General features: G+C 42.9%; 43 protein-coding genes, 16 tRNA genes, 3 rRNA genes and 2 pseudogenes (1 of these 64 running past the window's edge). All 64 read right to left on the bottom strand.

What is annotated here, in order from left to right; translation table 11 throughout:
* Positions 1 to 1,834: the 5' portion of a DNA mismatch repair endonuclease MutL gene (gene mutL / locus PW252_RS00320; RefSeq protein WP_248051111.1), read on the bottom strand. It extends 104 nt beyond the left edge of the window; 1,834 of the gene's 1,938 nt are visible here — the first part of the coding sequence; it begins with the start codon at positions 1,832 to 1,834; its stop codon lies beyond the left edge, outside the window.
* Positions 1,835 to 1,941: 107 nt separating this feature from the next.
* The gene (locus PW252_RS00315; RefSeq protein ID WP_248051112.1) at positions 1,942 to 3,456 is read right to left on the bottom strand and encodes a quinol oxidase; all 1,515 of its coding nucleotides are present in this window, start codon (positions 3,454 to 3,456) and stop codon (positions 1,942 to 1,944) included.
* Positions 3,457 to 3,645: 189 nt separating this feature from the next.
* On the bottom strand, positions 3,646 to 4,866 hold the full coding sequence (locus tag PW252_RS00310; protein ID WP_248051113.1) for a bifunctional folylpolyglutamate synthase/dihydrofolate synthase: 1,221 nt from the start codon (positions 4,864 to 4,866) through the stop codon (positions 3,646 to 3,648).
* Between the two features lie 234 nt (positions 4,867 to 5,100).
* Positions 5,101 to 6,009 carry a helix-turn-helix domain-containing protein gene (locus tag PW252_RS00305; RefSeq protein WP_125183993.1) on the bottom strand — a complete coding sequence of 303 codons (909 nt, stop codon included), beginning with the start codon at positions 6,007 to 6,009 and terminating at the stop codon, positions 5,101 to 5,103.
* A gap of 82 nt (positions 6,010 to 6,091) precedes the next feature.
* Complete coding sequence (locus PW252_RS00300) at positions 6,092 to 7,015, bottom strand: helix-turn-helix domain-containing protein (protein ID WP_248051115.1); 924 nt, start codon at positions 7,013 to 7,015, stop codon at positions 6,092 to 6,094.
* 101 nt (positions 7,016 to 7,116) lie between these two features.
* Positions 7,117 to 7,731 carry an HAD-IA family hydrolase gene (locus PW252_RS00295; protein ID WP_248051117.1) on the bottom strand — a complete coding sequence of 205 codons (615 nt, stop codon included), beginning with the start codon at positions 7,729 to 7,731 and terminating at the stop codon, positions 7,117 to 7,119.
* Between the two features lie 66 nt (positions 7,732 to 7,797).
* Complete coding sequence (gene ruvB, locus PW252_RS00290; RefSeq protein WP_105152787.1) at positions 7,798 to 8,796, bottom strand: Holliday junction branch migration DNA helicase RuvB; 999 nt, start codon at positions 8,794 to 8,796, stop codon at positions 7,798 to 7,800.
* A 193-nt stretch (positions 8,797 to 8,989) separates the two neighbouring features.
* Entirely contained in the window at positions 8,990 to 10,258 is a 1,269-nt protein-coding gene (locus tag PW252_RS00285; protein WP_248051119.1) for a MerR family transcriptional regulator, read from the bottom strand.
* Between the two features lie 198 nt (positions 10,259 to 10,456).
* Positions 10,457 to 12,070 (bottom strand): annotated as a pseudogene (locus tag PW252_RS00280) (IS1182 family transposase); the annotation flags it as partial.
* A gap of 250 nt (positions 12,071 to 12,320) precedes the next feature.
* The gene (locus PW252_RS00275; protein ID WP_248051122.1) at positions 12,321 to 13,574 is read right to left on the bottom strand and encodes an MFS transporter; all 1,254 of its coding nucleotides are present in this window, start codon (positions 13,572 to 13,574) and stop codon (positions 12,321 to 12,323) included.
* Entirely contained in the window at positions 13,543 to 14,151 is a 609-nt protein-coding gene (locus PW252_RS00270; RefSeq protein ID WP_248051125.1) for a hypothetical protein, read from the bottom strand. The genes PW252_RS00275 and PW252_RS00270 overlap by 32 nt, the downstream gene beginning before the upstream one ends.
* A 222-nt stretch (positions 14,152 to 14,373) precedes the next feature.
* Positions 14,374 to 15,666, bottom strand: coding sequence for an adenylosuccinate lyase (gene purB / locus PW252_RS00265; RefSeq protein WP_248051128.1), 1,293 nt, complete (start codon positions 15,664 to 15,666; stop codon positions 14,374 to 14,376).
* Between the two features lie 159 nt (positions 15,667 to 15,825).
* A complete protein-coding gene (purK, locus tag PW252_RS00260) occupies positions 15,826 to 16,893 on the bottom strand; it encodes a 5-(carboxyamino)imidazole ribonucleotide synthase (RefSeq protein WP_248051130.1) in 1,068 nt (355 codons plus the stop codon).
* Positions 16,880 to 17,368, bottom strand: coding sequence for a 5-(carboxyamino)imidazole ribonucleotide mutase (gene purE / locus PW252_RS00255; RefSeq protein WP_172017017.1), 489 nt, complete (start codon positions 17,366 to 17,368; stop codon positions 16,880 to 16,882). Before purE ends, purK begins: the two co-directional genes overlap by 14 nt.
* Before the next feature lie 25 nt (positions 17,369 to 17,393).
* Positions 17,394 to 18,656 (bottom strand): phosphoribosylamine--glycine ligase, encoded by a 1,263-nt coding sequence (gene purD / locus PW252_RS00250; protein ID WP_248051132.1) that lies wholly within the window; start codon positions 18,654 to 18,656, stop codon positions 17,394 to 17,396.
* 215 nt (positions 18,657 to 18,871) lie between these two features.
* Complete coding sequence (locus PW252_RS00245) at positions 18,872 to 19,039, bottom strand: DpnD/PcfM family protein (protein WP_105144876.1); 168 nt, start codon at positions 19,037 to 19,039, stop codon at positions 18,872 to 18,874.
* 79 nt (positions 19,040 to 19,118) lie between these two features.
* Complete coding sequence (locus tag PW252_RS00240) at positions 19,119 to 19,883, bottom strand: DpnI domain-containing protein (RefSeq protein ID WP_105144875.1); 765 nt, start codon at positions 19,881 to 19,883, stop codon at positions 19,119 to 19,121.
* A gap of 98 nt (positions 19,884 to 19,981) precedes the next feature.
* The gene (gene purH / locus PW252_RS00235; RefSeq protein WP_248051135.1) at positions 19,982 to 21,529 is read right to left on the bottom strand and encodes a bifunctional phosphoribosylaminoimidazolecarboxamide formyltransferase/IMP cyclohydrolase; all 1,548 of its coding nucleotides are present in this window, start codon (positions 21,527 to 21,529) and stop codon (positions 19,982 to 19,984) included.
* A gap of 9 nt (positions 21,530 to 21,538) precedes the next feature.
* Positions 21,539 to 22,090: a phosphoribosylglycinamide formyltransferase gene (gene purN, locus PW252_RS00230; protein ID WP_248051136.1), complete on the bottom strand. Its 552-nt coding sequence runs from the start codon at positions 22,088 to 22,090 to the stop codon at positions 21,539 to 21,541.
* Positions 22,087 to 23,109, bottom strand: a complete 1,023-nt coding sequence (purM, locus tag PW252_RS00225) for a phosphoribosylformylglycinamidine cyclo-ligase (protein WP_248051137.1) — start codon at positions 23,107 to 23,109, stop codon at positions 22,087 to 22,089. Before purM ends, purN begins: the two co-directional genes overlap by 4 nt.
* A 55-nt stretch (positions 23,110 to 23,164) precedes the next feature.
* Complete coding sequence (purF, locus tag PW252_RS00220) at positions 23,165 to 24,619, bottom strand: amidophosphoribosyltransferase (RefSeq protein ID WP_248051138.1); 1,455 nt, start codon at positions 24,617 to 24,619, stop codon at positions 23,165 to 23,167.
* 2 nt (positions 24,620 to 24,621) lie between these two features.
* Positions 24,622 to 28,341, bottom strand: a complete 3,720-nt coding sequence (locus PW252_RS00215) for a phosphoribosylformylglycinamidine synthase (protein WP_248051139.1) — start codon at positions 28,339 to 28,341, stop codon at positions 24,622 to 24,624.
* A gap of 12 nt (positions 28,342 to 28,353) precedes the next feature.
* The gene (gene purC / locus PW252_RS00210; protein ID WP_248051140.1) at positions 28,354 to 29,061 is read right to left on the bottom strand and encodes a phosphoribosylaminoimidazolesuccinocarboxamide synthase; all 708 of its coding nucleotides are present in this window, start codon (positions 29,059 to 29,061) and stop codon (positions 28,354 to 28,356) included.
* A gap of 117 nt (positions 29,062 to 29,178) precedes the next feature.
* Positions 29,179 to 29,427: a phosphopantetheine-binding protein gene (locus tag PW252_RS00205; protein ID WP_248051142.1), complete on the bottom strand. Its 249-nt coding sequence runs from the start codon at positions 29,425 to 29,427 to the stop codon at positions 29,179 to 29,181.
* Entirely contained in the window at positions 29,420 to 30,427 is a 1,008-nt protein-coding gene (gene plsX / locus PW252_RS00200; RefSeq protein ID WP_248051144.1) for a phosphate acyltransferase PlsX, read from the bottom strand. The genes PW252_RS00205 and plsX overlap by 8 nt, the downstream gene beginning before the upstream one ends.
* Positions 30,424 to 31,206, bottom strand: coding sequence for a DNA repair protein RecO (gene recO / locus PW252_RS00195; protein ID WP_248051146.1), 783 nt, complete (start codon positions 31,204 to 31,206; stop codon positions 30,424 to 30,426). Before recO ends, plsX begins: the two co-directional genes overlap by 4 nt.
* Positions 31,193 to 32,371: a pyridoxal phosphate-dependent aminotransferase gene (locus PW252_RS00190; protein WP_248051147.1), complete on the bottom strand. Its 1,179-nt coding sequence runs from the start codon at positions 32,369 to 32,371 to the stop codon at positions 31,193 to 31,195. The genes recO and PW252_RS00190 overlap by 14 nt, the downstream gene beginning before the upstream one ends.
* Before the next feature lie 69 nt (positions 32,372 to 32,440).
* A complete protein-coding gene (locus PW252_RS00185) occupies positions 32,441 to 33,409 on the bottom strand; it encodes a ribose-phosphate diphosphokinase (RefSeq protein WP_105125541.1) in 969 nt (322 codons plus the stop codon).
* A gap of 100 nt (positions 33,410 to 33,509) precedes the next feature.
* Entirely contained in the window at positions 33,510 to 34,811 is a 1,302-nt protein-coding gene (pcsB, locus tag PW252_RS00180) for a peptidoglycan hydrolase PcsB (protein ID WP_248051149.1), read from the bottom strand.
* Between the two features lie 85 nt (positions 34,812 to 34,896).
* Positions 34,897 to 35,412: a rod shape-determining protein MreD gene (gene mreD / locus PW252_RS00175; protein WP_105125543.1), complete on the bottom strand. Its 516-nt coding sequence runs from the start codon at positions 35,410 to 35,412 to the stop codon at positions 34,897 to 34,899.
* On the bottom strand, positions 35,402 to 36,238 hold the full coding sequence (gene mreC / locus PW252_RS00170) for a rod shape-determining protein MreC (RefSeq protein ID WP_248051152.1): 837 nt from the start codon (positions 36,236 to 36,238) through the stop codon (positions 35,402 to 35,404). Before mreC ends, mreD begins: the two co-directional genes overlap by 11 nt.
* Before the next feature lie 57 nt (positions 36,239 to 36,295).
* Positions 36,296 to 36,383 (bottom strand) — tRNA-Ser (locus PW252_RS00165).
* 15 nt (positions 36,384 to 36,398) lie between these two features.
* Positions 36,399 to 36,472 (bottom strand) — tRNA-Ile (locus PW252_RS00160).
* A 28-nt stretch (positions 36,473 to 36,500) separates the two neighbouring features.
* Positions 36,501 to 36,573: transfer RNA gene (locus tag PW252_RS00155), tRNA-Phe, on the bottom strand.
* Between the two features lie 71 nt (positions 36,574 to 36,644).
* Positions 36,645 to 36,734: transfer RNA gene (locus PW252_RS00150), tRNA-Ser, on the bottom strand.
* A 5-nt stretch (positions 36,735 to 36,739) separates the two neighbouring features.
* A tRNA-Ile gene (locus PW252_RS00145) sits at positions 36,740 to 36,813 on the bottom strand.
* A gap of 16 nt (positions 36,814 to 36,829) precedes the next feature.
* Positions 36,830 to 36,903 (bottom strand) — tRNA-Met (locus PW252_RS00140).
* A gap of 9 nt (positions 36,904 to 36,912) precedes the next feature.
* Positions 36,913 to 36,986: transfer RNA gene (locus tag PW252_RS00135), tRNA-Pro, on the bottom strand.
* A gap of 47 nt (positions 36,987 to 37,033) precedes the next feature.
* Positions 37,034 to 37,107 (bottom strand) — tRNA-Arg (locus PW252_RS00130).
* Between the two features lie 14 nt (positions 37,108 to 37,121).
* Positions 37,122 to 37,205, bottom strand: a tRNA-Leu gene (locus PW252_RS00125).
* Positions 37,206 to 37,212: 7 nt separating this feature from the next.
* A tRNA-Gly gene (locus PW252_RS00120) sits at positions 37,213 to 37,284 on the bottom strand.
* 12 nt (positions 37,285 to 37,296) lie between these two features.
* A tRNA-Thr gene (locus tag PW252_RS00115) sits at positions 37,297 to 37,369 on the bottom strand.
* A gap of 17 nt (positions 37,370 to 37,386) precedes the next feature.
* Positions 37,387 to 37,468: transfer RNA gene (locus tag PW252_RS00110), tRNA-Leu, on the bottom strand.
* A 3-nt stretch (positions 37,469 to 37,471) separates the two neighbouring features.
* A tRNA-Lys gene (locus PW252_RS00105) sits at positions 37,472 to 37,544 on the bottom strand.
* Between the two features lie 65 nt (positions 37,545 to 37,609).
* Positions 37,610 to 37,682: transfer RNA gene (locus PW252_RS00100), tRNA-Asp, on the bottom strand.
* A 2-nt stretch (positions 37,683 to 37,684) separates the two neighbouring features.
* Positions 37,685 to 37,757, bottom strand: a tRNA-Val gene (locus tag PW252_RS00095).
* Between the two features lie 5 nt (positions 37,758 to 37,762).
* Positions 37,763 to 37,878 (bottom strand): 5S ribosomal RNA (gene rrf / locus PW252_RS00090).
* Between the two features lie 92 nt (positions 37,879 to 37,970).
* Positions 37,971 to 40,873 (bottom strand): 23S ribosomal RNA (locus PW252_RS00085).
* A gap of 166 nt (positions 40,874 to 41,039) precedes the next feature.
* A tRNA-Ala gene (locus tag PW252_RS00080) sits at positions 41,040 to 41,112 on the bottom strand.
* Positions 41,113 to 41,164: 52 nt separating this feature from the next.
* A 16S ribosomal RNA gene (locus PW252_RS00075) occupies positions 41,165 to 42,721 on the bottom strand.
* Together the 16S, 23S and 5S rRNA genes with 16 tRNA genes alongside form the textbook arrangement of a ribosomal RNA operon.
* Before the next feature lie 346 nt (positions 42,722 to 43,067).
* The gene (ftsH, locus tag PW252_RS00070) at positions 43,068 to 45,038 is read right to left on the bottom strand and encodes an ATP-dependent zinc metalloprotease FtsH (protein ID WP_248049093.1); all 1,971 of its coding nucleotides are present in this window, start codon (positions 45,036 to 45,038) and stop codon (positions 43,068 to 43,070) included.
* A gap of 21 nt (positions 45,039 to 45,059) precedes the next feature.
* Positions 45,060 to 45,602, bottom strand: a complete 543-nt coding sequence (hpt, locus tag PW252_RS00065; RefSeq protein WP_248049095.1) for a hypoxanthine phosphoribosyltransferase — start codon at positions 45,600 to 45,602, stop codon at positions 45,060 to 45,062.
* A 7-nt stretch (positions 45,603 to 45,609) separates the two neighbouring features.
* Positions 45,610 to 46,878 carry a tRNA lysidine(34) synthetase TilS gene (gene tilS, locus PW252_RS00060; RefSeq protein ID WP_248049097.1) on the bottom strand — a complete coding sequence of 423 codons (1,269 nt, stop codon included), beginning with the start codon at positions 46,876 to 46,878 and terminating at the stop codon, positions 45,610 to 45,612.
* On the bottom strand, positions 46,879 to 48,159 hold the full coding sequence (locus tag PW252_RS00055) for a serine hydrolase (RefSeq protein ID WP_248049099.1): 1,281 nt from the start codon (positions 48,157 to 48,159) through the stop codon (positions 46,879 to 46,881).
* Between the two features lie 12 nt (positions 48,160 to 48,171).
* Positions 48,172 to 48,285: an SP_0009 family protein gene (locus tag PW252_RS00050; protein ID WP_105118506.1), complete on the bottom strand. Its 114-nt coding sequence runs from the start codon at positions 48,283 to 48,285 to the stop codon at positions 48,172 to 48,174.
* On the bottom strand, positions 48,282 to 48,650 hold the full coding sequence (locus PW252_RS00045) for an FtsB family cell division protein (protein ID WP_105118505.1): 369 nt from the start codon (positions 48,648 to 48,650) through the stop codon (positions 48,282 to 48,284). Before PW252_RS00045 ends, PW252_RS00050 begins: the two co-directional genes overlap by 4 nt.
* Positions 48,637 to 48,909 (bottom strand): RNA-binding S4 domain-containing protein, encoded by a 273-nt coding sequence (locus tag PW252_RS00040; protein ID WP_105125501.1) that lies wholly within the window; start codon positions 48,907 to 48,909, stop codon positions 48,637 to 48,639. The genes PW252_RS00045 and PW252_RS00040 overlap by 14 nt, the downstream gene beginning before the upstream one ends.
* A gap of 50 nt (positions 48,910 to 48,959) precedes the next feature.
* Positions 48,960 to 52,454 (bottom strand): transcription-repair coupling factor, encoded by a 3,495-nt coding sequence (gene mfd / locus PW252_RS00035; RefSeq protein WP_248049101.1) that lies wholly within the window; start codon positions 52,452 to 52,454, stop codon positions 48,960 to 48,962.
* A complete protein-coding gene (gene pth, locus PW252_RS00030) occupies positions 52,454 to 53,023 on the bottom strand; it encodes an aminoacyl-tRNA hydrolase (RefSeq protein WP_029944234.1) in 570 nt (189 codons plus the stop codon). The genes mfd and pth overlap by 1 nt, the downstream gene beginning before the upstream one ends.
* 54 nt (positions 53,024 to 53,077) lie before the next feature.
* Complete coding sequence (gene ychF, locus PW252_RS00025) at positions 53,078 to 54,193, bottom strand: redox-regulated ATPase YchF (RefSeq protein WP_024389193.1); 1,116 nt, start codon at positions 54,191 to 54,193, stop codon at positions 53,078 to 53,080.
* Positions 54,194 to 54,277: 84 nt separating this feature from the next.
* Positions 54,278 to 54,637 (bottom strand): annotated as a pseudogene (locus PW252_RS00020) (helix-turn-helix domain-containing protein).
* A gap of 103 nt (positions 54,638 to 54,740) precedes the next feature.
* On the bottom strand, positions 54,741 to 54,944 hold the full coding sequence (locus PW252_RS00015; protein ID WP_024387288.1) for a DUF951 domain-containing protein: 204 nt from the start codon (positions 54,942 to 54,944) through the stop codon (positions 54,741 to 54,743).
* 69 nt (positions 54,945 to 55,013) lie between these two features.
* A complete protein-coding gene (gene dnaN, locus PW252_RS00010; RefSeq protein WP_172090574.1) occupies positions 55,014 to 56,150 on the bottom strand; it encodes a DNA polymerase III subunit beta in 1,137 nt (378 codons plus the stop codon).
* Positions 56,151 to 56,303: 153 nt separating this feature from the next.
* A complete protein-coding gene (gene dnaA / locus PW252_RS00005; protein WP_248049103.1) occupies positions 56,304 to 57,671 on the bottom strand; it encodes a chromosomal replication initiator protein DnaA in 1,368 nt (455 codons plus the stop codon).

Raw genomic sequence — 57,671 nt, 5'->3', positions numbered from 1 at the left:
GTGGGCAGTTGTAGGGATTTTGACAATGGGATAATTGCCGCAATAAATCACGCGCCGAATAATCATCCAAGGCATGATTGGCCTTAATCGAACGCTTGCAGGACATCATAATAGCCAACTCTGCCCGATACTGCTTGATGGACACCTGGTCTGTTAGAAGTAGCATATCGCACATCTCGTAAATACCAGCCTCAATCTCCTCTTCCTTCATCCAGATAGGGTGCTCACGTAAGATGAATTGGTTGACACCGTACTCTTCCAAGTTGACACCAACTTGACGGAGGGCATCCATTTTATGCGCAAGATTGAGGGCATCATTTTGAGGGAATTCAAAGATATAAGGCACCAAGAGCTGCTGGGCAGAGTTATCTACCTGACCAATCTTCTCACGGTAGTATTCGTATTTGACCCGCTCCTGTGCAGCATGTTGGTCGATGATATACAGTCCTGTTTTTCCTTGTGCAAAGAGATAGGTGCCGTGCATTTGACCAAAATATTCCAATTCTGGGAAGGTCGAGGTTTCTTCTTGGTCTAGTTTGTCTGCTAATTTGGCCAACTCTTTAGCACTCAAGTTAGGGTGTTCTGGGTCTGCACTTTCAGCTGTCTGGCGTTCTGCAAATTGGACAGACTTGACCGCATTTTCCTCGGGTGCTTCTTGAGGAGCCTGTTTGTCTTCCTCCAAGGGTTTGATCTCCTCGGCGACCACTTCTGGTTTGAGGAAAAAATCCTGCTTAACAGTGTCATAGTAGAGCTTGCTTTCCTTGAGTGGCAAGGTGACCTGCTCTGCTTTGACCTTGGTACGCGTACTAGACTGGGCCAGATTTTCCAGGGCATCAGGAATTAGATCCTGTTCCTTGAGAGCCTTAATAATAGCTTCACGGATCAGGCTCATCAGTTCCTTTTCCTTGGAAATGCGGACTTCTTGCTTGGTCGGGTGGACATTGACATCGGCTAGATAAGGGTCGATCTCAATAGAAATCACCGCCAGTGGAAAACGACCCACCATGAGCTTGCTGCCGTAACCTTCCAAAATAGCACGATTGAGCAAGAAATTCTTGATGTAGCGACCATTGATGAAAATAGAGATGTAATTGCGGTTGGCACGGGTCAATTCTGGCAGGGAAACATAGCCTGAAATGTGAAAATCTAAGTCCTCAGCCTCAATTTCCACCATTTTTTTAGCAGAAGCGATGCCGTAAATACCCGAAATAGCTTGACGGAGCTTGCCTGTGCCTGCTGTCCGCATCAATTCCCGTCCTTCATTGACCAGGGTAAAGGCGATTTCAGGATGGGCCAGGCTCAGCCTGTTGATAATATCAGCGATATGCGATAACTCGGCCTGCTGACTACGGACATACTTAAGACGGGCAGGAGTGTTGTAGAACAAATCTGAAATAGTCATCTGGGTACCAACTGGTCGACTAATCGGCTCCTCTGACTCAATGACACCACCCTTTGCCTCCAGACGCAAGCCGTGGGCATGGTCGGCTGTAGCTGTTTCAATAACCATTTGACTGACAGAGGCAATGGAGGGCAGGGCTTCACCACGAAAACCCAAGGTCCGAATGCGGAACAGGTCTGCCTGATTTTTTATCTTACTTGTCGCATGACGACGCAAAGCCAAAGCTACTTGGTCAGGGGCAATACCTTCGCCGTTGTCCGTAATTTGAATAGTTTTTAGCCCAGCTTCTTCGATACGAATTTCTATCTGGCTGGCGCCTGCATCAATCGAGTTCTCCACCAACTCCTTAACCACACTGGCCGGTCGCTCAATCACCTCACCTGCTGCAATTTGGTTGGCTAAAATTTCTGGCAATTCGATAATTTGTGACATATCTTTTCCTACATTCCTTTAGACATTCTTTTCCCGTTTACTTATTCCTCCATTATACCACACATCCCTTTGTTTCTAAGTCCATGAAAAAATGACTGCCCAGGCAATCATTCATTCTTTTGATAGACAATAAAGTAATCGGTCGTTTTGACAGGTTTATACTGCAGCTCTAAATTTGCTTTTACATCATCTAAGAGTGGGATGTTCTTATTAACAATCACCAGACTTGCCTCATTTTTATTGAGGTCATATAGCAAGCTATTTTGATTACCAGTCGTAGTCAGATAAGGCTCCGCTGAGATAATGGTGGCGGATGACAGACGCTGGCTATCCAGATAGATACTAGCGCTATTATCCCAAACGTAAATCTTATCCGTCTTAGTCGTTTCTTGCCCAACATAACTAGCAATGCTTGCACGATCCGTGACCAAATCCCCCTCTACAAAATAAGTATAGGCTGGTTGTGCCACCATTCCAAAAGCCATGACAAGAGGCAGGAAAAAGTGACGACTGAGATAGCCTCGTTCCTCAGCTTCTGAATCAGCACCCAAATGAAGAACAGTCATCACAAAACCATAAGGCAATAGACTAAGCAGTTGGCTATAATGACCATTTGGGGTTCCAATGATAAACACCAGCTGAGCTACAAAAACGAGCAGGATTAGAACCTTGATATGAGTATACCGGCCTTGACCGAAGGAAGATACCGTCTGGATAAATCCCTTGAAAAAACCAGATAGCAACAAAAAACTAGCTACAACTCCCAGTGCCATATACAGGTCTGCATACTGGAAGTCCAAGTTTAAATTGTAAAGAAAGGTTTGCTGAATAGCTGTACCAAGTATCTGGGCTTCAAATGCATAGTAGCCAACTAGATACAAGACCAATAGAAGACCAAATATGCTTGCCAATAATTGATAGAACCCTCGAGCCATTTGCCGTTGTTGCGTGTTAAAAACAAACAATATGAAACCAGCTAGCAACCATAATAAGAGGCTCTCTGGATAAATCAGAAAGGCCAAGGCTGCCTCAATTCCATACAGGATAAAGGCCTCATCACCCACAGCATTTGCAAAATAGCGGACTAGGAACCAAAGGCTTGCCAAAACAAAGGGAAGCGCAAAGATTTCTGCGTATAAGCCGCCAAATCCTAAAGAAGCAATAAAAATATAAAACCAATGACTTGAACTGGTCGCCAACCGTTCCGACTGACTAAAATAGACCATGATTTTATAGAAATAAACTCCTGCGATAAACAGCGCAATCATTTGGAGAAAACCAAATACAATAAATCCTCCATCAATATGACCTAACCAGGCTAGTAAGTAATATAAAACGCCGTTTGTTGCGAAGAAATCTCCGTAGGGATTCTGACCAGCCATCATAGCCATTCCGGCATACAAATGCTGTGTCTGCTCATTCGTCGCTAAAAAGGTTAGAAAAGGATTGGCTACGCTCACTAGGCTCAGTACTAAACTCCAAACGAGAGCCGGCCAAATCTTTGTTTTGGGCATCCTGGCCTTAAAATCTTCACTCAGCTGATAACCTTGCGAACGCCTTGCTCTTCGACGGCGCCGAGGTTGATAAGATACTTCGTGAGCAACTGCATCTAATTCTGTCATATTCTCCTCCTTGAGTATGCTTTTTTTATTATATCAAAAAGCACTCCCAATGTCATTTCCTATCGGGAGTTCTGGAAATTTTCGCAAATTGCTCCAATTGTCGAAAGGTATGGCGTTTGGTCTCTTGGAATTCTTTTAAAAAGGCTACTTTCTCCGCATGTGTCATACCTATTTATTCGAAAAAGCTACTCATTTTTTAAAAATCTGACGTACTTCTGAGATAAAGTAAAGGGAACCAGTAATAATCAGTATACCTTGTCCATCAGACTGCCAGTCTTCTATAAACTGCTGATAGTTCTCAACATAATCTCGTCCTTGTCGGTTTTCCTCAGACAAGGCACCATCATAGGCAAAGCTGGTTAATACAAGGGGAGTATGCGGTAACTTTTCTTCCAATAATTCAAGCATTTCTTGAAAATCCTTGCGTCGAAGAGCTGAAAAGAGAATGGTGACAGGTTCGTCTTGTTCTTGAATAAAGTCAATCAAGCGTTCGGTGGCAGGAACATTGTGGGCACCGTCCAAATAGATTTTTGGCTCTTGAACGACCAATTCCAAACGACCGGCCCAGCTGGTTTGGGCAAGGGCATTTTTAATGAACTGAGGAGAAACAGTTTTTTGAATTCTTGCCATATAAAGCAAAAAAGTTTGTAGGGCTACGGCCGCATTTTCTTCTTGGTGCTGACCAGCCAAGCCTAGAACCAATTCTGACAGTTCCAAGTCCGCATTGCTGAACTGTCCTGCTTTATAGGTGAATTCCTGACCAAATTGGTAGACAGGTGCTTGTTTATCAAGGGCAATTTGGCGACAGAAGGCTGTGGTTTCTGGACAAAGTGGTCCAAGGACGACAGGCACGTTTTGCTTGATAATCCCTGCTTTCTGCTCTGCTATTTCCCTTAAAGTCGATCCTAGTAAATCCTGATGGTCCATGCCGATGGAGGTAATAAGGCTTAGGGCTGGTGCCACAACGTTGGTCGTATCCAAAAGTCCGCCGATCCCCACCTCTACTAACGCCAAATCAGGCTGTTGGTCCTTGAAATAGAGGAACATAATGAGTACCATGACCTCAAAATAGCGGAAGGGCTCATAGCGTGCGGCAACTTCCTGCTCCAAGTCGTAGACTTTCTGTAAATAGTGCTGAAAATCGTGGTCGGAGATGGGCAGGCTGTTAATACAAATCCTGTCGTGCACACTCACCATGTGGGGAGATACAAAACTACCTACACGCAAGCCGTGAGTCTGAAAGAGCTGGCGCAGAAAAGCAATGGTCGACCCCTTGCCGTTGGTCCCAGCCACATGAATGACCGGCACTGTAAATTGAGGATTTCCCAACAGTTCCAGGGCATACTCAATCTTTTCCATCTTGTAATGAAATACCTGACCTTGTTTAGCATTTAACCAATTTTCTAACATAGCCACCTCCTATATATTGTCTAGTATAACAAAAAAGCCTAACGGATGTTGGCTTTTTACTATATTGTTTGAAAGAACATAGACGTTGTTACTTCACCCACCAATTATCTTCACCAAATTGACCAAAACCACTGAAAAATTTTAAAAAATTAAACATAACATAATCTCCTTTTGTTTTATGAACCTAGTATAAAATAAACTCTAGATTCTCAACAGGACAAAAATGTCATCTTTTTAGCTCTGGGTATCTTGTTCCCATTCCATTTGGAGTTTTTCTTTCAAATGAATTTGATTCAATAGACTAGCAAGTGTTACAGCCTCATTAAAATATCTCTCGGCTCCTTCGCGATTATGTTTCTCCTTTAATTCATATTTCCATTTCACCAGATTTAAAATTGGCTTTTTCTGAAAATCTTGCGATAATTCCATAATATTTTCAATTTTTTCTATATAGACTGGAACATACCCATACAGCTCCTTCGAAAATAAAATACGAACAATAGCTAGCAATAAATCTCTGACAATAAATAAGGATTCCGAATGCACATCGTAGGTTATTTGAGGTAATTTCTCTACCAAATCTATAAATAGTGTATAATTTGCGGTTCCAGAAGCTAAGGTTTCTAACTCACAGTGTTCGACAAATAACCGCAAAATCATTAAATCATTTATAGACAATTTGGCACGATGGTAACTTTGATGTAAATAATCATCAAGAATTTCTTTGCCGTATTCCTGACTATCTGTATCCAATACATCAAATAGAGAGCATAGGGTATCTACAACGATTTTCTCCTCTTCAGGCAAGTCATCATAGTAGTCATCATAGATTTCCGTCATGATAGCATCGCGTTTTTCAACTAATTCCTCGTTTCCATAAGTCGGTGTTCGGAGGACATCAAATTTCAGTTTGGAATACCGTTCAGGTAGAGATACATAATCAGGCATAAGCTCGTAGAGCCCCATGCCTAAGCGGGTTGCGATATATTGGATTTTTGAAAAAGTCGGCTTAGAAGTACCTGCTTCGATACGGGTTAGTTGGCGAACGGAGAGCTCAAGTTCGTCATCGCAAAACTGTTCACGTGTCAGACTAGCGGTTTCTCGAAGTTGACGTACACGCTGTCCAAATTCCTTATCGTTCATAAAACACCTCCGAATATACTTTTTTTATATTATAAAAAACAAAGTTTATCAACGCTGTTAATCGTGGGTGAATACCTAGACCTTACACACAACCTGAATATTCTGCTGGTTTCACATCTATTTGCCAATCCTCTTCTAATTTAGCAATTAGGTGGGCATTACCAATTATTCTTGCAAAAAGAAGTGCTTCTTCATATAAGGCAGTTCCTGCATCTTTATCTTTATTTATTAACAACTCATATTTCCACTTAAGCAGATTAAGAATAGGTTTCTTTTGAAAATCTTGGGTCTTCTGCATTATCTTATCAAGTGCTTCAAAGAGTGTAGGAATATAGCTAAATTCTTCCTTTTGTCCCAAAAGTCCAACAGAAGTTATCATCACATCCCTTAAAATAAACAAATCCCCAGGTTCAACTAATTCTACTTGGCTTGGTAACTTTTCCACCAAGTCTAAAAAGTGCTGAAAATCACTGCTCTGTTTAACTTCCATTCTCAAATTGATTAAATAGAGCTGGATTATCAACAAATCATTGGCTGAAAATTGTTTTTTTCTATGTATCTGTTCAAAATAGTCATCTAGAATATCTTGACCAAATTCTGCTGTCTTCGTTTCAAATACGTCAATGGTTGATTGAATAGCATCGATTGCTATTTTCTCCTCCTCGGGCAAGTCATCATAATAGTCATCATAGATTTCTGTCATCATATCTGCCCGTTTTTCCATCAATTCCTCATTTTCATAAGTCGGTGTACGAAGTACATCAAACTTCAGTTTGGAATATCGTTCAGGTAGCGACACATAATCTGGCATAAGCTCGTAGAGCCCCATGCCTAAGCGGGTTGCGATATATTGGATTTTTGAAAAAGTCGGCTTAGAAGTACCTGCTTCTATACGGGTTAATTGGCGGACGGAGAGCTCAAGTTCGTCATCGCAAAACTGTTCACGTGTCAGATTAGCAGTTTCTCGCAGTTGACGCACACGTTGACCAAATTCCTTATCGTTCATAACTCACCTCGCTATTTTTATTTCACATCCCTAGTGTATCAAAATTAGCTATAGATGGCTAATTGAATATTTTCATGACTTGCAATAGTTTTAAACTATATCTATACTTCAAACTTTTCTTTTATATCCACCAATTTCTCAATCTTCCAATTTTTCTTCACACCATCAATTTGCAAATTGATACTGTGAATTCCTGCGTTGACAGCTGTTTCTACATCGAGCAGACGATCCCCAATATAGTAGGTATTTCCCTTGTCCAGTCCGTATTTGTCGATGAGAAATAGCAGAGCTTCTGGACTTGGTTTGCGGGCAAAACCAGAATCGCTGGTCAAGATTTCTGTGAAATGGTGACGAACACCCAAATCCTCCAAAACCTGAAAAGCATTGTCACTCTTGTGTGTATAAACAAAATTTTGAATTCCTTTCTCTGCTGTCCAGTCCAGAATTTCACGCGCACCAGCCATCAAGGGAATCTGTGTATTTTTCTCCTTCAAGGAAGTTGCACGCACGCGATTAAGTTCATCGCTATCCAGACCGTACTTGTCCGCATCACGCACCAATAAATCCTTGACAGAATAGCGCAGTATAAATTGTTTGACTTCCTCACGGTCAAAAGGAAGTTTGTATTGTTCATAGGTTTCTTGGATTCCAGCCAATATCGCCTCATAAGAATCCAAGAGCGTTCCATCCAAATCCCAAATAAATGTCGGTTTCATCTTATCTCCATTCCTAGTCTAGACCAAACTCGAAATGCAATCGTAGCTTTCTCATCTGCTCTGCCATTATTTTTCCGTATAGGGATAACCCAAGTGCTCGTAGGCCTTGGCTGTCGCAACCCTCCCCGTCCGTGTCCGCATGAGGAAGCCCTGCTGAATCAGGTAGGGTTCGTACATATCCTCCACCGTCTCACGCTCCTCGGCAATATTGACCGACAGGGTGTTGAGGCCGACAGGACCGCCACCGTACATCTCAATCATGGTGCGGAGAATCTTCTGATCCACATAATCCAGCCCCTCGCGGTCCACATCCAGCATAGTCAGAGCCTTGTCCGTAATGCTGTCATCAATCAGACCGTCGCCCATAATCTGTGCGAAATCCCGCACCCGCTTGAGCAAACGGTTGGCGATACGGGGAGTTCCACGTGAACGACGAGCCAGCTCGATAGCGGCTTCATGGGTAATCTCCATATCAAAGATGTCCGCAGTCCGCTCGATAATCTCCGTCAAATCAGCCAGTTCATAATACTCCATATGACCGGTAATCCCAAAACGGGCCCGCAGAGGATTGGACAGCATACCTGCACGAGTGGTCGCTCCAATCAGGGTAAAAGGTGGCAACTCCAAATGCACGGAGCGACTGGCCTCCCCTGCTCCAATCATAATGTCGATGTAGAAGTCTTCCATAGCAGAATAGAGAATCTCCTCAACCGCCATAGGCATACGGTGGATTTCATCAATAAAGAGGACGTCACCAGGCTCCAAGTCATTGAGAAGGGCAACCAAGTCACCTGCTTTTTCAATAACCGGACCACTGGTCTGCTTGATATTCACCCCTAGTTCGTTTGCAATGACAAAGGCCATGGTCGTCTTCCCCAGACCCGGAGGGCCAAACAGAAGGGTATGGTCCAAGGCTTCATCACGGAGCTTGGCCGCCTCGATAAAGATTTTCAGCTGGTCCTTGACCTTGTCCTGACCGATGTACTCATTTAATTTCTGCGGACGCAGGGTACGCTCAACATACTCCTCGTCCTGCATTTGTTCCATATCTAAAATTCTAGTCATGAAACCATTATAGCACAAAATGAAAATACCAGACTCAGTGAGTCCAGTATTTCCAGGAGATTATATGATACCTAGCTCTTGTCGCTTGCGACTTAGAGCTAGGGACACCTTTAGGTGAAAAGGAAATCCGCTATTTCTAGCTTGGATAAAGTATAACTCGTCAAACTTAAGGGAAACTAAAACAGGATTCATTTTATTGATTTTCCACTATTCGCAAAAATCGCTCTAGAAAGTGCGCATCTAACTCATTATACTGACTGCCTTCTGCTGAACTTTCTTTGGAAATTCCCAAATTCATCAATCGCTGATCAAACTCCTCTAACTCGATATAGGTATCGTCAGGGATCAAGTTCTGATTAGCAGCTGGTTGCATAAACACAATCTTTTTTCCATCCAGTTGAATTTGATAGCTGAATTCCCCTTGCCTTTCAGACCTGTTCACTGTCACTAGCTTGGTCCCAAAGCCTGTCCAGACAGACTTGACATCGCTGTAAAGATATTCCATGGACGGAGCCAACAGATTGATGTCAATAATCTGGTCTTTGGTCACAGCTGTTGTGGTAGAAATCAGCAGAGCGGTCAATAGGATACAACCGCCTGCCAGACCCAAGCCATATTTCCAAGATAATTTCACCAGCCTCGCCAGTTTGCCCAAAAGAAAAGCAAGAAAAGCCATGATAAAAAATATAGCAACCTTGCCCAGACCAGTCGAATACTCATAGAAGAGCCAATCGCTTGGTAGGAAAATTCTTTCAGTCAACCAGCCGACAAGGACAAAGTAGGCAATCCCACCTACGAGGGAGATAAGACCAATCGGAATCCACCAGGCCTGACTGCGGTTTTTCTGGCGGACCTTGTCCCGATGTTTCCACCAGGTTACGAGGTAGTCTCGCCAGAGAAGCGTTATCCAAGCGGTTGCCAATAGGGACACCACTGCTAATAAGAAAAGGTTTTCCTGCCGACCTTGTTGGATTCGGGTAAACAGCCAGAGGATGGGACCTGATAGCATCAAGGTCTGTAAGAGAGTCATCCAAATACTTGGCAACAAGGCATCTTCTAAATCTTGTTTGAAATCTTGAAATTCCCCGCTTTCCACAAAAGCAATGGATTCCTGTGCTTCTTCCAACCAATCCTCTTTCTTGCCCAAATCCCTGACCACCTGGTCCAGCAAATCAACCTTGTCTGCCAATTCTTCTGCTTGCTGGTTGATTCCCTGCTTTTTCTCATGCAAGGCTGATCGCAAATCCTCCTCTGGCAAGGCTAGGAGGTCCTTAATCTCTGCTAGGGAAAACTCAAAATAGCGGAGCAACTTAATCAAGCGAAGCTGCCGCACATTTTCCTCTGAATAATCACGGTAATCGTTGAGCGGATTTCTCGCCACTTCAATCAATCCCTTTTCCTCATACAGCCGTATAGCCTTGGTTGACAAGCCTGTCAACTTCTCCACATCTTTGACCTGCATAAGCAACCTCCATCTGTTTTGATAGTCCTAGCATACACCATTCCCCTAGGGATGAGTCAAGGATTTTTTGATTTTTTATACAAAAACGAGGCTGGGCAAAAACTAGCCAATAAATAAAAACGCAGATAGATTCGAGCTGCTTCTGATGAAATTCAGCCGAACTATCTGTGTTTTTCTTTTTATCTCTATTATCTTGGACTAATTTCTTAGCCAATTTCGTGAGATTCATACTCATTAGGAGGAATCCTATCTCAGTTTCAACCACTTTTTGACCTCTGACATGGACTCTGCGCACGCCAAAAACACCCTTCATCCTACCAAATACAGGTTCGACATCCACCTTGCGTTTGGCATAAATGCGGGCTCCCTCTTTACTTGTCAATTCCTCTTTGACTAAGTTCTTGAAATAGTTCCACGTAGGATTATACTGAATTTGTTTGAGGTTTCCTTTCTCTGTCCGTGCTAACTGGTCTAACTCTTCACTAGCTTGTACAGGATCAGCTTCGTAAATCTTAATATCTTTCTCAAACCCATTCTGCTCCGTTCTTCGTGAATAATTCTTAAACGAGTAGACAACCCCATCTGGTTTTATCCACTGGTCAGAATCTTCTAAGTAAGTCCAGTTTTCAGGATTGGCATCACTCTTCTTATAGCTTTTCTTCTGCTCTTTCTGATATGTTCCGTAGGGGATCAGAGGTGTTTTCTCCAGGTCATCAACGATAAAGCTATAATTTTCTTCACTACCATAACCTGCATCCGCGACAATGTGTTTAAAGAGTTCTAAGGTTTGGATGGATTGAAGAAAAGGCTTGAGTGTACGAGTGTCAGTTGGATTCGGAAACAGTCCGTAAGCCAAGGCAAACTGGTTGTTTGTACCAAGTTGAAGGTTGTAACCGGGTTTGAGCTGACCATTCTTCATACTCGCTCTTTTATTTCAAGGCTCGTGAAGAAACAGTCTCTCCCCAGACTGTTTCTTTCCTCTTTCATTCTCATGAATGTTGCATCGTGATCCGTTTTAGAGTAGGAGTTTCGCTCTTGTAGAATCTGCTTATCTCGTTCGTACTTCTGTTTCCGAACAAGACAATCTTCTTTCAACTTTCTCTTGAGTTTCTTAATTCTTCTTCGTTTCTGTCTGTTGGCTGATCCACCTTTAATGACTTTCGGCTCTTGTGAGATAGCTTCTTCCACCTCGTCCAATACTTGTTCGGTTTCTTGTAGGAGTTGGTTTAGTCCCTCGCTAGTGAGGCATTCTTCCTTGGACAAGGCAGTATTTACCCCTTCTTGAACTAGCTTGTCATAAAGGGCAGAAATGTTTCCGTTCAAGGCATCTTCATAGCGTTCAACGGCCTTTTTCCACGTGAAAGAATACTTGTTGGCATCAGCTTCTACCTTGGTCCCGTCAATGAAGAGAGCCTCATCTTCAATCAATCCATTCTCTCTGAGGAGGAGAGTGAAGTAGATGAAGGCCGTTTTGATGAGCTGATTGGCGTGTGTGCTAGCCCGAAAACTGTTTATGGTCCGATAACAGACATAGGTATCCTGACTCAGCCATTTCATAGGAATAACTTCTTCATTCATTTGAACGATTTTCCGACCAGAGAATACCTGACGAGCATAGGCAAACAGGGTCATTTTAAGCAACATGGCTGGATGAAAGGCTGGACGACCAGTATGAGAAGTTTCTTCCAATAGAACGGATTGAGGAATAGTATCCACAAACTGACTAATCAGACGAGCCTCATGCGTTGCAGGTAAGTCCCAAGCAATATTTAATTCCAAACTTAACTGATTTGTGTTATACTGTTTATACATTTTCATGCCTTTCTAGTTGTTTTGTCGTTATTATAATTATAAAGCATGAAATGGAAAACGAGCAACTCCTAATTGGAAATGCTCGTTTTTTTATATGTGAGAAGCTAGTTTTTGCCCAGCCTCGTTTTATGGAGATTATATGAAAAAGAAATTTCGCTATTTCTAGCTTGGATATAGTATAACTCGCCAAGCTTAAGGGAAACTAAAAAAATCTCTGGAAAATCCAAAGAATTTTGAGTAACAAACCATTCTATACAGATACAAGTTTAGATTTTTCAGTTGCTAGCTGAGATTGGACTGCCAAGATAGTTGCAAGCAATCCAATAAAAGCAAACATCCCCCAAGTCAAATGAATATGTATAGTAGCTAATGTAGAAAAGAGAATGGTTCCCACAGGAAGAAAAAGCGTAAATAACATGGTCAATAAAGTATCTGTTCGAGCTAGTAGTTCCGGCGAAGTATTCGCTAGTAATAGAGAATCAATTTTGGGATTGACCTTTCCACCGATATAGGCTGAAAATGCTAGAAAAACTACTCCTACAAACTCACTTAGTCCCAATAAATGACTTACACCAACTCCAGTCAATGCCATCGCATTACAAATCATCATTTTTGTAAGAGATAACTTTGCGAAGTAATCATTTGGTGTCAAACTCCCAACAATCATACTAACAATTAAGATAGCATTAATAGTCAGAAGGCTTTGACCATAAGTCATCCCAAACAAGCTCTTATCTAGAAAATAGATAGTATAGATAGAACCAAGTGCACCACCTAGGGCATTCATCAGTAAAATACAACTTAAAGTTGTCAAAAGATTACCAGAGGCATTGGTTTCAAAAACAACCTTAATACCATCAATCACATCACTTAACTGTTGTTTGATGGATTGTGACGATGCTATTTCAATTTCATCATGCGTCAAATGTTTTTTATGTGTATAGAGTAAAATTCCAGAAATAAAGAAGAAACAAGCGTTCAACATCGCAACAATACTAAAATTATTACCTGACAATGATAGAAGCCATAACCCTAAAGCCTGCCCACCAATACCACTCACACAAGAAATGAATTGAAAGAAGGAATAAGCTTCCATAAGTTCATCCTCTTTCAAGTTCTTCTGCATAATCGGTAACCGCAAACCTGAAGAATAATCAGACAATAAATCAGTTATTACATTCATCACACAAACAAGAGCAAATACTCCAATCGTTGTACTTTGAAGTAAGAATGACATAACAAAGAATAACACAGTCTGAACAAGGGCTGCTGAAAACAATGCGTTTGCCTTTTTCTTAGTCTTATCTGCTTGAATCCCCATATAAAATGAAAAAATTGTAGGGAGAACCATAATTATATTAGCGACAGATATCGCCCATGTTGAGCGAAATTGAGTAGCTGCATAGATCACGAAAACAAGGTTATAAATGTGTGCACCCAATGAATTGAGTAAACGTGAAACAGCTAATACATTATACAGTTTGTTTTTTAATAGTAAATTCATTTTTTATTCTCCCGTAACGTGAAAATACATAAAGTAATTCTTTTTGTAATTTCTTATCATACTTTGCCTTAATTGCAACCATCACTAACTGTTTCTCTACGGCTGCCAGTAGTTTCTGATCCGTTGTAGCACTAAATATATCTAGCAAGGTATCTGCAACTCCCAACATCCCTTGCCTAAAATCTGGATATTGACCGTACTCAACTAACAACCCCTTCACTAATTCTTGAGATAGGTCGAGGAACTTCGGATAACCAATGTACTGCAAGGCTTTCAGCACCCCCGCAACACCTGTAGTTAGATAAGGCGAAGCATACCCTAGTCCATATGCAATTGACGGTCCATACTCTGTTTCTACAATTTTGTCCGAAATCTTTGTTACAACATATTGCTGATGGGTAGCTGATAAAGCACCGTCTTCCATTAAAACTAAGACTCCAGCCAAGCCGTCTAATCCCATATTGCTCTCTCTATCAATAAGAATTTTTAGACGTTCATCATCTTCCTTCCAACGAATATATTGGGATAAATCATCTAAATCCAATAATTGACTAATGGGAATGGAAACTTCAGACATTGAATCTTCATAAGGTATTAACTCACAACGGACTTGTCCTATTTTTTTGAATAAGTTATGAGCTTGCTCCCCCTACACTTATCTATTCGTAAACTTTTGTAAAAAATAATTTATTTTTACTTACGAATGATCGTCTAGCGGAGGGAGCTTGTTTTCCCCTTCACCTATTTATTCGCAAATAAACTAAAAAATTCTCTGGAAAATCCAAAGAATTTTGATTTTTTATAATCCAAGTCGTTCAAAGATGTCATCCACCCGTTTGGCATAGTAGTCTGGGTTGAAGAGTTCATCGATTTCTTCCTGGCTGAGTTTAGCTGTCACGCGCTCATCTGCTTCGAGAAGGGGCTTGAAGTCCACTTGATTATCCCATGACTGCGCAGTTTTTGGTTGCACCAAATCATAGGCTTCCTCACGGGTCATGCCTTTTTCAATCAATCTGAGCATGACACGCTGACTGTAAATCAAGCCAAAAGTTGACTCCATATTGCGTTTCATATTTTCAGGGAAGACCGTCAAGTTCTTGACGATATTGCCAAAACGGTTGAGCATATAGTTGATGAGGATAGTCGTATCAGGCGTGATAATCCGCTCCGCTGACGAGTGGGAAATATCACGTTCGTGCCAGAGAGCCACATTCTCAAAAGCCGTCACCAAGTGACCACGCACCACGCGAGCCAGACCGGTCATATTTTCAGAGCCGATAGGGTTGCGTTTATGGGGCATAGCAGAGCTGCCCTTTTGGCCTTTGGCGAAATACTCTTCGACTTCACGTTGTTCAGATTTTTGTAGCCCACGGATTTCTGTCGCCATACGCTCGATAGATGTTGCAATCAAGGCTAGGGCTGAGAAATATTCTGCGTGGAGGTCGCGAGGTAGGACCTGGGTCGAAATTTCCTGCGGACGAATGCCTAATTTGCCACAAACATACTCTTCCACAAAGGGAGGAATATTGGCAAAGTTACCAACCGCACCTGAAATTTTACCAGCTTCAACGCCCTTGGCCGCCACATCAAAACGCTCCATGTTGCGTTTCATTTCGCTATACCAAGTCGCCAGTTTCAAACCAAAAGTCGTTGGCTCCGCATGAACACCGTGGGTCCGCCCCATCATAATGGTGTACTTGTGCTCACGCGCCTTGTCAGCGATGATATTGGTAAAGTTTTCAAGGTCACGACGGATGATGTCGTTGGCCTGCTTGTAGAGGTAGCCGTAAGCCGTATCCACCACGTCGGTCGATGTCAGACCGTAGTGGACCCACTTGCGTTCCTCACCAAGACTTTCCGAAACCGCACGCGTGAAAGCCACCACATCGTGACGGGTTTCCTCTTCAATCTCTAAAATGCGGTCGATGTCAAAAGTCGCCTTCTCACGAATCAAGGCCACATCTTCCTTGGGAATCTCACCCAACTCAGCCCAGGCCTCATCAGCGAGGATTTCCACTTCCAACCAAGCCTTGTACTTGTTCTCTTCACTCCAAATAGCCGCCATCTCTGGGCGGGAATAACGATTGATCATTTTTGCTCCTTAAATTTTAAAAAATTTACTTATTGCTTTTCCAAGCTATCTCGGATTTCCTTTGACAAATTGACGACTTGATTTAATTTCTTAAAGAAATAAACTATCAAGGCAAAGCTAACAACTAAATAACATTGAAACTGTAGCCATGGTTTTATCCTACAACTCCACCTCAACATCATCCGTCAACACCGTCACGTGTCCCATTTTGCGATTGTGCTTTGCTTCTAGTTTACCATAAAAGTGGGGATGGGCGGTAGGGTTTTCTTGAAGAAAGGTTTGAGCTACTTCCATATCTTGTCCCAAAACGTTAATCATGACAGCTGGAGAGAGCAGGCGGATAGGGGGTAGAGACTCCCCGAGAATGCCTCGGATATGGGTATCAAACTGTGAAAAATCGCAGGCCTCAATAGAATAATGCCCCGAATTATGTGGGCGAGGGGCGATTTCGTTGACCAGAATATCCTGCCCTGCCACAAACATTTCAACACAGAGGGTGCCTGCCAAATGGAGCTTGTCTGCGATTTGTAGGGCCATGGTTTTGGCTTTTTCAGCAAGTTCATCAGAAATACGGGCAGGCACGATAGTTTTGTAAAGAATATTATTGCGGTGGATATTTTCCTGTACAGGAAAGACGGTGTAGTCGGAGCCATTCCCAGACACAAGGACGGAGATTTCCAGGTCAAAATTCACAAACTCTTCCAAGACACACTCGGCAGAGTTGGCTAACTTGTTCGCCATTAGGACTGACGCAGCCGACTTTATCACTACTTGCCCATGACCATCATAACCTCCAGTAGCTGTCTTAAGCACATATCGTTTCGAAAGATTAAGTCCTTCTAAATCTAGGCTGGAGGTAACGACCTTATAAGGTGCGACCTGTACACCGACTTTTTTCGCCAAAAAATCCTTCTCAAAAATGCGGTTCTGGGAAATGCGGAGGAGATCTGTCCCCTGAGGGAGCTGACCGTCCTTGATGACCGCGTCCAGTCCGTCGGCATCGACATTTTCAAACTCGTAGGTCAGGACATCGCACCGCTCCGCCAACTGTTTGAGGGCCGCCACATCGTGATAGGGAGCGACGATGACCTCGCTGACCTTGGAGGCTGGGCAATCCGCCGCGGGATCCAGCGTGATCACCTTATGGCCCATGTAAATGGCGGAAATAGCCATCATCTGACCCAGCTGACCGCCGCCGATAATTCCGATTGTTTTAGATGAGGTCATCTGTCATCGCCTCCGCAATTTTTTCCTGTTCCTTGGCAAAATCTGCCAGCTGAGCTGCAATGGTTTGGTCTTCAATGGAGAGAATTCGGAGAGCTGTCAGAGCTGCATTAGTGGCACCTGCTTCGCCAATCGCCATGGTCGCAACAGGCACACCACCCGGCATCTGCACGATAGAATAGAGGGAATCTACACCGCTGAGGGCACGAGATTGGACTGGAACACCGATAACAGGCAAGGTCGTCTTAGCCGCCACCATACCTGGCAAATGAGCCGCACCGCCCGCTCCTGCGATGATGACCTTAATACCACGACCACGCGCTTCCTCGGCATGACGGAACATGAGGTCTGGTGTGCGGTGGGCAGAGACCACTTTCTTTTCATAGGCTACACCAAATTTGTCCAGCACTTCGGCTGCTTTTTTCATGGTTTTCCAGTCGGAACTAGACCCCATGATGATGGAAATTGGAATGTTCATACTTGTCTTTCCTTTTCTGTATCCCTTATTTTACTGCCTTGCTTCCAATATCTGTCCGATAAAAGAGGCCTGTCGTATCCTGATTTTTCAGCTCCGAGTAAATTTTTTCCTGGGCATCTTGGACGGTGTCTGCTGTGGTGACCAGCATATAGACCCGACCGCCGTTTGATAGCAGTGCTCTGCTATTTTCCGCAAAACGAGCCCCTGCATAGTAGGTCGTCATGTCGCCCTCAGTCTTCGCTGGCAAGGTCACGCCTTTTTCGTAGTCCAGAGGATAGCCGTTTGAGGCCACGACAACACCCAGCGTCACGCCGCTATTCAGCCAGGTCAGCTGTGTCGGACGTTTGTGGAGGATGTCGTCGATGTTCTGAGCAAAGTCAGAGGTCAGACGAGGCAGGATAATCTGGGTTTCTGGGTCGCCAAATCGGGCGTTAAACTCGATGACCTTGGGACCTTTGTCGGTCAGAATCAAACCAGCATAGAGCACGCCCAAATAAGACCGCCCTTCCGCAATCATGCCGTCCAGAATGGGCTTGACAATGGTGTCAACCGCTGTGTCCACCACGTTTTGAGGCAGGTGGGGAACAGGAGCGTAAGCCCCCATGCCGCCTGTATTAGGACCTTGGTCGCCGTCAAAGGCACGCTTGTGGTCCTGGGCTGTCGGCAGGATATAGAACTGGTCGCCGTTGACCAAGGCAAAGAGGGAAAACTCCTCGCCCGCCAAGAACTCCTCGATGACTACGCGGGCACCTGAGTCCCCGAACTTGTTGTCCAAGAGCATCTCCCGTGCCGCTTCGACCGCCTGCTCGACGGTTTCCGCCACGACTACACCCTTGCCTAGTGCCAAGCCGTCCGCCTTGACCACGATTGGTGCGCCCTGCTCTTCGATGTAGGCTTTGGCTTCTTCGAAGTTGGAAAATGTGCCAAAGGCTGCTGTTGGAATGCCGTATTTGACCATGATTTGCTTGGCAAAGTCTTTTGACCACTCCAGCTCCGCGGCTAGACGACTAGGGCCAAAAGCTTTTAGCCCTGCCTGTTCAAAATCATCAACGATACCTGCTGCCAGAGCATCGTCTGGACCAACAAATGTCCAGGCAATGTCATTTTCTTTAGCAAAGTTGATTAGAGCAGAATGTTCGGAAATCCCGATATTGACTAACTTGATACCATCTAAAGTCATTCCATCATTTCCAGGAGCGACAAAGACCTGTTCCACCTGCTCAGACTCTAACAATTTCTTTGCGATAGCGTGTTCACGACCACCAGACCCAACAACCAAAAGTTTCATTTTTTACACCTCAAAAACGGATTTTATATAAACAGTATAGCAAAAATAGACAGTTTTTGATAGAAAGAACGGGGTAACGTTCGGGAATGAAAAAAGCTCACACGAGGTGAGCAAATTTGATTATCTAAACAAATCATATAAGTAACCTTGTTTTAGCATGTCAAGATTGAAAACGTAGTATCGAGTTCACATAGTCTTTTCTTCTTTCAATATTTTTACTTCAACAGCCCATAGCTATATTCTTGAAAATCATTCGCATCTAGAATAATTTCTTCCGACATATACATATCGTGAGCTACTTGCAGTGCCTCCTCACGATTTCTCGCTTCAATCTTAACTACTTTTGATAAGGTTTCAGTAAAGACAATTTCATATACCCTCATATTGACTATCCTTTCAGTGATATTGAATAAATTTTAAATCCTACTCTACTTCTTACTGCAATTCTCCACGTAAATCTGATTATAGCTTTCTGTACCTTCCCCTTGCTGAAAATTCTATTACACCTTTGTCACGTAAAATTTGCAACTGTTGACGAATTTTATCTTTGACATGTTTATTATTTGGAAATTTCTGTTTCAAATCATTTTCAAATTGGTAAAATCTTTCCAATGTAAACTCTTTTTCTTCAATTTGATCTAAACATTTTAAAATCTCTAACAACCAGCCTCTCGTTGCAATACTTTGCTTTCGAATAAACAATGTTTCTGAAAATTCCTTAGAAACAAGATCAGGTTCTCTAACATGGCCATTTTTCACCAAAAAAATACGACCGTATGATGGAACCTGTGATAAATCAATATTGCAGCCCACCCAACCTGCTCTCTTGGCAGTAGGAGCAAGTGGTTTACGTCTGATAATTGTATCTACCGTAATGAACTGCTTAGGCAAAACTAAAAAATTCGTAACTGCAAACTCTTTTGAATAGGTTAGAAAGAAAAAGTTAGGATTATTATCTGCCTGAACACGCTCTATCATGCTTTCATAAGCACCATCATTGATAATGGAAGAAAAATTCCCCTTTTTACTTTTAAGTTCATACTCTTCTGAACATTCAACACAGAAAAAATCAGCAACTGGTCTATTATTTTCAAAATGAATCAATGGCTTTTGCCTACAATTCGGACAGTAACTATTCTGGTTTACCCAATTCTCCGTCAGAACTCTTGCTTTCTGACTATTGCTAGAGTACTTTGAAACCAAATCCATATTAAACCGTAAATCCAAGATTTCCTCCGCCTAGAATACTATCGATTGTTTTATCTTATTATACCAAAAACCACCCCAACTTCTCCAGCCGGGGTGTCTTTCTTGCATCAAAATTCTCAATGTCTAAAATGTCTTACTCCTGTAAAGACCATGGTCAAGCCGTACTTGTTGGCCATGTCAATAGAGTCTTGGTCGCGGACAGAGCCACCTGGCTGAATGATAGCCTTGATGCCTGCGGATGCGATTTCTTCCACGTTATCAGCAAAGGGGAAGAAGGCGTCCGACGCCAAAACAGCTCCCTCTAAACGATCCTTTGCTTGCTCGATAGCGATGCGGACGGATGCCACACGATTGGTTTGTCCCGGTCCCACGCCCAAGGTCATCTTGTCATTGGTGATGATGATGCCGTTGGACTTGACATACTTGGAGGACTTCCAAGCAAACTCCATAGCCGCCCACTCTTGCTCGGACGGTTGACGCTCGGTCACCACCTGCCAGTCCGCTGGGCTTTCCACCACCACGTCCTGATCCTGCACCAAAAGCCCGCCGACAACGCCTGTAAACTCTTTTTCAACTTCGCTTGCATCCTGTGCGTCAAAGGCCAACTCCAAAATCCGAAGATTTTTCTTTTTATTGGTCAAAATCGCTAGCGCTTCTGCCGAGTAGCTCGGTGCGATGATGATTTCTAAGAAAATCGGGTGCATCTTTTCAGCCGTCGCAGCATCCACTTCCCTATTCAGCACGACAATGCCTCCGAAAATGGATACTGGGTCAGCCTCATAAGCATAATCCCAAGCCTGCTCAATCGTCCCTGCCTGACCGATACCACAAGGGTTCATGTGTTTGAGAGCCACAACAGTTGGTCGATCCTTGAAATCACGGATAATACGGATGGCCGCATCCGCATCACGAATATTATTGAAGGACAATTCCTTACCGTTTAGCTGTTTAGCAGCTGCAATCGAGTAAGCTGTCGGCAGGGCATTTTGGTAGAAATCCGCATTCTGTTGAGGATTTTCTCCGTAACGCATTGGCTGATTGAGATCATAGGTAAGTGTGAGTTTTTCAGGCTTGTCTTCGCCAACTTGCTTAGTGAAGTAATCTGCAATCAAGGCGTCATAGGCTGCGGTATGACGAAAAACCTTAGCAGCCAACCGCTGACGCGTTGAGTAGATTGTCTGACCCTGCTCTACTATTTCCCCTAAAACCGTCGGATAATCTGCCGGATCCACCACAACCGTTACGCTGGCGTGGTTTTTAGCCGCAGAACGCAACATGGACGGACCGCCGATGTCGATGTTCTCCACCGCCAAGTCGTAAGTCACGTCTGGTCGTAGAATCGTTTCCTTAAAAGGATAGAGGTTAACCACTACCAAATCAATCAAGCCGATTTCATGGTCCTTGGCTGCTTGCAAGTGGCTGTCCACATCCCGACGAGCCAGCAAACCACCATGGATTTTGGGATGAAGCGTCTTAACACGGCCGTCCATCATCTCAGGAAAACCAGTCACATCGTCAATGGCGATAGTCGTTACGCCTGCCTGATCCAAGGCAACCTTTGTGCCTCCTGTCGAAATGATTTCCCAACCAAGCTTGGTCAATTCTTGGGCAAATTCTACAATACCATTTTTATCTGATACGCTAATTAGTGCGCGTTTTGTCATGATTTCTCCTTATTTTTTCACTGCCCCTAACTCCTCCAAAACTGCTGGATAGAGTTGGTACTCCGCTTCATGTATTCTTGCTTCAAAGGCTTCCAAGGTGTCATCGGCCAATCGGGGTACTCGGACTTGTTTGATGATTTGTCCTGTGTCAACGCCACTGTCAACCCAGTGGACTGTCACACCACTTGCTGCCACACCTGCATTCCAAGCGTCTTCAATCCCGTGAGCCCCTGGAAATTCAGGCAGATAAGCCGGGTGGATATTGATGATACGACCTTCATATTGAGCAAACAAGGTCGGACCCACAATCTTCATATAGCCTGCCAAGACCACCAAGTCAATCTGGTGCTGGTCTAATAGTTGGATGAGGGCCTCTTCGTAAGCCTGCTTATCCGCAAACTCTTTTAATTCAAAAGTAAAGGCTGGCACACCAAGTTTTTCAGCCCGTTCCAAGACATAGGCATTTCTGTGGTCTGAAAAGAGGAATGCTACTTCAAACTGCTCTGCAATGACTTGAAAATTAGAACCAGACCCACTGGCAAAAACAGCTATTCGTTTCATTTGATGACCACGCTCTTGTCTTCCTTAGTGATAATGCGGCCGATTTCATAGACTTCTTCGCCTACCAATTCACGGACTTTCTCCACCTGTTCTGGACTGACAGCCAATACCAGACCGATACCCATATTGAAGATTTCAAACATTTCTTCATGTTTGATCTGGCCGTATTTTTCAAGGGCCGTAAAGATTGGGAGGACTGGAATCTTATCTTCTTCAATTTCAGCTGCAAGGTTGTCCGCAAACATACGAGGCACATTTTCGATGAAGCCACCGCCTGTGATATGGGCAATGCCGTTGACCAGCCCTGCTTTTACCAGAGGCAATACCTGCTGGACATAAATACGGGTCGGCTCTAAGAGGACGTCCCTAAGAGCTCTGCCATTGAGCTCTGGCAACAGAGCGTCGCCAGAAACATCCGCAAAAACACGACGGACTAGGGAATAACCGTTGGAGTGGATGCCGCTGGAAGCTAGGCCAAGGAGAATGTCACCCTCCTGGACCTTACTGCCGTCAATAATCTGGGACTTCTCCGCAATACCGACAGCAAAACCAGCCAGGTCATAGTCATCCTCGCCGTACATGCCAGGCATTTCAGCCGTTTCACCGCCAATCAGGCCGCAACCAGCCTGGACACAGCCTTCTGCAACACCTGCAACCACCTGCTCCAGCTTGGCTGGCTCATTTTTTCCAGTCGCAATGTAATCGAGGAAGTAAAGTGGCTCCGCACCCGCAGCAATGATGTCGTTGACACACATAGCCACGCAATCCTGACCAATGGTGTCGTGCTTATCGTACTGGATAGCCAGCATGAGCTTGGTTCCCACGCCGTCCGTCCCAGATACCAAGACTGGCTCTTTGACATCCAGTTTGGTCAGATCAAACATACCACCAAAGCCACCGAGAGCTCCCATAACGCCCAAACGCTCTGTCCGAGCAACGTGTTTCTTAATCCGCTCAACCACTTCGTAGCCAGCTTCGACGTCAACACCCGATTGGGCATAGGCATTTTTATTTGTCATTTTAATTCCTTTCAACAGTTTACAGGTCTGTCAAGTAACGTTGACACCTCTGTCTTTACTTGACATTTTCAATGTAGAAACTCGTTTTCTCTTCTAGGCTACGGAGGTACTCTTCCTCGTAGTCATAGAGAGGAGTTGGAAATTCTCCGTCAAAATAGGCCACACAAAGTCCACCTTTTGGAGCATCGGTGTCGATACCAATGGCCTCTATCATCCCTTCAAGAGAAAGGTAGGTCAGACTGTCAGCTCCGATAATCTCACAGACTTCTTCAGCCGTATGATTGGCTGAAATCAGCTCCCGGCGGGTCTGAATATCAATGCCATAGAAACATGGGTACTTGAGTTCTGGGCTGCCGATAGCCACATGAACTTCTTTTGCCCCTGCATCACGAAGAAGCTGGACAATGCGACGGCTAGTTGTACCGCGAACAATGGAGTCATCAATCATGACCACGCGCTTGCCTTTGACAACACTTGAAACGGCTGACAACTTCATACGAACACCCTGCTCCCGCAATTCCTGGGTTGGTTGAATAAAGGTCCGCTGGGTATATTGGTTTTTAATCAGCCCCATTTCATTTGGCAAACCAGATTCTTCTGCAAATCCCATAGCCGCAGATAGGGAGGAGTTTGGCACACCAACCACGATATCCGCTTCATGTTGAAATTCCCGGGCCAAACGACGACCCATATTTTTACGAGCCGTGTGGACATTGACCCCGTGAATAACCGAGTCCGGTCGGGCAAAATAGACATATTCCATAGAACAAACTGCTAGCTGAGTGTCGGTCGTATAGCGGTCATAGTGAACACCGCTATCATCGATGATAAGAATCTCACCAGGCTCCACATCACGAACCCACTCAGCACCTACTACTTCAAAGGCACAGGTTTCACTAGCAACAACCCAGGCACCATTTTTCATCTTTCCAATTGAAAGCGGACGGAAACCGTTTGGATCCAGAGCTGCGACCAGCTTGTCTTCCAGCATAATCAAGTAGGCAAAGCCACCCTTAACAGTATTGAGGGCTTCCTTGATTTTTCCCATAAAGTCTGGATTGTGACTGCGACGAATCAAGTGCATGAGAATTTCAGTGTCAGAAGAAGAAGAGAAAATAGAACCATTTTTTTCCAGTTCAGCCTTCAAGCTAACCGCGTTGGTTAAGTTCCCATTATGAGCCAAACCCACCTGCATATCTGCAAAGTCAAAGAGGAAGGGCTGGATATTGTTGATGGAAGCAGAGCCAGAAGTCGCATAGCGGACATGACCAATAGCAGCCCTTCCTGTCAAGGCTTCTAAATCTGCTGGATTTTTAAAGACTTCTGCAATCAGGCCTGTTCCGCGATGGCGACGTAAATGCCCACCATCATTGGCCAAAATCCCTGCTCCTTCTTGTCCTCGGTGCTGCAAGCTATGCAGACCAAAATAGGTCACCTGAGCAGCCTGCGGATGTCCCCAAATGCCGAAAACACCACATTCTTCGTTGAGTGATTTAACTTCGTATGTCATAGTTATTTTCCTGTAAAATAGCGAACTGCTGAAACAAACAATCCTTGGTCTTTCTTACCTGGAATATTTTGGAAAAGACCGTCCTCGTACCGCTCCGAATGCCCCATTTTCCCGATGATTTGTCCGTTTCGGCTAGTAATACCTTCAATCGCATGGCTAGAACCGTTTGGATTGTACTTAGAATCCATGCTTGGCTGACCTGCAAAATCAACGTATTGGCTGAAAATCTGCCCATTATCCCGCAAGACAGCGAATTCTTCGTCAGTCACCACAAATTTTCCTTCCCCGTGAGAAACTGGGATAGCATGAATATCACCGACCTGAACACCTGCCAACCACGGTGAGTTGACATTGGCAATCCGCGTTTCCACCATTTTTGCAACGTGCTGGTTGGCATCGTTGTAGAAAAGTGTCGGACTGTTTTCACCAGCCTCCTCAAAGTTACCATACGGCAGCAAGCCTGATTTGACAAGGGCCTGGAAACCATTACAGATACCGATGATGAGGCCACCTTTTTCGATAAATTTGTCAATAGCAGAGCGGACCTTGGCGTTTCGTAAGATAGTCACGATAAACTTAGCAGACCCGTCTGGCTCATCCGCAGCGGAGAATCCACCTGCAAAGAATAGAATATTAGCCTTGGCAATGTTGGCAACCATGGTGTCAACAGACTGTTCAATACTTTCCGCATCCAAAGTCACAAATGGCACCAGATTAACCTTGGCACCAGCCTGTTCAAAAGCCTTAGCGGAGTCGTATTCTGAGTTGGTACCTGGGAAGACTGGGATGTAAACAAGAGGAACATCAACTCTTTCCTTGGCTTGCACAACTGAAACACTGGCAAGAGCTGGAACTTCTTGTAGTTCTGTATCCTGTTCAAATTCTGTTGGGTAAACTTCTTCCAACTTTCCTTCAAAGGCAGCTTGTAGGTCCTGTCCAGCTAGGTTGACACCATTGATAAGCAGGGTAAAACCTGTTGTCGTTTGACCGATTTTCACAGCATCTGGAATGTCTTCTTGCGATGTGAAGACAAAGCCACCAAGTTGACCTGTCAAGCTGGTTTCAAGCTCCGCCAATTCGACTTCTGCACCAAACTGGTTACCAAAGGACATGAGGGCTAGACTTTCTAGAACTCCTCCATACTTGACTGCACTAGCAGCCGTAATCGTGTAATCGCTCTGCCATTTTTCAAAAGTCTCAAAATTAGACTTGATCAAGGCAAAATCAATGTCTTCTGATAAAATCTGACCTGGCAGGTAATAAATGTGCTCGCCAGCTGCCTTGAACTCAGGCGAGAGGACCTTGCGGCTGTCTGCCGTTGTCACACCAAAGGCCACCAAGGTCGGCGGAACAGTCAAGTCCTCAAAGGTACCAGACATGGAATCCTTGCCACCGATAGACGGCAAGCCAAGCTGAATCTGAGCCTCGATAGATCCCAGTAGTGCTGCTACTGGCTGACCAAAACGCTCTGCCTGCTTATCCATTCGTTGGAAATACTCCTGATAGGAGAAGCGAGCCTTGGACCAGTTAGCCCCTGTTGCCACCAAGCGAGCTGTCGCTTCGATGACTGCATAGGCTGCTCCGTGGTAAGGTGACCAGTCTGCCAGATAAGGATGATAGCCCTGAGCCATGACAGAAGCCGTGGTCGTCACACCGTGCTGGACAGGCAACTTCTGCACAGAGCTTTCTGTCGGTGTTAACTGATGGCGACCTCCGAGTGGGTGGTTAACGGTTGAGCGACCAACAGATGAGTCGAAAATGGTCTGCAAGCCTTTCTGACTAGCATGGTTGAGGTCTGATAGAAGATTTTTCAAGTCCTCCTGTACAGTTTCAGCGGAAGTTCTACGTGTTTCTGGCAGCTTGGCAGGACTGTCAACCACCTTGGCATCCACCACCACGCGCACACCATTGGTATCAAGGAAGGAACGTTCCAAGTCAACAATGGTTTGACCATTCCAAGTCATGACGAGATTTGGTTTTTCAGTGACTTTGGCTACAACAACCGCATGGATATTTTCCTGACGGCAGGCTGCGATAAAGGCATCTACGTCTTCTGGACGGACAACTACACTCATCCGCTCCTGTGATTCGGAAATGGCAATTTCCGTTCCATTCAAGCCCGCATACTTGAGCGGAACCTTGTCCAAGTTAATTTCCAAGCCATCTGCCAGCTCTCCAATGGCTACGCAGACACCACCTGCACCGAAGTCATTGGATTTTTTGATAAGGCGTGTAACGTTACCGTTTCGGAACAAACGTTGGATTTTACGCTCTTCGATGGCATTTCCTTTTTGGACTTCCGCACCAGCTGTTTCCACAGACTCAACTGTCTGTACCTTGGACGAGCCTGTTGCCCCACCGATACCGTCACGGCCTGTTTTGCCACCCAACAAGATGACCACATCGCCTGCGACTGGTTTTTCACGGACCACATTTTCCTTAGGAACAGCACCAACCACGGCACCCAGTTCCATACGTTTAGCGACAAAGCCTGGGTGGAAATACTCACGTACATAGGTGGTCGCCAGACCAATTTGGTTTCCGTATGAAGAGTAACCATGTGCCGCTGTTTTTGAAATGATTTGCTGTGGCAATTTCCCTGGGCGAGTAGCCGTCAGAGGTTGGGTAATATCGCCCGCACCTGAAATCCGCATAGCCTGATAAACATAAGAACGACCTGACAAGGGATCACGAATGGCACCACCGATACAGGTTGCGGCACCACCAAAAGGCTCGATTTCTGTAGGGTGATTATGGGTTTCATTCTTGAACATGAGGAGCCATGGCTCTTTTACTCCATCTACATCCACTTCAATTTCCACCGAGCAGGCATTGATTTCATCTGACACTTCCATGTCATCCAGACGACCATTTGCTCTCTCATAGCGACCAAAAATGGTCGCCATATCCATAAGTGTCTGCGGCTTATCTGTCCGACCCAACTCTGCTCGCATCGCCAGATACTTGTCATAAGTTGCCTGCAATTGCTTGTGGAATTTTGAAGCTGAAAAGTCAATAGACTTGAGTTCCGTTTCAAAAGTCGTATGACGGCAGTGGTCACTCCAGTAAGTATCCAAGACCTTGAGTTCTGTCTCAGTTGGCACTCGACCAATTGACTTGAAATAATCCTGAATAAAGAGCAGGTCTTCCACTTCCATAGCCAAACCAGCCTCACGCTTGTAAGACGCAAATTCCTCTGCCCCGTAGCTATCAAAAAAGTCCAAGCTTGGAATGACAGTATCTGACACCGAAAACTCCTGAGCCACCAAAGGAGCATCCATATCCTTGAATCGCGAATCCACAGGGTTAAGCAAATAATTCTTGATAGCAGCCAATTCTTCTTCCTGCACATCACCGTTCAAGATGTAAAGTTGCCCTGTATTGACACGCACCTCCTGGCGACTGCCCAATAAGAGAAGGGCCTCTTGACTGCTTGCAGCCCGCTGGTCAAACTGACCAGGCAAAGCCTCAATAACAAAATAAACCGCGTCTTCCAAGCCCAGTTCCGCTTCCGACAAGACCTTGTCCGTCACCTGCTCAGTAAAGATATGCTTGATGGCCTGCTCCAGCAAGTCCTCCTCAAGATTGAAAACATCGTAAACCTGCACCAGACGTACACTCGTCAAACTCTTCAGTTGCAAATTATGAGTCAACTCCTTACGAAGAGCCTCCGCCTTAATCTGAAAATCCGCCTTCTTCTCAACAAAAATCCGCTTCGCCATTTTTTCCAATCCTTATTTCAATTCTTGTAATTTTGCCAATACGACCTCGTAAACCTCGGTCAACTCCCCTAGACCCCGACGAAAAACATCCTTGTCCAGATGGTTGCCATCCGCATCCCATAAACGACAATTATCAGGCGAAAACTCATCCGCCAATAAAATCTGACCAGACGAGTCAACCCCAAATTCTAGCTTGAAATCCACCAAAGTCAACCCAATCTGAGCAAACAAGTCCTTCAAGAAACTATTGATACGACATGTTTCTTCCTTGATATAGGCGATTTCTTCTGAACTAGCTAGATTAAGAAAAGCAATATGTTCGTCGTTGATAAAAGGATCGTCCAACTCATCTTTTTTATAGTAAAATTCCACGATTGGAGTAACTAAGGCAATCCCTTCTTCCACACCAAACCGTTTTGAGAAAGACCCAGCTGTCACATTTCGCAAAACCACCTCGAGAGGAATAATCTCCACCTTCTTATTCAACTGCTCTGTGTCTGACAAACGCTTGATAAAATGTGTCTTAACACCTGCAACATTCAACTTTTCAAAAATAAGCGAAGAAATTAGATTATTCAGTCGGCCCTTGCCCACAATCTGTTCTTTCTTGCCACCATTAAAAGCCGTTGCCTGGTCCTTGTAAACTGCAACAATCTGGTCACTATCAACTGTAGCGTAGATATCTTTAGCTTTTCCTGAATAGAGAAGGTCTGTTTTCATTAAAATGTTCGCCTTTCATAAAATATTCTAGTCTTTTCGTTTATTCTAACACACAACATTCGCCTATACAAGAATTTTACGGTCTTTCAACTAAAAACAAAGAAAAACGCCCGTAAACTACGAACGTTTCTGTAATTCTTCATAAATAAAATCCACAATATCTGCTAATGTTTCAAAGCGCTCAATGGCCGCATCAGGAACATCGACACCAAACTCGTCTTCCAAGGTCAATACGAATTCCATAATTTCCACTGAATCCGCTGCGATATTATCTGCTAAAGAAGATTCTGACTGGACTTGAAAATCATCACCCTTCTCCTCTTGAATAATGGCAACAACCCGCTGATAAACCTGCTCTCTAGTCATTACTGTCCTCCACTACTGAAAATTTCTCCACCGATTTTTCAACAATACCAGCCTCCAAAATAGAACGCGTCTGCTTAATGGTATAGAAAATCGACTGGGCATCGCTGGATCCGTGCGCCTTGATGACAGGTGCTTTCAGACCAAGCAAGACAGCACCGCCAGCCTTCTTGTAGTCCATAGCCCCAAGTGCTTTTTTCAAGGTTGGCTTGACCAAAAGACCGCCCAATTTGGCACGCAGACCACCATTTTTGATAGAGCCTGTCAACTGACCGACGATAGATTTTGCCGTTCCCTCAACGGTTTTCAGCACAGCGTTTCCCGTGAAACCATCCGTCACAACCACATCTGCCACACTATTGAGCAACTCACGCGCCTCCACATTGCCGATAAAGTTGATTGACTTGTCTTCCGCCAAGAGTTTATAGGCCTCTTGGTGAACTGGCGTGCCCTTGGTATCTTCCGTACCGTTGTTCAAAAGTCCCACACGAGGTTGTTTGACACCACGCACGTGCTCCGCGTAAAATGAGCCAAGAATGCCATACTGATAGAGGTGATGAGCTGTATTTTCAGCATTTGCTCCCAAGTCCATCATATCAAATCCCTTACCGTCCATAGTCGGCAAGGTAGACATAAGACCAGGACGGTCGATGTTCTTGATGCGACCGACAACAAAGACACCTGCCGCCAAAAGAGCACCTGTATTTCCTGCTGATAAGACCGCATCTGCCTGACCATCCTTGACAGCCTTGGTCGCTAGGACCATCGATGCTTCTTTCTTACGACGAATGGCCTTGACCGGCTCATCATCAGAATTAATTTTCTCCGTCGTATGAACAATGCTGACACGCTCTGTTGCTGTCAAATACTGCTTGATTTTAGCCTCATCACCATAAAGTTGAATGTCAATGTCTGGAAAGGCAGCCAAGGCTTGATTGACACCTTCTACCACTGCCTGAGGGGCGTGGTCCCCACCCATAGCATCTACTGCAATACGTTTCATTCTGTTTCCTCATTTTCTGTTCTTGGTTTCATAATCTGCCCCCAAGAAGACAAATCATCTATAAATTTCTTGGATTTCAAGTGAATCCCCACATATTCCTCGTACAGCTGGTCAATAAAAAGCCGTAATTTTCGCTTCATCTCAGGCTTGATGGAAATGGTTTCCAGCTCATCAAAGGAAATAGCCTGAAATTGATTAAGCAAATAAGGAACATTGGGATCCAGATAAGCCCGTCGCTCATCTTGTTGATAGTGTTGCGGACACAAGACACCGCTGTACTTGTAAGAATAATCAAAAGGCAGACCAACCCGATGACAAAAAGCACACTCGTGAAAATTCAGACTGATCCCAAACCGACCCAAGATCTGAATTTCAAAAATATTTGTCAAAATTTCATAGTCCAAGCCCGTTTCCATCAAGTCCAAGGTCTTGACCAAAAAAGCAAAGAGGGCTGGGTCATAGACCTTATCCTGCAAGGCGGCATCTGCCAAGGCCAAAATATAGGTCGCATAACTGAGCTTAAAAATATCGCCGTTGATAGCTTTAAAAGGCTGTACCTGATGAAAATCTTCAATATAGGAAAGCCCATCATCGTTGATTTTGACGATAAAATCCGCATAGGTCAAAGGCTGGATAGAAGCTACCAGCTTGGACTTAGAAGCATGTTTCACGAAAAACATTCGCTTGCCAGCCTTCTCCGTAAAAATCTTGACCAGCTTATCATCTTCCCGAAAATTCCGATTGTAAAGGACTAAGCCTCTAGTTTCAATTCGTTCCATTTTCTTCTAGATAGTCCTTCAAACGAGCCATAGCTGTTTGAATCTTCTCCATACTTGCTGCATAGGAAATCCGTACATAACCTTCTCCATACTGACCAAAGGCCGCTCCTGGAATAAAGGCCACCGCTTTCTTCCTCGCAAAGTCCTGCAAGAAACTAAAGGAATCTTGATTGTAACCCGCAGGGATTTTTGCAAAGATATAAAATGCTCCATCAGGCTTAATAATCTCAAAGCCCAAATCCGTCATTTTCTCGATGATGTAATCCCGACGTTTGATATACTCTGCCCGCATCGGAAGCGCATCATCCTTACCATTTTTCAAGGCTTCAACCGCACCATACTGCATAGCTGTAGACGCTGCTGTTACCAGATACTGATGGCTCTTGATGATTTGAGCGATAATAGGAGCCTGACTCATAATCAAGCCAATCCGCCAGCCTGTCATGGCATGGGACTTAGACAAGCCCTGAATTAAAATAGTCTGCTCTGGTAAAAACTCCGCAATCGAAGTATGAGGTTGACCAGTGTAAGTCAACTCCGCATAGACCTCATCTGATAGGACAAAGACAGGGTACTTACGAATAATATCAGCAAAAGCCTGGATTTGCTCGCGTGAATAGGTCACACCCGTTGGGTTGGCAGGATAGTTAAGAATGACAGCTTTTAACTTATCACCCTGGGCAATAATGGCCTCTTCCAACATCTCAGGTGTCAATACGAAATCATTGGCTGTTGTATCAATTTCTACTACATCGGCTCCCACCATATTGACAATTGGCTCATAGCCAGGATAGGCAGGGGCAGGTAAGAGAACTGTATCTCCAGGCTCCAAAATTGCAACTAAACTCGCTGATAGAGCCTCTGTCGCACCGATTGTAGATAGAATTTCTGTATCTGGATTGTAGTGTAAATTATATTTTTCAGCCACAAATTCCGCTGCAGCCTGACGCAACTCCAAAAGACCAGCCATACCAGTATAATAACTCTGGTTAGCGTCGATAGCAGCCTTAGCCGCTTCTTTAACATGATCAGGCGTTGTAAAATCAGGCTCTCCCAAGGTCAGTTTCAAAATCCCGGGAACATCCGAAATAGACTGATCAAACTGACGAATCATCGAAACCTCAATTCGGTTCAAATTCTTATTAAAACGGTGACGTAAATCCATAACAGACCTCCTAATCATTATATAAGAACATTATACCAAAAAAGGAGAACCTTTCGGTTCCCCAAACAGCTATTTAACAATCTTTGTTTCAAATAAAGGCGAAAGTGGGCGTTTTTCATGGATACGAATGATAGCATCTGCTAACAAATCCGCAGTTGAAATGTGCTCAATCTTATCAATCAAACGCTCCTGAGGAATTTCGATAGTATCCAAAACAACCAATTTCTCAATCGCAGACTTGCTAATGTTATCCATGGCTGGCCCAGATAAAACTGGGTGAGTGCAAGACGCATAGACAGCTGTCGCACCAGCCTCAGCCAAAGCATCTGCCGCATGGCAAATAGTCCCCGCAGTATCAATCATATCATCAATCAAGATACAGGTCTTGCCCTTAATGTCTCCGATAATATTCATGACCTCAGACGTATTCATCTTATCAACACTACGACGCTTATCAATAATCGCAATCGGTGTTTTCAAAAATTGGGCCAACTTACGTGCACGAGTTACACCACCGTGGTCTGGTGAAACAACCACATATCCCTCACCAACCATACCACGACGTTCAAAATAATCAGCAATCAGCGGAGCCCCCATCAAATGATCCACTGGAATATCAAAGAATCCTTGAATTTGAGCAGCATGAAGATCAATAGTTAACAAACGATTCACACCAGCAGTCTGCAACATATTTGCCACTAATTTAGATGTGATTGGCTCACGAGCACGAGCTTTCCTATCTTGACGTGCATAGCCATAATAAGGCATTACTACGTTTACTGATTCAGCAGATGCACGTTTCAAGGCATCTACCATAATCAAAATTTCCATTAAATTATCATTAACAGGTGAACTTGTTGATTGAAGAATGAAGACATGAGTCCCACGAATTGATTCTTCAATATTCACTTGAATTTCACCATCTGAAAACTGACGAACACTTGATTTCCCCAAAGGAATTCCTATTTTTTTCGACACCTGTTCAGCTAACTTCTGATTTGACGAAAGAGCGAACAATTTTAAGTCAGTAAACGCCATGACAGCCTCCTCTATATTTCTACCTTTACTATTCTAACGCTTTTTCTTTCATTTTTCAAACAAAAATAGAACGTAGTTCTACTACGCTCTATTAAAACTCTTAATATGGAGGATAAATATAATAAACAGCACCCTCTGAAGTTGTTGTTGGATTGAAGTAGCCACCACGGTGGTTGCCAATATAACGACGACCCATATAGTTAGATTCTACAACCTGGATACTTGTAGAAGATTCTACCGCAGTAACAACTGCAACGTGACCATAGTAGCCACCAGTCCATACTGCAATTGCTCCAACCTGTGGAGTTGAACCCGTACGGAAACCTTCTGCTGCTGCTGAAGCCAACCAATGTTTCGCGTCACCCCAGTACGGACCAACCCATGAAAGTTGTGATTTAACACCCCAAGTACATTCACCAACTGGATAAGATGAAGCATCAAAAGTCGCATTACGCGCTGCTGCTGAACTACCAGAACCAGTTGAAGATGACACAGCTGGAGTAGAAACAGTTTGTGTAGCAACAGGTTGACTAGCTGCAACTGTCTGAGCTGTTTCTGCGACTGCAGTTTGTGCAGGTTCAGTAGCCCCTTCTGATACTTCAGCATTTTCAGTAGCCGCTGATGCTGCAGCAACTGGAGCTGCAACCGATGCAGCCTGTTGTGCTGCTAAGGCACGTTGTTGCGCTTCATATTCTGCCTGACGTGCCGCTGCCTGACGTGCTGCCTCTTCAGCAGCCGCCTTTTGTTCAAGCAAAGAGTTTTTCTCATCTTCAGCAGTTGCTTTTTGAGCAGCAAGATTTAATTGAGCTACTTGTAATTCTGCCTGACGAACCTGCAATACCTGTGCATCGTCTTCCAATTTCTGACGGTTAGCTGCTAAAGTATTGATAGCTTCTTGGTTAGCCTTCTGTTTTTCTACAATAACTTCTTTATCCGTTTTTTGTTGTTCCAACATACGATTGTTGGCCGCAACAATCTCACGCATTGCATTAACACGTGATACAGCATCAACAATTGATTTTGAATCCAAAATTGTATTGATATAACTAGAAGCAGAAGCATCAGTTTGCGCACTACGAGCTTGTTCTTTCAAAGCACCATCACGTGATACAATATCAGCTGATAAACGCTCAATATCTGCTGCCAAAGCCTGTGATTCAGCTTCCAAACGGGTATTTTCTTCTGTCAATTTTGCTTGTTCAGCAACAATTTCATCAACTTGTCCTTGGATAACATCAACCTGTTGTTGAGCATCTGCTTGTTGAGCCGCAAGTTCATTGATTTGTTGATTTTTAGCTGCAATTTGACTATCAATATCATTTGCAACAATCACAGCCACATCATTCAAACTTGTAAGAACGACTGTGCTTAACAATAATGTAGCTAAGATTTTTTTCTTCATAAACTAATACTAACTCCTCTATACTTTCTGACTATACCATTTTAACAAAAAAATTGCGTAAGTATATTACGCAATTATTACATTTCTATGTCTTATTCGTAATTCCAAAAATCCGTTCTAAGATAGGTTGGATAAGTAAAAACAAAATAAGATTAAATAATAAACTCGGTAGTAATTTATTAAAAACAAATATAAAAACAGAGAGATTTGTCATCTGAAATACTCTAGCAAATAAATAACTAGTAAATTCAAATTGAAAAATAGAAACTAGCAAAATCAATAGATTGATTGAACTCTTATTTCCGACACCTTTAAAATAGAAATAAATACAAAAAATAACAAGAGGAAAAGTGGTCGTTGCAATTCCAACTAAAGAAAGATAAGATATATCATAAATCAATCCTAATAAAGTAAAAACAACAAGAGAAATAGAGAGAGAAACATAGTTTGCATAAAAAATAGCAAGCATAAATAAGATATGGCAAGATATAGCAAATAAGCCAGCTGACATATTGGATAAAAGAGTCGATACCTGCCCATCAATCAACAAAACTAAAAACAGAACAGGAAACATGAAAAATTCTAAAACTCTATTGCGCATCTGATTGACCCACTACTAATACTGAATATATTGATGAAAAACTAGCTGAAGGCTCTACATATAGTTCACGATTTAAGTTATTGCTGCTAGCCTTAACCGAACGAACTTTTCCAATTTGAACATTAGCAGGTGTCGCACCAGCCAAATCACTCGTCACAACGTTACTACCAACCGCAATATCATCCGTAGCATTTAACTGATTGATAATAAAACTATTGGAATCCAAATCAAAACCAGCTAAAATACCGTATATATCCTTGGAATCGGTGCTTATTTTTACTGGAAGTTTGGTAAAATCATCAGCATTAGTAAACAATTTTACCACTGATGAGTTCTCCTCAATGGAGCTAACTACACCAACTAAACCACCATTTGCAACTACCAGAGCATTTTCAGAAATCCCCATATTCTGACCAACATCTATTGTCACCTGCTCTGACCATGAAGCAGGTGTTCTAACCAAAACTGAACCTGCAATATACCCTTTCTCTGGGAAAGACGAAGCCATTTCTAAACTTTTTCGCAATGTCTCATTTTCAGCTTTTAAACTAGCATTCTCATTTGCGAAATCTTGTACTGAGAGCAATGACTTCTTTAATTCCTTATTTTCTTCGTAGGTAGCAAACAAATGCGAAAGAGAGGACTGTTGATCAGAGAAAAACCTAGTAGGAACTGATAAAAAAGATTGAATTGGTCTAACGAGTAAATTTATAGAAGAATTGACAAAGGGTAACTCTGCTCCCTTTGAAAAAGTTAAAAACAACAATGAAAAAGATAATAACAGAAAAACAGAAATTGCAATCAACAATTTAGAAAATTTATTCATGGCTCCTCCAATAAGATACAATAAAACGAGAATATCAAATGATAATCTCGTTCATTACGGAGAATAAGGGATTCGAACCCTTGCGCCAGTTACCCGACCTAACGATTTAGCAAACCGTCCTCTTCAGCCTCTTGAGTAATTCTCCATTTATACAATATAATGGGCACGAGTGGAATCGAACCACCGACCTCACGCTTATCAGGCGTGCGCTCTAACCATCTGAGCTACGCGCCCAAGAACATATACTTGGACAAGTAAATAATGGCGCGAGACGGAATCGAACCGCCGACACATGGAGCTTCAATCCATTGCTCTACCAACTGAGCTACCGAGCCATAAGATTATTGTGGACCTTAATTGGAACCTACGACCACAAGTCAAAGAAACTCCATCCCACGGTAGTGAAAGGAGGATGTGGGATTCGAACCCACGCACGCTTTTACACGCCTGACGGTTTTCAAGACCGTTCCCTTCAGCCGGACTTGGGTAATCCTCCAATTATGGACCTTGTAGGACTTGAACCTACGACCGCTCGGTTATGAGCCGAGAGCTCTAACCAGCTGAGCTAAAGGTCCAGCAAACAAGAGTAAATAGCGGCGAAGGGGATCGAACCCCCGACCTCCCGGGTATGAACCGGACGCTCTAGCCAGCTGAGCTACACCGCCAAATATAAATCGGGAAGACAGGATTCGAACCTGCGACACCTTGGTCCCAAACCAAGTACTCTACCAAGCTGAGCTACTTCCCGCTGTTATTAAAAATAAAGCTCCCCTAATGACATCATTAAGCGAGTCATGCACCCTAGAGGATTCGAACCTCTAACCGCCTGATTCGTAGTCAGGTACTCTATCCAGTTGAGCTAAGGGTGCTTCTATAAAGTCCATGCCGAGGACCGGAATCGAACCGGTACGATGTTGCCATCGCAGGATTTTAAGTCCTGTGCGTCTGCCAGTTCCGCCACCCCGGCCTCTCAAAGCGAACGACGGGATTCGAACCCGCGACCCCCACCTTGGCAAGGTGGTGTTCTACCACTGAACTACGTTCGCAATCTCTTCAAATGCCGGCTACATGACTTGAACACGCGACCCTCTGATTACAAATCAGATGCTCTACCAACTGAGCTAAGCCGGCCTATTATTATTTCCTTATGCGGGTTAAGGGACTTGAACCCCCACGCCCGAAAGCGCCAGATCCTAAATCTGGTGCGTCTGCCAATTCCGCCAAACCCGCATATGACTCGTGCTGGGCTCGAACCAGCGACCCATTGATTAAAAGTCAATTGCTCTACCAACTGAGCTAACGAGTCGTAAATATGACGCAAACTCTGTTTGCTCTATTTCCAACTTCAAATAGTCTCCTAGACTATTTGAACGGTCCCGACGGGAATCGAACCCGCGATCTTCGCCGTGACAGGGCGACGTGATAACCGCTACACTACGGGACCTATGGGAGTTAACGGGATCGAACCGCTGACCCTCTGCTTGTAAGGCAGATGCTCTCCCAGCTGAGCTAAACTCCCTATTCGCTAAGCGACTACCGTATCTCACAGGGGGCAACCCCCAACTACTTCAGGCGTTCTAGGGCTTAACTGCTGTGTTCGGCATGGGAACAGGTGTATCTCCTAGGCTATCGTCACTTAACTACTGAGTTTTGTCAACTCAAAATTGAATATCTATATTCTAACAAGAAACCGAACGCTTGTCAATATTGACTTCGTTGAATTTTGCTTATCTAGGATAAGTCCTCGAGCGATTAGTATTGGTCCGCTACATGTGTCGCCACACTTCCACTTCCAACCTATCTACCTGATCATCTCTCAGGGCTCTTACTAACATAAAGTTATGGGAAATCTCATCTTGAGGTGGGTTTCACACTTAGATGCTTTCAGCGTTTATCCCGTCCCTACATAGCTACCCAGCGATGCCTTTGGCAAGACAACTGGTACACCAGCGGTAAGTCCACTCTGGTCCTCTCGTACTAGGAGCAGATCCTCTCAAATTTCCTACGCCCGCGACGGATAGGGACCGAACTGTCTCACGACGTTCTGAACCCAGCTCGCGTGCCGCTTTAATGGGCGAACAGCCCAACCCTTGGGACCGACTACAGCCCCAGGATGCGACGAGCCGACATCGAGGTGCCAAACCTCCCCGTCGATGTGAACTCTTGGGGGAGATAAGCCTGTTATCCCCAGGGTAGCTTTTATCCGTTGAGCGATGGCCCTTCCATACGGAACCACCGGATCACTAAGCCCGACTTTCGTCCCTGCTCGAGTTGTAGCTCTCGCAGTCAAGCTCCCTTATACCTTTACACTCTGCGAATGATTTCCAACCATTCTGAGGGAACCTTTGGGCGCCTCCGTTACCTTTTAGGAGGCGACCGCCCCAGTCAAACTGCCCGTCAGACACTGTCTCCGTAGATGATAAACCTACCGGGTTAGAGTAGCCATAACACAAGGGTAGTATCCCAACAGCGCCTCAGTCGAAACTGGCGTCCCGACTTCGTAGGCTCCTACCTATCCTGTACATGTGGTACAGATACTCAATATCAAACTGCAGTAAAGCTCCATGGGGTCTTTCCGTCCTGTCGCGGGTAACCTGCATCTTCACAGGTACTAAAATTTCACCGAGTCTCTCGTTGAGACAGTGCCCAAATCATTACGCCTTTCGTGCGGGTCGGAACTTACCCGACAAGGAATTTCGCTACCTTAGGACCGTTATAGTTACGGCCGCCGTTTACTGGGGCTTCAATTCAGATCTTCGCTTGCGCTAAACCCTCCTCTTAACCTTCCAGCACCGGGCAGGCGTCACCCCCTATACATCATCTTACGATTTAGCAGAGAGCTGTGTTTTTGATAAACAGTTGCTTGGGCCTATTCACTGCGGCTGACGTAAAGTCAGCACCCCTTCTCCCGAAGTTACGGGGTCATTTTGCCGAGTTCCTTAACGAGAGTTCTCTCGCTCACCTGAGGCTACTCGCCTCGACTACCTGTGTCGGTTTGCGGTACGGGTAGAGTATGATACAACGCTAGAAGCTTTTCTCGGCAGTGTGACGTCACTAACTTCGCTACTTAACTTCGCTCCCCATCACAGCTCAATGTTATAGATACAAGCATTTGACTCATATCACACCTCACTGCTTAGACGGGCACTTCCAATCGCCCGCTTTAGTTAGCCTACTGCGTCCCTCCATCACTTCATACTCTAGTACAGGAATATCAACCTGTTGTCCATCGGATACACCTTTCGGTCTCTCCTTAGGTCCCGACTAACCCAGGGCGGACGAGCCTTCCCCTGGAAACCTTAGTCTTACGGTGGATGGGATTCTCACCCATCTTTCGCTACTCATACCGGCATTCTCACTTCTATGCGTTCCAGCACTCCTCACGGTATACCTTCTTCACACATAGAACGCTCTCCTACCATAACACCTAAGTGTTATCCACAGCTTCGGTAAATTGTTTTAGCCCCGGTACATTTTCGGCGCAGGGTCACTCGACTAGTGAGCTATTACGCACTCTTTGAATGAATAGCTGCTTCTAAGCTAACATCCTAGTTGTCTGTGCAACCCCACATCCTTTTCCACTTAACAATTATTTTGGGACCTTAGCTGGTGGTCTGGGCTGTTTCCCTTTCGACTACGGATCTTAGCACTCGCAGTCTGACTGCCGACCATAAATCATTGGCATTCGGAGTTTATCTGAAATCAGTAAACCGAGATGGCCCCCTCATCCAAACAGTGCTCTACCTCCAAGATTCTTAATGTCGACGCTAGCCCTAAAGCTATTTCGGAGAGAACCAGCTATCTCCAAGTTCGTTTGGAATTTCTCCGCTACCCACAAGTCATCCAAGCACTTTTCAACGTGCCCTGGTTCGGTCCTCCAGTGCGTCTTACCGCACCTTCAACCTGCTCATGGGTAGGTCACATGGTTTCGGGTCTACGTCATGATACTAAAGCGCCCTATTCAGACTCGGTTTCCCTACGGCTCCGTCTCTTCAACTTAACCTCGCATCATAACGTAACTCGCCGGTTCATTCTACAAAAGGCACGCTCTCACCCATTAACGGGCTCGAACTTGTTGTAGGCACACGGTTTCAGGTTCTATTTCACTCCCCTTCCGGGGTACTTTTCACCTTTCCCTCACGGTACTGGTTCACTATCGGTCACTAGAGAGTATTTAGGGTTGGGAGATGGTCCTCCCGGATTCCGACGAGATTTCGCGTGTCTCGCCGTACTCAGGATACTGCTAGGTATAAAGACTATTTCAAATACGAGGCTATTACTCTCTTTGGCTTACCTTCCCAGGTAATTCTTCTATACTCTTTAAGTCCACATTGCAGTCCTACAACCCCGAAGAGTAAACTCTTCGGTTTGCCCTCCTGCCGTTTCGCTCGCCGCTACTAAGGCAATCGCTTTTGCTTTCTCTTCCTGCAGCTACTTAGATGTTTCAGTTCACTGCGTCTTCCTCTACACTACCTTAACAGTAGTGAGTGACAGGCATTACCTGCCGGGTTCCCCCATTCGGACATCCCTGGATCATTGCTTACTTACAGCTCCCCAAGGCATTTCGTCGTTAGTCACGTCCTTCATCGGCTTCTAGTGCCAAGGCATCCACCGTGCGCCCTTATTAACTTAACCTTATTAACCTAATTTTTAAAAAAATTAGAAAACTCATTAAATATTCACAGCGTTTTCGGTTTATTTTCTTGTTACTATTTCTTAATGTATCCTTGCAGATACATCAGGAATGTTTGATAGATATTCAATTTTCAATGGACAAAATCTTAACAACTTCCGTTGTTAATGGAGCCTAGCGGGATCGAACCGCTGACCTCCTGCGTGCAAAGCAGGCGCTCTCCCAGCTGAGCTAAGGCCCCACAAGACCTCTCAAAATTAAAGAAGACTAACGTACAGGTTCCATTTCCTTAGAAAGGAGGTGATCCAGCCGCACCTTCCGATACGGCTACCTTGTTACGACTTCACCCCAATCATCTATCCCACCTTAGGCGGCTGGCTCCTAAAAGGTTACCTCACCGACTTCGGGTGTTACAAACTCTCGTGGTGTGACGGGCGGTGTGTACAAGGCCCGGGAACGTATTCACCGCGGCGTGCTGATCCGCGATTACTAGCGATTCCGACTTCATGTAGGCGAGTTGCAGCCTACAATCCGAACTGAGACTGGCTTTAAGAGATTAGCTTGCCGTCACCGACTTGCGACTCGTTGTACCAGCCATTGTAGCACGTGTGTAGCCCAGGTCATAAGGGGCATGATGATTTGACGTCATCCCCACCTTCCTCCGGTTTATTACCGGCAGTCTCGCTAGAGTGCCCAACTGAATGATGGCAACTAACAATAGGGGTTGCGCTCGTTGCGGGACTTAACCCAACATCTCACGACACGAGCTGACGACAACCATGCACCACCTGTCACCAGTGCTCCGAAGAGAAACCCTATCTCTAGGGCGGTCACTGGGATGTCAAGACCTGGTAAGGTTCTTCGCGTTGCTTCGAATTAAACCACATGCTCCACCGCTTGTGCGGGCCCCCGTCAATTCCTTTGAGTTTCAACCTTGCGGTCGTACTCCCCAGGCGGAGTGCTTAATGCGTTAGCTGCGGCACTGAGTCCCGGAAAGGACCCAACACCTAGCACTCATCGTTTACGGCGTGGACTACCAGGGTATCTAATCCTGTTCGCTCCCCACGCTTTCGAGCCTCAGCGTCAGTTACAGACCAGAGAGCCGCTTTCGCCACCGGTGTTCCTCCATATATCTACGCATTTCACCGCTACACATGGAATTCCACTCTCCCCTTCTGCACTCAAGTTTGACAGTTTCCAAAGCGTACTATGGTTAAGCCACAGCCTTTTACTTCAGACTTATCAAACCGCCTGCGCTCGCTTTACGCCCAATAAATCCGGACAACGCTCGGGACCTACGTATTACCGCGGCTGCTGGCACGTAGTTAGCCGTCCCTTTCTGGTAAGATACCGTCAAGTGAGAAACTTTCCACTCTTCTCACAGTTCTTCTCTTACAACAGAGCTTTACGATCCGAAAACCTTCTTCACTCACGCGGCGTTGCTCGGTCAGGGTTGCCCCCATTGCCGAAGATTCCCTACTGCTGCCTCCCGTAGGAGTCTGGGCCGTGTCTCAGTCCCAGTGTGGCCGATCACCCTCTCAGGTCGGCTATGTATCGATGCCTTGGTGAGCCGTTACCCCACCAACTAGCTAATACAACGCAGGTCCATCTCATAGTGAAGCAATTGCTCCTTTCAAACATCTACCATGCGATAAATGTTGTTATGCGGTATTAGCTATCGTTTCCAATAGTTATCCCCCGCTATGAGGCAGGTTACCTACGCGTTACTCACCCGTTCGCGACTCACTTATCTCGGTGGAGCAAGCTCCGGTGAAATAAGTGCGTTCCACTTGCATGTATTAGGCACGCCGCCAGCGTTCGTCCTGAGCCAGGATCAAACTCTCATAAAAAGTTTTGATTCAAACTCAAGCTATCACTAGCTTTCCGTTTTATTGTTTTTGTTCATTGACGATTTATCATTCGATAAATCACCCTGCACGTTTGGTTCGTCTTCTTTAATTTTCAAAGGTCTTGTTGTTATCGCTCTCTCGCGACAACTATCTTAGTTTATCATTTCTTCAACTGCTTGTCAACACTTTTTTGAAACTTTTTTAATTTCTTTTTTCGTGTTGTGTCGCTTCAGATTTGACAACTCAATTATTCTATCATCTTCATTTGACCTTGTCAACACTTTTTGTAGATTTTTTATGAAATAATAAAAACTGATAACCTAAAATGATTATCAGCTGTAATTTATTATTTTGTATCAATCTTCTCTTTTACTTCTTCATAAGAAAGAGGATGAACATCTTCGTTTTCATGTTCAATATTCTCTGGCATTTTGCCTGTCTCATAGAGAGATTTGATTTGAACACTGTCGAGAGTTTCATATTTAAGTAATGCTTCTGCAATTAGTTTATGAGTTTCGCGATTAGACTGAATAATTTCAGCTGCTTTATTGCGTGCTTCATTTAATAAATCACGGACTTCATTATCTAATTCATAAGCAGTTTGTTCTGATATGTGTTTGTGAGTTGTTTGCCCACCAAACATAGCATGACTACCTTCATACTGCATTGGTCCCATTTTTTCACTCATACCATATTCAGCAACCATAGCACGCGCCATCTGTGTTGCTTGCTCAAAGTCATTTGAGGCACCTGTGGTTTGAGTATTGAAGATAATTTCTTCTGCTACTCGACCACCCATAAGCCCAGCCAATTGCTCCTTCATATCTTCTTTTGAAAGTAGCATTTGATCTTCTTTCGGAAGGGCAATCATATATCCACCTGCACGACCGCGAGGTACAATAGTAACTTTATGAACTTCGCGAGCATTTGACAAAACAAGTCCAACAATCGTGTGACCAGCTTCGTGATAAGCAACAATTTCACGCTCCTTAGCTGAAACTTGACGGTCTTTCTTGGACGGACCAGCAATAACACGGTCTTCTGCTTCGTCGATATCTGACGCATCAATTACAGTCTTGTTTCGGCGTGCGGCTACAAGGGCTGCTTCGTTAAGAACATTTTCCAAATCAGCACCAACAAATCCTGGTGTTTGTTGAGCTACTAATTTCAAATCAACATCCGGAGCCAGAGGTTTGTTTTTAGCATGAACTTTAAGGATTGCTTCACGACCCTTGACATCTGGGCGACCAACCAATACTTTACGGTCAAAACGTCCTGGACGAAGAAGGGCTGGATCGAGAACATCACTACGGTTGGTTGCAGCAATGACGATAATACCTTCATTGCCTTCAAAACCATCCATTTCAATCAAGAGTTGGTTAAGGGTTTGTTCACGTTCATCGTTGCCGCCACCCATTCCGACACCACGTTGGCGACCGACAGCATCAATTTCATCGATGAAAATAATAGCTGGTGCTGCTTTTTTGGCATCTTCAAAGAGTGAACGAACACGGCTGGCACCGACACCGACAAACATTTCTACGAAATCTGAACCAGAGATAGAGAAGAATGGCACACCTGCTTCGCCTGCTACAGCCTTGGCAAGCAAGGTTTTACCTGTTCCTGGAGGTCCCTCCAACAAGACACCTGCCGGAATACGGGCACCAAGTTTGGTAAAGCGTTTAGGATCTTTCAAAAATTCTACCACTTCTACCAATTCTTGTTTTTCTTCTTCTGCACCTGCGACATCTGAGAAACGAACTTTGATATTGCTTTGCTCAAGAGCTTTTGCTTTGTTTCGTCCAAAGTTCATGGCACCTCGAGCTCCACCACCGCCTTGGTTCATCATCATCATGAAGAATACACCAACGATAACAAGTGGCAATAAATTAAAGATAATATTTAACCATAGCCCATTGGAACTTTCCGGCTTAATCGTTACCTTAACACCATTTTCATTTGCTAGGGTTTGTAATTCTGACAAGTTTGTTTCAGACGGAAGAATAAGAGATTTGAAGTTTTTATAAGTAACAGTATTAGAAACTTGGAATAACTTAATAGAAGAAGCTAATTCATCCTTAGCTGTCTGCTCTGTCTTATATTTACCAGTAATTTCAATAACGCTTGAATCTGGTTGATAGGTCAATTCTGACACATTGTTATTCTTAAGTTCAGTAATAACTTGTGAATAGCTAATTTCTTGAGTAGCAACCTGCTGACCGGCATTAAAGAACTGGAATGCCGTTAGAATAGTCGCAATAACTAGAATAATGAGAAAAGGATTTTTAATAAATCCTTTATTTGGTTGATTGTTCATAATATAGTAGGAAACCTTTTTCTATTTTGTATAAACTTCCTCTTTTAGTACACCAACATAAGGAAGATTACGGTAGTTTTCATCGTAGTCTAATCCAAATCCAACTACAAATTCATTTGGAATAGTGAAACAAGTATAGTCTGGCTCGATTTCAACAACACGACCTTCTGGTTTATCAAGAAGAGTGGCAATTTTAATAGAAGCTGCCTGACGCAAAGCAAAGAGTTCTTTCAATTCTTTTAATGTGCGACCAGTGTCAATAATATCCTCTACGAAGATGATATGTCGACCTGCAACACTGTTATCCAAATCCTTAATGATTTTAACAGTTCCGCTACTTTCTGTACCACCATGATAACTTGAAACAACCATATAGTCCGTTTCGATATGCGTATCAATATGCTTCATCAATTCTGCCATGAATGGAATCGAACCTTTCAAAATTCCAACAAGAATAGGGTTCTTGTCCGCATAGTCTTTTGCTAGAATTTGACCAAGTTCTTTGCACTTTGCAATAATTTTTTCTTCTGAAACAAGAATTTTCTTAATATCTTTGTCCAACATAGTTGTTCTACTCTTTCATTTTAATATATAAGGTAGCTTTGATTATATCATTTTTTATTGATTTACTCAAATCACTGCTAGCAAGATTGACAATTCCATAAATTTTACCAGCCTGTTCAATGATAATGGCCTCTTGTCGAACTTTCTGAGGTATTTTATTATCAATAAACCAACGACGGAGTTTTTTTGTGACGCCGTTTATTCGAATAGTATCTCCCGCCTGTCTTCCTCGTACTAGAATAGGTAGATGACTTGGAAAATGTAAAACCTGCTCTGCATCTGCCATTGGGTGATTGAGTGAGAAAATATACGAACCATAAGAAAAAATACCTTCTGATTCTATCATGATTGGTTCTATTTGCTCATCCGTCTGAGGTCCTATTTTATCAATTGTGAAACTATGATAATCTTTTTCTAAAACATAATTATTTTTTAGTAGATGTTTATAATTCGCTTTTGATTGCAAAATATGAAGAACCTCGTCAAACTGGGAACGGGATAATTGTAAATCAGGAAATTTTTCTACATATTCCTCTAGTAAATACCTCTGGACTGCCCGAGTCTGTTGCCGAAAACTTGTCAAATCTGTAACAGATAAATCCTTTGTTAAATCTCGTAACGCCTGTAATAGATTTCTAGTGTCAGTTGCAAGGTTATTGACAGCAAGCTCAATTTTAGGATTTTCCTGTTTTAATTTTGGTAGATAATCATTCCTTACCCTATTTCTGAAATAGTTTAAACTTTGATTACTAGCATCTTCAAAATGAAATACATTATTAAAATCAGACTTTTTAAAAGACAAGAGCGGTCGAATGAGTTCTCCATTTGCAAAAGGCTGGATAGGCTGAATGGCAGAAATATGACGCAAACGGCTTCCCCTAATCAATCGCATTAAAACAGTTTCTGCTTGATCATCAGCATGGTGGGCTGTGACGAGAGCGGTATATCCTTCCTGCTCCATGATGTCCGCAAAAAATGCATAACGCCATTTCCTAGCAGCTTCTTCTGAAAATCTTCCTTTAAAATGCGATAGATAGAAGGGGATTTTACATTCCTCTGCCAATTGCTTGAGATAATTCTCCTCAAGAACGGATTCCTCCCGTTGTCCATGATTTATATGGGCTATACCAAGTTCAATACTTAATTCTTGTCTGTATTCGTATAGGAGGTGAAATAAATTCATGGAATCCAATCCACCTGACACGGCTACTAGTACTTTCTCATGTTTATCAAAAAAGTGACCATCCAGTGTCACTTTTAAAAATTTATTTTTCATTTACTTTAAAATCCCGTAAACATCATTTGCAATTTGTGTAATCTCATCATAGCTTGATTTATCCGTGAAAATAGATAGGACAAAGGGAGATTCTGCATAAACAATGGCTACATCGTGCTTGACATCATCCGCATCACCAATTTTGTGAGCAACCGGAACAGCAATGTCTTTTGAAATACGTTGGTTATCAAACTGCGTTGATATAAGACTTTCTAAAACATAACCTTCTTGTTCATACAAGGCTTCCATCATTTTTCCAGCAACTTCTGCCGTTGTTTCACGTGTAACCATATCCCACTTACTACCTGTAATAGCAGTAATATTCTGGTAGAAGTCGTCATTAAACTGATGTGTCACATAGTAAGAAAGTAAATTGCTGGCTACATTATCCGACTCTTTAGCAGTCTTGTTGATTAATTCTTCTACCGAGTATTCTTTATTGTCTGGTGTTTTAGATAAAGACCCACTACCGCCAACAACATAGGCACCTGGAAAGGACATAGAATCTGCCGTGTACTTCACTTTAGTCGTTAAATCAACCTGTCCTGCATTGATTTGCTCCTGAACATAGTAAAGAATAGGTAGTTTAGCAATACTAGCAGAATAAAATACCTTATCTTGATTAAGACCTGCTGACTGACCAGTTGAAAGTTGCTTAACATATATTCCTATGTTGTTTTTAGAATATTTCTGTGTGAGCAAGTCTTGAACTGCTTCCATCCTATTGTCAACTGTAGCTAAATCGTCTATAGCTATCCAACCCTTGTCTGCGATATAAGCAAAATCACCCAGAGGAGTTGTAGCAATTTTAGAAACATTGACAGCTTGATAGGACTTCAAATCTGTTTTTACTTCCTTAGCTTGATTTGCTATCGGAGTAGATAGAAGTGTAAGATTTTTATTAGTCCAATAGGTCTGTTCAACAAGTTTTTCTGTTAAAACGACATCAGCAAATAGTTTGCTGGTATCTGCCAGAATATAGGAGGTATTATCAACCTGAAAAACCAACTCTTTTTTTGAATTCACAGCCACATCTGTGATGGAAAAAGCTTGATTGGGTTGTAATTGACCAGCTACATCTGTCAGTTCTAAATCAGAATAAAGTGTTTCTGTTTGAAATACATTTGGATTTTGAGGGATAGTCTGAAAATACTGATCATATACAGTCTGTGTCAATTCATATTCTTCTTGCGCTGTGAGTTTAAACGGTATTTCTGTACTATCAACCACCTGCCATCCAAATAAAACTGGCAATAACCATACGAGCAGTTTCTTTTGCATACTCCCTCCTTTCTATAAATCCTTTTCGTCTAATTTTAATTCCTGATTTTTTTGGGATAACTCTTCCAACTTCTCTTCAGAATGTTGTAAAAATTGTTCCACGACTTTAAAAATAGAATCTGTCATTTTGGTAGCCCCGGAATATTATAGACAAATTCCCCTTCTTTAGAGTATTGATACTTAGCCCGAACATACTTGGCAGCATAGTCCTCATTCTTTAATTTTGTGACCATTTCAGCTACTTGTTTTTGTTCTTTTGTCAACTCAGCATAGTTTTTTTCCAATTCAGCAAGCTTTTTTTCCTGCTTCTGAATATCTGTATAGGTCACCACAAGATTATAGGCTGGCAACATAAATAGAAAAATAACCAGAATCAAAATAGCAGCCATAAAACGATTTTTCTCTTGTCGCTCTGCCAGTTTATGTTGAGATTTTGTGCGTTCTGATTGAATAAAGGCATTATTCAATTGCAGGATTTTAGATTTTCTCATCCGCGTCTATCCTTTTTTCACTGATGATTTCATACATCTTCAGTGCATCTTCTTTTTTTGTAGAATCTTTCATCTCAAGGACCTTCACAGTTAGCAACTTATTGCCGAATTGGATTTCAACCTGATCATCAACTTTTAAATCTGTTGATGACTTGGCCAAAATACCGTTGACTTTAATCCGTCCCTTATCTGCAACTTCTTTTGCTACCGTTCTGCGCTTGATAATGCGAGATACTTTTAAATATTTATCTAATCTCATACCTTTACCTCAACTACATATTTTACCATTTTTTCATTTAATTGAAAAATTTATAATGTTTTTCTAGTCTTGATTTCTTGTAGTTTTTCAGCAAAAGCAAGTAATTCTTCTAAAATCTCATAGTCTTTTTTCTGCTGAACATTAAAAATAACTGCCAATTTACCTTTATTTTCTGTTATTTGAGCCTTTAATTTAGTTGCAGATAAGGCTTCAAAGTAATCTTGCGTTAAAAATAGTTGACCTGCCATTGCTTCAAATGTAACAGTTACTTGGTGTTGTCGTTTCATAACTGAGTGACAGAAAACTTGGTCAAGATAGGACTTAAGCAAACCAATTTCCAGCAAGTAAGCAACTACGTCTGGATATTCTCCAAAACGGTCCATTAACTCTTCCTGTAAATCTTGATAGTTTACACGACTGTCAATATTCTTGATACGCTTGTAAATTTCAATTTTTTGCCGTTGATCAGCAATATAGTCACTTGGTAGGTAGGCATCAATCTGTAAATGAACCTCAGAATTACTTTTCTGACGTTGGGCAGTCTTCCCTTGTTTCTCTAAAATTGCTTGCTCTAACAATTGAGAGTACAATTCATATCCTACAGAATCTATAAAGCCTGACTGGGCAGCACCTAAAATATTTCCAGCACCTCTAATCGACAAATCCTGCATAGCAATTTTGAAACCAGAGCCTAATTCAGTAAAGCCTTTAATAGCCTCCAATCGTTTTTCCGCTACTTCTGTCAAGGACTTGTCTGGACAGTACATGAGATAGGCATAGGCAATCCGACTAGAACGCCCGACACGCCCACGAAGTTGATACAAAGTTGACAATCCCATATGGTCTGCATTTTCTATAAAAAGGGTGTTTGCATTTGGAATATCAACACCAGTTTCAATAATCGTTGTTGTCACTAAGATATCGTATTCCCCTTCAACAAAAGCATACAGAGTGTTTTCAAGTTGAATTTCCGACATTTTTCCATGAACATAACCGATGCTTGCTTCTGGGACCAATTCTTTCAATTCTGAAACTTTCTGCTCAATGGTGTCAACTTTATTGTAAAGATAGTAAACCTGTCCACCTCGATCAATTTCACGGAGAATAGCATCTCGTATAACGGAAGGATTTGTTTCCATGACATAGGTTTGAACAGGATAACGATTGGTCGGCGGTGTTTCTATGACTGACAAATCTCGAATACCTAGCATGGACATTTGTAATGTTCGAGGAATTGGGGTTGCTGTCAAGGTCAGGACATCAATTTTTTTCTTGAGTTCCTTCAAACGTTCCTTGTGCTTGACACCAAAACGTTGCTCTTCGTCAATGACCAGTAAACCTAAATCAGCAAACACAACATCTTTAGATAATAGCCTATGGGTACCAATGATGATGTCAACTTGACCTTTTTTTAGCTTTTCTAGCGTTTTTTCTTGCTCTGCTTTTGTTTTAAAACGACTCAAGACATCGACATTGACAGGGAATTCAGCAAATCGTTCCTGGAAATTAGCATAGTGTTGTTGGGCTAAAACTGTTGTTGGAACAAGGATAGCTACTTGTTTGCCATCATTGACAGCCTTGAAGACAGCCCGCATGGCTACCTCTGTCTTACCAAAGCCGACATCCCCAACCAAAAGACGATCCATGGGAGAATCTTTTTCCATATCCTTCTTGATTTCATCAATAGAACGGAGTTGATCATCAGTTTCCACGTGTGTAAAGTAGTTGTCAAATTCCACCTGATTGTCATCGTCAGGCGAAAAAGCAAAACCTTTCAGTTGGCTACGCTCAGCGTAAAGCTTGATCAAATCATCCGCAATGTCCTCTACCTGCTTCTGAACCTTTTGCTTGGTTCGTTGGAAACGACCATCGTTTAGTTTATTGACTTTTGGAGCTTTTCCATCGGATGCTAGATATTTAGAAAGTAAATCTATTTGCTCTACTGGAATGGAGATGCGGTCAGCATTTTGATACTGCACAGTCACATAGTCACGGTGGATGCCTGAGATTTCAATGGTTTCTATCCCTAAATATTGGCCAATCCCATGGACATGGTGAACAACGTAGTCACCGACAGCTAGTTCACTATAATCCTTAATGCGCTCAGCATTGGAAATATTTGTTCGACGGACCTTGCGTTTGATTTTTTTATTAAAAATCTCTTTCTCAGTAATAAGAACTAGCTTCTCATCCATCAAATGAAAACCTGAAGCTAACTGACCAGTAGTCAATTGTTGCTGACCTTCTACTAATTTATCTGGAGTATAGGTAGGGAGTTGGATGTCATACTCCTGTAAAGATTTCTGTAAAGTTTGTAAACTTACTTCAGAACTTGCTTGAATAATGACTGTATGTTTTGATTTTCTATACCGAGCTAGTTCTTCTTTCAATAGAGGAATTTGATGGAAAAATTCCTGCATAGGATGCTGGGTAAATTGGTAAAGAGCATCGAATTTTACATTTCCTAACCCCTTTTGAAAACTTGAAAAGAAGGTAGCTGGTTTGTATTTTCTCAATTCAGCGTAAGTTGAGGCAAAATAATTCAAACTTGACACTGATTTACCCTTATGTAAATCATCTGTCAACAAGTCTGCAATTTCTTTTTCAAACTGAGCCTGCTTATCGGAAATTTTATGAAAATCATCCAAAAATAAGGGAGAACCCTTTGGCAAATAATCCAACAAGGTCCAGGTTTGTTCATACAAACAGGACAAGAATTTACGCAAATCTGGATGCCGGTACTCCGTCTGCATGTCCGCTAAAACTTCTCGTAAGTAAGATTCTTGCTCCTCTAGGGTCGATTGGTCAATAGCTGTCTGAATGTATCGGCTAGCTCTGCTATAGTCTTCCGAAGACAAAATAATGTCGGAAGCTGGAGAGATGGATATACTTTCAAGATTTTCTAAGGATTTTTGACTGTCAACATCAAAGATACGAATACCATCAATCTCATCTCCAAAAAATTCCATTCGATAAGGAGCTTCTGCTTGCATGTCAAAAATATCTAGAATATCACCTCGTTGGCTAAATTCTCCCTGAGTTAAGACACGAGCTACCTTTTTATATCCGATATTGACAAGTTTCTTTACAAGATTGTCAACTTCTATTTCTTTACCAACTTCCAGTCGGATGTTAGAAGCTTTAAAAACCTCTGGATTTGGCAACAATATCCGACAGGCAGCTATACTGGCAACTAGGATACCTGAACTAGTAGCATCTGTTAAAAAGTTTAAACTGTCAATTCTTGATTGAGTTCGTTCTTTTGATGCAAAGACAAATTCCGCAATTGGACTATCATCTGTAAAGAAGTTGTAAATGTGCTCATTTCCAATTATGGCTGTTAAATCTGCAACTAATTTCTCTGCTTCATTTTGAGTAGCAGTCACAATCATTATTTTCTCAGCCAGACTATCATAGGCTGTCGCCATTACCAATGACTTACTAGTTCCGGATAATCCTAAAAGTAACTGACGAGTTGATTTATTCAATCCTGACTGCCATTGATTGATTTGCTTGTTCTTATGAAGTAAATCGAGTATATTCATTATCCGTTAAACTTTCTCATAATGGTATCAAAGTCATCTTCTTCTAGATATACATTGACAGCCTTGTCAAGTTTATCTAAGGCCAAATCAATCTCAATACGATCCTCTGTATCAAAGCCAGACAAGACATGGTTTACAACGCTCATTTTTCCTTTTGGACGACCTATACCAATCTTAATACGGTCAAATTCCTGCGTTCCAATATGCTTGACAATGGATTTTATCCCATTGTGGCCTCCCGCTGATCCTTTTTGACGGAAACGGATTTTCCCAACTGCCATGTCCAAATCATCATAAGCCACCAGAATATCGGTCTCATCCAATCCATAATAGGCCATCAAGGCATGGACAGCCTTACCTGATTCATTCATGAAAGTCGTTGGTTTAACCAGGTAAATTTTTTCACCATCAATAAAGGTTGTGGCAATGTCTGCTTGGAAAATCTTATCGTGACTAAAGGTCACATTTTCACGTTTGGCAATCTTATCCAGCAACATAAAACCAACGTTATGTTTTGTTTCAAAATAACGGTCTCCGGGATTTCCCAAACCGATGATCAATCGTGTCATTTTTTCTCCTTACATACCAAAAGGCTGGAAAATACTTTCCAACCTAATTTTCTATTAGACGTTAAAGCGGAACTCCATGATGTCCCCATCTTGAACAACGTACTCTTTTCCTTCTTCACGAAGGCGTCCTGCTTCCTTAACAGCCTTCTCAGAGCCGTAGGTCATCAAATCATCATAAGACATGGTCACCGCACGAATAAAGCCTTTTTCGAAGTCTGAGTGGATAATACCAGCACACTGAGGAGCTTTCATGCCACGCTTGAAGGTCCAAGCACGCACTTCTTTTTCCCCTGCGGTAAAGTAAGTTCCAAGTCCAAGCAAGTGGTAGGCTGCACGGGTCAATTTATCCACGCCAGATTCTGTCAGACCAAGGGCTTCTAAAAACTCACCCTTGTCTTCATCGTCTAGTTCTGAAATTTCCTCTTCTGCACGCGCAGAAATGACCACAACTTCTGCATTTTCTGTTGCCGCAAAGTCACGGATTTGCTGAACATAGCTGATAGACTCAGGATCTGCTACCTTGTCTTCATCGACATTGGCAACATAGAGGACTGGCTTGGTCGTCAAGAGGAAGAGTTGCTTAACGATTTTTTGTTCTTCATCTGTGAAGTCAACTGTACGGGCAGATTTTCCATCTTCCAAGACAGGCTTGATTTTTTCAAGAACTGCAAATTCTGCGACAGAATCCTTGTCTTTTTGCGTACGTGCCATTTTTTCTACACGCGCATAACGCTTGTTGATGCTCTCTAGGTCCGCCAAAATCAATTCCAGGTTAATGGTATCAATATCTGCGATTGGGTCCACAAAGGCGTCTTCACGACCTTGTTCACGCATGACATTTTCATCATCAAAGGCACGCACCACGTGGACAATGGCATCAACCTCACGAATATTGGCCAAGAATTTGTTTCCAAGTCCCTCACCTTTAGAGGCACCTTTTACGATACCGGCAATATCGGTAAATTCAAAAGTCGTTGGAACTGTCTTTTTAGGGGTGATGAGTTCTGTCAACTTCTGCAAACGCTCATCGGGCACTTCTACCATGCCGACGTTTGGATCAATAGTCGCGAAAGGATAGTTTGCAGCCTCTGCTCCTGCCTTGGTAATTGCGTTAAATAGGGTTGATTTACCAACGTTTGGTAAACCGACGATTCCTGCTGTTAAAGCCATGTTTTTTTACTCTCCAATTAAAAATTCAATCACGACTATTATAGCAGAAAAATAGAGAAAAAGCTTGCTGTTTGGCAAGCTTCGTTAAAAATAATGCTTAATGAATAATCCACCTAAAAATATAACTGCAAAAAAAATGAGAACGACAACATCTCCTCTTGTAAGAGGTCGTTTGGATTCTTCGTACAAGTATTCCCAACCATTCATTTTTCCTCGTTGTTCCACAACAATTTCCTTCTCAGGTTCTTTTCCTAAAACCAGATAATCCAAACTAACACCACGGATTTCTGCCAGCTGGACCAGTTTGTCACTATCTGGCGTTGCTTCCCCATTTTCCCACTTGGAAATGGCTTAACGTGAAATATAGAGTTTCACTGCCAATTCATCTTGTGATAGGTTCTTTGTTGTGCGTAAAACTCGAATTTGCTGTGCTAACTGCTTCATGATCATTTCCTCCTCTTTTTTCTAAGTCTATTATAGCTTAGAAAGGAAGAGTTGACTAGCAATTTTTAGGAAAAAATCGCAACCAGCAGTTGCAAACTGTCAACTAAGCTTCACTCGGCAGAACTTGTTTCATTTTTCGTTCAAAATCATGCCGGCTCATCATAACAACATGGTCACAATTACTGCAGCGGATTTTAATATCCGCTCCTAGTCGGATAACCTCCCACTTATTGGCCTTCTTGCCGGTCGATTTGATGACACAGGCATGGGGCTTTTTCATTTCGACAAAGGTTCCTAATTGGTACATAGATACTCCTTTAGTTCTATTTCTTTCAGTATAACATAAAAACGGCTAAACTAGCCGTTTATGATGGAATTAGTTGGTTCGAACTGGTGTCACCAATTGAATGAGGTCATCCCCTTCGCTATTTGGTACCACTGTAAATGGACGAACAGAGGAAATAAAGCTAATTTTGACCTGCTCACTATTGGTAGCCTTCAAGGCTTCAATCAAGTAAGTAGGGTTAAAACTAATTACCAAGTCTTCACCAGTCACTTCTAAGGTATCCAATTCTTCGTTTACACGTCCAACTTCTGGTGAGTTTACATGAGCTGTGACAATATTGTTAGCAATCTCAAGTTTTACTGTACCATTCTGAGTTGCATTTGAAAGCAGACGGGCACGTTCCATTGAATGACGAAGATTAGCTGTGTCAAAGACAGCAACTGTTTTGAATTCTGTTGGAATCAGGCGGTCTGTATCTGGATAGGTTCCTTCAAGCAAACGTGTATAGAAGCTAATATGCTCGCTTCTGAAAAGAATTTGATTGTTTGAGAAGAATACTTCCACAGTTTCAATATCATCTGTGAAAACAACTGTAAATTCGCGAAGAGAACGGCTTGGAATTACCACGTTAAAATCATCACCTGCTTTTTCAAGAACCAATTTACGTTGGCTCATACGGTGTGAGTCTGTCGCAACTGTTTTTAGATTTTTATTATCTGTCAAGACAAAGTGAACACCTGTTAGGATTGGGCGACTTTCTTGCAAGGAAGCTGCAAAAGCTGTTTCGTTGATTGTTTGTTTGAGTACTTTTGTTTCTAGGACCAGAGGTTTTGAAGTTGGCACTTCTTGCAGACGAGGATACTGTTCCGCATCTTTACCTTTCAAAGTAATTTCAGATTTACCACTTGTTAGTACAACTTGCTTTTGCTCGATTTCATTAAAATCAACTACGACATCAGGTAGGCTAGATACAATATTGATAAAGAAGCCTGCTTCTAAAAGAATAGCGCCAGGTGAGCTTATCAACAGACCTGCATTTTCATCCTGGATAGAAATAAAATGTTCGATAGAAATCTGTCCATTAGAACCTGTTAAAGTAATTCCATCACTAGTAACCGTGATTTTAACAGTTGAAAGAATGGGAATAGCATTTTTTGTGCTGATTGCTCGTTTGGTTGTATTTAGTGCTTGGAGAAATACATTTTTGTTAATTGAAAATTGAATCATGGAAACTCCTTTATTTATTATTTATAAGGTTAGTAGTAGTAGTAGGCCCTGTGTATTCTGTGGAAAAGTAGGTCAAAGCCATAATTTTCAAGAAAAATAGCTTGTTCACAACTTGTGGAAAAGTAGATGGATTTTTTAAAACTTATACACAGGTCATCGAATTTTATTTTTGATACTGGTTATTTCGATTTCCAAATTATCATCATCCATTAGCAAACTTTTAATCTTGTTATAGGCATGCATGACTGTTGTATGGTCACGATTACCAAATTCTCTACCAATTTTTGGCAAAGAGTTGTCTGTCATTTCGCGGGCTAAAAACATAGCAACCTGGCGCGCGTGAACAATGTGTTGGACACGTTTAGAGCCCTTTATTTCTTTGAGGCTAACTCCATAGAAATTTCCAACTTCTGTTTGGATTTTTTCAATCGGAATGACCATGTTTTGAGGGTTTGTTTGCTTCCTAGAACGAATGGCTTCAGCAGCTACTTCTACTGTTATCTCAGACAGATTTCGCATGGTAGCAAGTAGATTAATGTCTTTCAATGCTCCCTCAAGATCACGGACGTTGGAATCAAATTGACCTGCTAAGTAGGACAGGGTATCATTAGTGAAATCATAAGGGAAAGCCTCGCATTTATTGCGTAAAATAGCAATACGTGTTTCAAAGTCAGGAGGTGTGATTTCACTCGTTAAGCCCCACTTAAAACGAGTGACTAATCGTTCTTCAAGATTGTCTAGATAGTCAGGGTTTCTATCACTTGTCAGGACTATTTGTTTATTTTTTTGATGGAGTGCATTGAAAGTATGGAAAAATTCTTCTTGCGTGGTTTCTTTTTTCTGAATGGATTGGATATCATCAATGAGGAGCAGGTCAAGATTACGATAGATTTCTTTGAACTGCTTCATTTTATTTAATCTCATGTGTTCCAATAACTCATTGATAAAAGTTTCTGATGAAACATACTTTATTTTTGCATGAGGATTGTCAGCTAGGACTTTATTACCGATTGCATTTAGAATATGAGTTTTCCCTAAACCTGGTCCACCAAAGATAAATAGTGGATTATAGAGCTCTCCTAAGTTATCAGAAACAGCTAGTGCAGCCGCTTTTGCCCAATGATTGTTATCTCCTTGAACAAAGTTTGAAAAGGTATATTGGGATTTTATATCAGAATGAACAGGCTGTAGTACTCCCTCTGCTATATCTGTTGTAGAAGCTGGAGTGGAAGGGCTGTATGTTGTTCTAGTCGGAGAAACTACTTTAGTAACTTCCTCTGTAAATTGGTAGCGAGTAGTGAGCGGTTCACCGAAAATTTCAAAACTAGCCGCAATCATTAGCTCCTCAAAGTTTGTTTCCCAGAAATCTTTTTTAAATGGGCGATTTAAGAAGATGGTGGCTACTTGTTGTTCTAGGTTTAGTAATCTTGCATCTGCAACGTAAAAATCATAAATGGAAGCTTTGAAACTTGCTTGGACTAGTTCAATAAATCGTTGCCAGAATTGTTGTTCTTTATTCAT

Origin of the sequence: Streptococcus sp. 29887, from assembly GCF_032595075.1 — a bacterium.
Taxonomy (GTDB): domain Bacteria; phylum Bacillota; class Bacilli; order Lactobacillales; family Streptococcaceae; genus Streptococcus; species Streptococcus iners.
The sequence above is the reverse complement of the archived record's forward strand: the minus strand, read 5'-3'. Positions and strand labels throughout refer to the sequence as shown.

Bases quoted from the DNA above. Each gene is read 5' to 3' on its own strand.
- PW252_RS00315 (WP_248051112.1), bottom strand. From the start codon at position 3,456: ATGACAGAATTAGATGCAGTTGCTCACGAAGTATCTTATCAACCTCGG.
- PW252_RS00310 (WP_248051113.1), bottom strand. From the start codon at position 4,866: ATGTTAGAAAATTGGTTAAATGCTAAACAAGGTCAGGTATTTCATTAC.
- PW252_RS00305 (WP_125183993.1), bottom strand. From the start codon at position 6,009: ATGAACGATAAGGAATTTGGACAGCGTGTACGTCAACTTCGAGAAACC.
- PW252_RS00300 (WP_248051115.1), bottom strand. From the start codon at position 7,015: ATGAACGATAAGGAATTTGGTCAACGTGTGCGTCAACTGCGAGAAACT.
- PW252_RS00295 (WP_248051117.1), bottom strand. From the start codon at position 7,731: ATGAAACCGACATTTATTTGGGATTTGGATGGAACGCTCTTGGATTCT.
- ruvB (WP_105152787.1), bottom strand. From the start codon at position 8,796: ATGACTAGAATTTTAGATATGGAACAAATGCAGGACGAGGAGTATGTT.
- PW252_RS00285 (WP_248051119.1), bottom strand. From the start codon at position 10,258: ATGCAGGTCAAAGATGTGGAGAAGTTGACAGGCTTGTCAACCAAGGCT.
- PW252_RS00275 (WP_248051122.1), bottom strand. From the start codon at position 13,574: ATGAATTTACTATTAAAAAACAAACTGTATAATGTATTAGCTGTTTCA.
- PW252_RS00270 (WP_248051125.1), bottom strand. From the start codon at position 14,151: ATGTCTGAAGTTTCCATTCCCATTAGTCAATTATTGGATTTAGATGAT.
- purB (WP_248051128.1), bottom strand. From the start codon at position 15,666: ATGATCAATCGTTATTCCCGCCCAGAGATGGCGGCTATTTGGAGTGAA.
- purK (WP_248051130.1), bottom strand. From the start codon at position 16,893: ATGACCTCATCTAAAACAATCGGAATTATCGGCGGCGGTCAGCTGGGT.
- purE (WP_172017017.1), bottom strand. From the start codon at position 17,368: ATGAACATTCCAATTTCCATCATCATGGGGTCTAGTTCCGACTGGAAA.
- purD (WP_248051132.1), bottom strand. From the start codon at position 18,656: ATGAAACTTTTGGTTGTTGGGTCTGGTGGTCGTGAACACGCTATCGCA.
- PW252_RS00245 (WP_105144876.1), bottom strand. From the start codon at position 19,039: ATGAGGGTATATGAAATTGTCTTTACTGAAACCTTATCAAAAGTAGTT.
- purH (WP_248051135.1), bottom strand. From the start codon at position 21,529: ATGACAAAACGCGCACTAATTAGCGTATCAGATAAAAATGGTATTGTA.
- purN (WP_248051136.1), bottom strand. From the start codon at position 22,090: ATGAAACGAATAGCTGTTTTTGCCAGTGGGTCTGGTTCTAATTTTCAA.
- purM (WP_248051137.1), bottom strand. From the start codon at position 23,109: ATGACAAATAAAAATGCCTATGCCCAATCGGGTGTTGACGTCGAAGCT.
- purF (WP_248051138.1), bottom strand. From the start codon at position 24,619: ATGACATACGAAGTTAAATCACTCAACGAAGAATGTGGTGTTTTCGGC.
- PW252_RS00215 (WP_248051139.1), bottom strand. From the start codon at position 28,341: ATGGCGAAGCGGATTTTTGTTGAGAAGAAGGCGGATTTTCAGATTAAG.
- purC (WP_248051140.1), bottom strand. From the start codon at position 29,061: ATGAAAACAGACCTTCTCTATTCAGGAAAAGCTAAAGATATCTACGCT.
- PW252_RS00205 (WP_248051142.1), bottom strand. From the start codon at position 29,427: ATGACTAGAGAGCAGGTTTATCAGCGGGTTGTTGCCATTATTCAAGAG.
- plsX (WP_248051144.1), bottom strand. From the start codon at position 30,427: ATGAAACGTATTGCAGTAGATGCTATGGGTGGGGACCACGCCCCTCAG.
- recO (WP_248051146.1), bottom strand. From the start codon at position 31,206: ATGGAACGAATTGAAACTAGAGGCTTAGTCCTTTACAATCGGAATTTT.
- PW252_RS00190 (WP_248051147.1), bottom strand. From the start codon at position 32,371: ATGGATTTACGTCACCGTTTTAATAAGAATTTGAACCGAATTGAGGTT.
- PW252_RS00185 (WP_105125541.1), bottom strand. From the start codon at position 33,409: ATGGCGTTTACTGACTTAAAATTGTTCGCTCTTTCGTCAAATCAGAAG.
- pcsB (WP_248051149.1), bottom strand. From the start codon at position 34,811: ATGAAGAAAAAAATCTTAGCTACATTATTGTTAAGCACAGTCGTTCTT.
- mreD (WP_105125543.1), bottom strand. From the start codon at position 35,412: ATGCGCAATAGAGTTTTAGAATTTTTCATGTTTCCTGTTCTGTTTTTA.
- mreC (WP_248051152.1), bottom strand. From the start codon at position 36,238: ATGAATAAATTTTCTAAATTGTTGATTGCAATTTCTGTTTTTCTGTTA.
- ftsH (WP_248049093.1), bottom strand. From the start codon at position 45,038: ATGAACAATCAACCAAATAAAGGATTTATTAAAAATCCTTTTCTCATT.
- hpt (WP_248049095.1), bottom strand. From the start codon at position 45,602: ATGTTGGACAAAGATATTAAGAAAATTCTTGTTTCAGAAGAAAAAATT.
- tilS (WP_248049097.1), bottom strand. From the start codon at position 46,878: ATGAAAAATAAATTTTTAAAAGTGACACTGGATGGTCACTTTTTTGAT.
- PW252_RS00055 (WP_248049099.1), bottom strand. From the start codon at position 48,159: ATGCAAAAGAAACTGCTCGTATGGTTATTGCCAGTTTTATTTGGATGG.
- PW252_RS00050 (WP_105118506.1), bottom strand. From the start codon at position 48,285: ATGACAGATTCTATTTTTAAAGTCGTGGAACAATTTTTACAACATTCT.
- PW252_RS00045 (WP_105118505.1), bottom strand. From the start codon at position 48,650: ATGAGAAAATCTAAAATCCTGCAATTGAATAATGCCTTTATTCAATCA.
- PW252_RS00040 (WP_105125501.1), bottom strand. From the start codon at position 48,909: ATGAGATTAGATAAATATTTAAAAGTATCTCGCATTATCAAGCGCAGA.
- mfd (WP_248049101.1), bottom strand. From the start codon at position 52,454: ATGAATATACTCGATTTACTTCATAAGAACAAGCAAATCAATCAATGG.
- pth (WP_029944234.1), bottom strand. From the start codon at position 53,023: ATGACACGATTGATCATCGGTTTGGGAAATCCCGGAGACCGTTATTTT.
- ychF (WP_024389193.1), bottom strand. From the start codon at position 54,193: ATGGCTTTAACAGCAGGAATCGTCGGTTTACCAAACGTTGGTAAATCA.
- PW252_RS00015 (WP_024387288.1), bottom strand. From the start codon at position 54,944: ATGTACCAATTAGGAACCTTTGTCGAAATGAAAAAGCCCCATGCCTGT.
- dnaN (WP_172090574.1), bottom strand. From the start codon at position 56,150: ATGATTCAATTTTCAATTAACAAAAATGTATTTCTCCAAGCACTAAAT.
- dnaA (WP_248049103.1), bottom strand. From the start codon at position 57,671: ATGAATAAAGAACAACAATTCTGGCAACGATTTATTGAACTAGTCCAA.